The sequence below is a fragment of the Pseudoalteromonas sp. Angola-4 genome, assembly GCF_028599265.1.
GTDB lineage: Bacteria > Pseudomonadota > Gammaproteobacteria > Enterobacterales > Alteromonadaceae > Pseudoalteromonas > Pseudoalteromonas atlantica.
Map to the genome: position 1 here is coordinate 1 of NZ_JAQREK010000026.1, position 40713 is coordinate 40713.

35 protein-coding genes and 3 tRNA genes are annotated in these 40713 nt (G+C 41.1%); 31 read left to right on the top strand and 7 right to left on the bottom strand.

Annotated features, from left to right (window positions below):
• The first annotated feature begins 384 nt into the window (after positions 1-384).
• From PSH48_RS19225 to ihfA, 5 genes are all read left to right on the top strand, one after another.
• Complete coding sequence (locus PSH48_RS19225; RefSeq protein ID WP_024032198.1) at positions 385-1440, top strand: DUF2066 domain-containing protein; 1056 nt, start codon at positions 385-387, stop codon at positions 1438-1440.
• Entirely contained in the window at positions 1440-2150 is a 711-nt protein-coding gene (gene hda / locus PSH48_RS19230) for a DnaA regulatory inactivator Hda (RefSeq protein WP_004587231.1), read from the top strand. The genes PSH48_RS19225 and hda overlap by 1 nt, the downstream gene beginning before the upstream one ends.
• An 82-nt stretch (positions 2151-2232) precedes the next feature.
• Positions 2233-3213 (top strand): phenylalanine--tRNA ligase subunit alpha, encoded by a 981-nt coding sequence (gene pheS / locus PSH48_RS19235; RefSeq protein ID WP_004587232.1) that lies wholly within the window; start codon positions 2233-2235, stop codon positions 3211-3213.
• 15 nt (positions 3214-3228) lie between these two features.
• A complete protein-coding gene (pheT, locus tag PSH48_RS19240; protein WP_273612151.1) occupies positions 3229-5616 on the top strand; it encodes a phenylalanine--tRNA ligase subunit beta in 2388 nt (795 codons plus the stop codon).
• Between the two features lie 2 nt (positions 5617-5618).
• Positions 5619-5918 (top strand): integration host factor subunit alpha, encoded by a 300-nt coding sequence (gene ihfA, locus PSH48_RS19245; RefSeq protein ID WP_002960690.1) that lies wholly within the window; start codon positions 5619-5621, stop codon positions 5916-5918.
• A gap of 89 nt (positions 5919-6007) precedes the next feature.
• On the opposite strand, the gene PSH48_RS19250 is transcribed toward ihfA, so the two are convergent.
• Positions 6008-6808 (bottom strand): DUF2989 domain-containing protein, encoded by an 801-nt coding sequence (locus PSH48_RS19250; RefSeq protein ID WP_004587234.1) that lies wholly within the window; start codon positions 6806-6808, stop codon positions 6008-6010.
• 174 nt (positions 6809-6982) lie between these two features.
• Here PSH48_RS19250 and PSH48_RS19255 point away from each other — a divergent pair, with 174 nt between their 5' ends.
• The 10 genes from PSH48_RS19255 (at position 6983) to ccoG (ending at position 20124) form a co-directional block, all read left to right on the top strand.
• Positions 6983-8425: a glyceraldehyde-3-phosphate dehydrogenase gene (locus PSH48_RS19255; protein ID WP_273612152.1), complete on the top strand. Its 1443-nt coding sequence runs from the start codon at positions 6983-6985 to the stop codon at positions 8423-8425.
• A 315-nt stretch (positions 8426-8740) separates the two neighbouring features.
• Positions 8741-9868, top strand: coding sequence for a M14 family metallopeptidase (locus PSH48_RS19260; RefSeq protein WP_004587236.1), 1128 nt, complete (start codon positions 8741-8743; stop codon positions 9866-9868).
• Between the two features lie 158 nt (positions 9869-10026).
• Positions 10027-11694 carry an alanine/glycine:cation symporter family protein gene (locus PSH48_RS19265; RefSeq protein ID WP_004587237.1) on the top strand — a complete coding sequence of 556 codons (1668 nt, stop codon included), beginning with the start codon at positions 10027-10029 and terminating at the stop codon, positions 11692-11694.
• 59 nt (positions 11695-11753) lie between these two features.
• Positions 11754-12080 carry a hypothetical protein gene (locus PSH48_RS19270; RefSeq protein ID WP_004587238.1) on the top strand — a complete coding sequence of 109 codons (327 nt, stop codon included), beginning with the start codon at positions 11754-11756 and terminating at the stop codon, positions 12078-12080.
• Between the two features lies 1 nt (position 12081).
• Complete coding sequence (locus PSH48_RS19275) at positions 12082-12363, top strand: YeaC family protein (RefSeq protein ID WP_004587239.1); 282 nt, start codon at positions 12082-12084, stop codon at positions 12361-12363.
• Positions 12353-15034 carry a DUF349 domain-containing protein gene (locus PSH48_RS19280; RefSeq protein ID WP_273612153.1) on the top strand — a complete coding sequence of 894 codons (2682 nt, stop codon included), beginning with the start codon at positions 12353-12355 and terminating at the stop codon, positions 15032-15034. The genes PSH48_RS19275 and PSH48_RS19280 overlap by 11 nt, the downstream gene beginning before the upstream one ends.
• 93 nt (positions 15035-15127) lie before the next feature.
• Complete coding sequence (locus tag PSH48_RS19285) at positions 15128-15685, top strand: DUF1439 domain-containing protein (protein ID WP_029773554.1); 558 nt, start codon at positions 15128-15130, stop codon at positions 15683-15685.
• A 115-nt stretch (positions 15686-15800) separates the two neighbouring features.
• Positions 15801-17120, top strand: coding sequence for an ABC1 kinase family protein (locus tag PSH48_RS19290; RefSeq protein ID WP_273612154.1), 1320 nt, complete (start codon positions 15801-15803; stop codon positions 17118-17120).
• A 57-nt stretch (positions 17121-17177) separates the two neighbouring features.
• Positions 17178-18596 carry a sigma-54 interaction domain-containing protein gene (locus PSH48_RS19295; protein ID WP_273612155.1) on the top strand — a complete coding sequence of 473 codons (1419 nt, stop codon included), beginning with the start codon at positions 17178-17180 and terminating at the stop codon, positions 18594-18596.
• Between the two features lie 145 nt (positions 18597-18741).
• Positions 18742-20124 (top strand): cytochrome c oxidase accessory protein CcoG, encoded by a 1383-nt coding sequence (ccoG, locus tag PSH48_RS19300; RefSeq protein ID WP_273612156.1) that lies wholly within the window; start codon positions 18742-18744, stop codon positions 20122-20124.
• 18 nt (positions 20125-20142) lie between these two features.
• On the opposite strand, the gene PSH48_RS19305 is transcribed toward ccoG, so the two are convergent.
• The 3 genes from PSH48_RS19305 to PSH48_RS19315 form a co-directional block, all read right to left on the bottom strand.
• Positions 20143-20553 carry a hypothetical protein gene (locus PSH48_RS19305; RefSeq protein WP_273612157.1) on the bottom strand — a complete coding sequence of 137 codons (411 nt, stop codon included), beginning with the start codon at positions 20551-20553 and terminating at the stop codon, positions 20143-20145.
• Positions 20554-20805: 252 nt separating this feature from the next.
• Positions 20806-21720 carry a M14 family metallopeptidase gene (locus PSH48_RS19310; protein WP_273612158.1) on the bottom strand — a complete coding sequence of 305 codons (915 nt, stop codon included), beginning with the start codon at positions 21718-21720 and terminating at the stop codon, positions 20806-20808.
• A gap of 64 nt (positions 21721-21784) precedes the next feature.
• The gene (locus tag PSH48_RS19315; RefSeq protein ID WP_024032189.1) at positions 21785-22369 is read right to left on the bottom strand and encodes a hypothetical protein; all 585 of its coding nucleotides are present in this window, start codon (positions 22367-22369) and stop codon (positions 21785-21787) included.
• 297 nt (positions 22370-22666) lie between these two features.
• Here PSH48_RS19315 and PSH48_RS19320 point away from each other — a divergent pair, with 297 nt between their 5' ends.
• From PSH48_RS19320 to PSH48_RS19330, 3 genes are all read left to right on the top strand, one after another.
• A complete protein-coding gene (locus tag PSH48_RS19320) occupies positions 22667-25186 on the top strand; it encodes a UvrD-helicase domain-containing protein (protein ID WP_273612159.1) in 2520 nt (839 codons plus the stop codon).
• Between the two features lie 185 nt (positions 25187-25371).
• Complete coding sequence (locus tag PSH48_RS19325) at positions 25372-26940, top strand: cyanophycinase (RefSeq protein WP_273612160.1); 1569 nt, start codon at positions 25372-25374, stop codon at positions 26938-26940.
• 165 nt (positions 26941-27105) lie between these two features.
• Positions 27106-27354 (top strand): hypothetical protein, encoded by a 249-nt coding sequence (locus PSH48_RS19330; RefSeq protein ID WP_004587250.1) that lies wholly within the window; start codon positions 27106-27108, stop codon positions 27352-27354.
• A gap of 58 nt (positions 27355-27412) precedes the next feature.
• On the opposite strand, the gene PSH48_RS19335 is transcribed toward PSH48_RS19330, so the two are convergent.
• From PSH48_RS19335 to PSH48_RS19345, 3 genes are all read right to left on the bottom strand, one after another.
• Positions 27413-27736, bottom strand: coding sequence for a DUF2845 domain-containing protein (locus PSH48_RS19335; RefSeq protein WP_054983647.1), 324 nt, complete (start codon positions 27734-27736; stop codon positions 27413-27415).
• A 90-nt stretch (positions 27737-27826) separates the two neighbouring features.
• Positions 27827-27903: transfer RNA gene (locus tag PSH48_RS19340), tRNA-Pro, on the bottom strand.
• 164 nt (positions 27904-28067) lie between these two features.
• Positions 28068-28691 (bottom strand): arylesterase, encoded by a 624-nt coding sequence (locus tag PSH48_RS19345; RefSeq protein WP_024032180.1) that lies wholly within the window; start codon positions 28689-28691, stop codon positions 28068-28070.
• On the opposite strand from PSH48_RS19345, the gene PSH48_RS19350 reads away from it, so the two are divergent.
• From PSH48_RS19350 to PSH48_RS19410, 13 genes are all read left to right on the top strand, one after another.
• Complete coding sequence (locus tag PSH48_RS19350) at positions 28692-29405, top strand: ABC transporter ATP-binding protein (protein ID WP_004587268.1); 714 nt, start codon at positions 28692-28694, stop codon at positions 29403-29405. It abuts the gene before it with no gap.
• A complete protein-coding gene (locus PSH48_RS19355) occupies positions 29395-31896 on the top strand; it encodes an ABC transporter permease (protein ID WP_273612161.1) in 2502 nt (833 codons plus the stop codon). The genes PSH48_RS19350 and PSH48_RS19355 overlap by 11 nt, the downstream gene beginning before the upstream one ends.
• Positions 31897-32024: 128 nt before the next feature.
• Positions 32025-32549: a crossover junction endodeoxyribonuclease RuvC gene (ruvC, locus tag PSH48_RS19360; RefSeq protein WP_004587270.1), complete on the top strand. Its 525-nt coding sequence runs from the start codon at positions 32025-32027 to the stop codon at positions 32547-32549.
• A 2-nt stretch (positions 32550-32551) separates the two neighbouring features.
• Positions 32552-33169, top strand: coding sequence for a Holliday junction branch migration protein RuvA (gene ruvA / locus PSH48_RS19365; RefSeq protein WP_004587271.1), 618 nt, complete (start codon positions 32552-32554; stop codon positions 33167-33169).
• A gap of 7 nt (positions 33170-33176) precedes the next feature.
• Positions 33177-34184, top strand: coding sequence for a Holliday junction branch migration DNA helicase RuvB (gene ruvB / locus PSH48_RS19370; RefSeq protein WP_004587272.1), 1008 nt, complete (start codon positions 33177-33179; stop codon positions 34182-34184).
• 1278 nt (positions 34185-35462) lie between these two features.
• Positions 35463-36167, top strand: coding sequence for a protein TolQ (gene tolQ, locus PSH48_RS19375; RefSeq protein ID WP_004587273.1), 705 nt, complete (start codon positions 35463-35465; stop codon positions 36165-36167).
• Positions 36154-36585 (top strand): protein TolR, encoded by a 432-nt coding sequence (gene tolR / locus PSH48_RS19380; RefSeq protein ID WP_004587274.1) that lies wholly within the window; start codon positions 36154-36156, stop codon positions 36583-36585. The genes tolQ and tolR overlap by 14 nt, the downstream gene beginning before the upstream one ends.
• Before the next feature lie 4 nt (positions 36586-36589).
• A complete protein-coding gene (gene tolA / locus PSH48_RS19385; protein ID WP_024032176.1) occupies positions 36590-37516 on the top strand; it encodes a cell envelope integrity protein TolA in 927 nt (308 codons plus the stop codon).
• Positions 37517-37525: 9 nt separating this feature from the next.
• On the top strand, positions 37526-38884 hold the full coding sequence (gene tolB, locus PSH48_RS19390; RefSeq protein ID WP_004587276.1) for a Tol-Pal system beta propeller repeat protein TolB: 1359 nt from the start codon (positions 37526-37528) through the stop codon (positions 38882-38884).
• 36 nt (positions 38885-38920) lie between these two features.
• Complete coding sequence (gene pal / locus PSH48_RS19395; protein ID WP_004587277.1) at positions 38921-39463, top strand: peptidoglycan-associated lipoprotein Pal; 543 nt, start codon at positions 38921-38923, stop codon at positions 39461-39463.
• Positions 39464-39476: 13 nt separating this feature from the next.
• The gene (ybgF, locus tag PSH48_RS19400) at positions 39477-40226 is read left to right on the top strand and encodes a tol-pal system protein YbgF (RefSeq protein WP_004587278.1); all 750 of its coding nucleotides are present in this window, start codon (positions 39477-39479) and stop codon (positions 40224-40226) included.
• A 219-nt stretch (positions 40227-40445) separates the two neighbouring features.
• Positions 40446-40521 (top strand) — tRNA-Lys (locus PSH48_RS19405).
• A 72-nt stretch (positions 40522-40593) separates the two neighbouring features.
• A tRNA-Lys gene (locus PSH48_RS19410) sits at positions 40594-40669 on the top strand.
• Positions 40670-40713 lie beyond the last annotated feature (44 nt).

Here is a 40713-nt window from a genome sequence, read left to right on the forward strand (position 1 = left end):
TGCCGAACTCAGTAGTGAAACGAAACAGCGCCGATGATAGTGTAGCATTTGCTATGTGAAAGTAGGACATTGCCAGGCTCCAAATACAAGAAAGCCCGACTCGAAAGAGCCGGGTTTTTTTACGTCTGCAGAAAAGTGAAATACATGTCTTTACGTAATATCACCACTTCCGTAGCGTGGGTTGAGTATCACGAAACCCGCGGATAAGGCTCGCCCCACCAATCACAACCCATTTTACATATAGCTAAGTAGCAGTTTGTTTCTGTATTTAAGCTTTAAGATAAACAATATTTATTCAACATAGCTAGATTACAAATATAATTTTGCTTTGTTACTGGCTTTGATTTAGGATCAAAATAGTTTAAAACCAAGAACTAATAGCCAGTGTATAGATTATTAATTAGTGCCATATCATTTATATTTTGTTTCTCTGTGTCGGCAGTTGAAGTAACTGATCTGTATCAAGATATATTAAAAGTCGATGATAAAAGTCGAGACACGCGTTTAGCCGCTAGCCGCAAAGCATTACTCAATGTTTTAGTAAAGGTAAGCGGGGATGAATCTGCTGATCAAAATAAGCTTGCTCAACAACGCACCAAAAACATTTCAGATTACATGCTCAAGTTTGAATACGACGAAAAAGCAAATGGACAGCTTAATCTAGTTGTTAAATTTGAAGCGCGTAAAATAAATGAATTAATTAAAGAATTAAATTTACCTCTTTGGGGCGTCCAGCGCCCATTAGTTGCTATTTGGTTAGGTATTGAAGATAACTGGCGTAGAGAGCTTGTTACACAAGAAAGCTATCCTCAGTTAGAGCAGCTTATATATGACAAAGCGGGTCGACGTGGTTTACCCGTTGTAGTGCCACTATTAGATTTACAAGACAGACGTTTGGTTGGCATTCCTGAAGTATGGGGTAATTTTTCAGAGCCTGTTGAAGAGGCGTCGCGCCGTTATAGTGCAGAGCGAAGCATTACAGCAAGAATGTATCAAGAACCCGACAGTGAAACCTGGATTTTAGACTGGCGTTTTACTAATGACGATTTATTTGATTCGAACCGTCTTGAAGGTGATAAACAACAAATAGTAGGCCAGATGATAGACAGCTTAGCGTTGGGATTAGCCAATGAATACGCTATCGACCCTAACGCGTATTATGAACAGGCAGCGGCTACGCTTACCTTAAAAGGCACTCAAAGCTTTGTCGATATTGAACTTGCAAAGCGTCGTCTACAAAGTTTGAGTGTAGTGACGCAAGCAACAATAATGCGCAAAACCCCAGAATTTGTTGAGTTTAAGCTTAACCACACCGGCAGTGTAGGCGATCTTAAAAAAGGCCTTGGTCTTGATAGTGCCTTTAGAGATTATGTTGACCCTCGCGCATTTTACCATGTTGTAGACAAAAACAGTCTTGAGTATCAGTGGGTCGGTGAGTAATGCTAAGTGCTGAGCCAATGCAAATGGCACTACCAGTCACCTTACCTGACGATGAAACATTTGCATCTTATTTTGGTGGGGAAGACTCTTTAGAGGTAAACCACCTTAAAGCGAGCTTCTCAAAGCTTGCCAACAAATTTCAGTACACTTATTTGTGCGGCTTAGGCGATTCTGGTAAATCTCACTTATTGTACGCAACCTGTATACAAGCCCAAGAGCGTGGCTTGTCAAACATGCTGTTGTCTATGCGTGAAGTTATCGACTTTGGCCCTATGGTGTTAGATGGTTTAGAAGCACTTGATGTATTATGTATTGATGATGTGCACTTAGTCGCTGGTAATGACGCATGGGAAAAAGCCCTTTTTAACTTTTTTAATCGCTTTAACGAGCCTGGAAAAATGTTAGTGGTTACGGCCGATTTGCTCCCTGACATGCTTAATATCACCTTACCCGACTTAGAGTCTCGGCTAAAGTGGGGAACCACCTTTCAAATTCGATCAATGAGTGATGATGATAAAGCACAAGCACTGGTTAAGCGAGCGCATATGCGTGGGCTTGAACTAAGCGATGAATGCGCGCGCTTTTTATTGACTCGCTTGAGTCGTGATATGCGTGCTTTATTAGACGTATTAGACAAATTAGATCACGCATCAATGGCCGCACAACGAAAATTAACAATTCCCTTCATAAAATCAACGTTAAAGCTGTAGTAGGTCTAGAATCTAGACCCTGCTTTCAGTTATCATTAGTCAACAAAATTGTAATCACCTTCTGTGAAAGATCAGGTATCGAATGAACTTAGAAAATATTTTAGCGCAAGCACTTGAGGCAGTTGCCAGTGCCAGTGAAATCGCGCAACTAGAAGAGATCAGGGTTAATTACCTTGGTAAAAAAGGCGAAATCACAAGCTTACTTAAAACACTGGGTAAAATTGCTCCTGAAGAACGCAAAGAAGCAGGGCAAGTAATTAACCAAGCTAAGCAAGATGTACAAGCAGCAATTAACGAAAAGCGTGAGCTTTTAGCAAGTAAAGCGCTTGAAGAAAAGCTAGCAGCTGAAACAATTGATGTAACTTTACCAGGGCGCGTAATGCCTACGGGTGGCCTTCATCCGGTAACACGCACAATCGAGCGTATAGAAAGCTTTTTTGGCGAGCTAGGTTTTGAAGTTAAATCAGGCCCAGAAGTAGAAGATGATTTTCATAACTTTGATGCGCTAAATATTCCTGAGCATCACCCAGCGCGTGCTGATCACGATACCTTTTATTTTAATCCTAAGTTAGTACTGCGTACCCAAACAAGTGGTGTGCAAATTCGTACTATGGAAACAGAGCAACCGCCACTGCGAATTATTTCGCCAGGTCGAGTATATCGTAACGACTACGACCAAACGCATACTCCGATGTTTCATCAGGTAGAAGGTTTAATGGTTGATACTGATGTAAGCTTCACAGAGCTTAAGGGTATTTTACACGACTTCTTACGTAACTTTTTTGAAGAAGACATGGAAATTCGTTTCCGTCCTTCATTCTTCCCATTTACAGAGCCTTCAGCTGAAGTAGATGTTATGGGTAAAGACGGCAAATGGCTTGAAGTATTAGGTTGTGGCATGGTTCACCCTAACGTACTTAAGTCAGTAGGTATTGACCCAGAAAAATACACCGGTTTTGCTTTTGGTATGGGCGTAGAGCGCTTAACCATGCTGCGCTATGGCGTAAACGACTTACGTGCATTTTTTGAAAATGACTTAAAATTCCTAAACCAGTTCCGTTAAGAGTGAAAATATAAAATGAAATTTAGTGAAAAGTGGTTAAGAGAGTGGGTAAATCCTGCTATTGATACGCAAGCTCTTTCGGAACAGCTTTCTATGGCTGGCCTTGAGGTTGACGCAGTTGAGAGCGCGGCAGCGGATTTTAACGGCGTAGTGGTTGGTGAAGTTGTTGAGTGCGCACAGCACCCAGATGCAGATAAACTTCGCGTTACTAAAATCAATGTAGGTGGCGATGAGCTACTTGATATTGTGTGTGGCGCGCCTAACTGTCGCCAAGGCATTAAAGTAGCTGTTGCAACAGTGGGCGCTGTTTTACCGGGCGACTTTAAAATTAAAAAAGCCAAATTACGCGGTCAGCCATCACACGGTATGCTGTGTGCCTTTGTTGAGCTAGGTATTAGCGAAGAAGGCGACGGCATCATGGAATTGCCAAGCGATGCGCCAATTGGTACAGACCTGCGCGAATACTTAGGCCTTGATGACAACATAATTGATGTTGACTTAACCCCAAACCGTGGTGATTGCTTGGGTATAAAAGGCCTTGCACGCGAAGTAGGTGTATTAAACAGCGTTGATGTGAACGAGCTACAAATTCCAGCTGTTAGCGGCACTATTGACGATGAAGTATCTATCGAGCTTGTTAATGCTTACGCGTGTCCGCGTTACTTAGGGCGTGTAATCAAAGGCATTAGCCTTGATGCAGAAACACCGCTTTGGATGGTTGAAAAGCTTCGCCGTAGTGGTATTCGCTCAATTGACCCTGTTGTTGATGTTACTAACTATGTATTACTAGAACTTGGCCACCCAATGCATGCATTCGATTTAAATGCAATTGAAGGCGGCATTAAGGTTCGCAGTGCCAATGCAGGCGAAGAGTTAGTATTGCTTGATGGCAATACTGCAGAACTGAACGAATCAACACTTGTGATAGCCGATCATAATAAAGCACTTGCAATTGCCGGTATTTTTGGCGGTGAGCAATCAGGTGTTACAGAAAAAACGTCTGATATTTTATTAGAAAGCGCGTTTTTTAACCCAGTCGCAATTGCAGGTCAAGCCCGTAGTTACGGCTTACATACCGATGCATCACACCGCTATGAGCGTGGCGTAGATTTTACCCTGCAACACGATGCAATGGAGCGCGCAACCGCTTTATTACTTGATATTGTTGGCGGTGAAGCAGGCCCTGTTGTAGAAGCTGTAGCTGCTGATAAACTGCCAAAAGTGACAGAGGTACGCCTACGTCGTGCGCGTTTAGACCGTGTAATTGGTCATCATATTGACGATGCGAAAGTGACTGATATTCTGACTCGTTTAGGGTTAGACGTTAAGTTTGAAAACGACAGCTGGAGCGCTGATATTCCAAGCTACCGCTTCGATATTCGTATTGAAGAAGACTTAATTGAAGAAGTTGCTCGTGTTTATGGTTACAACAGTATTCCAAATGTTGCGCCAACCGCAAAATTAAAAATGACTACACATGACGAGTCAACAATTGCGTTAAGTAAGTTTCGCAATACGTTAGTGACACGTGGCTACCAAGAAGCAATTACATACAGCTTTGTAGACCCTAAAGCACAAGCTATTATACACCCACAAAGTACTCCGCTTATACTGCCGCACCCAATTTCAATTGAAATGTCGGCTATGCGTGTAAGCTTAATGCCAGGACTTTTAGCATCGGTTGCGTATAATCAAAACCGTCAACAACCACGTATTCGTTTATTTGAGCATGGTCTTAAATTTATCAGCGACGACAGCGCAGAAAATGGCCTGCAGCAAGTCCCTGTCATTGGCGGTGTGATCACTGGCCTTGCACACGGCGAGCATTGGGTTGAGCAAAAACGCAACGTTGATTTTTACGACCTAAAAGGTGATGTTGAAGCCTTATTAGCAATCACCAACGATACAAGCCGTTTTGAAATTAAAGCAGAGCAGTCAGACGGTTTACACCCAGGCCAATCAGCAGTTATTTATGTTGAAGGTAAAAAGGTAGGATTTTTTGGTGCTCTTCATCCTCAAGTGCAAAAATCGTTAGATATCAATAACGCAACTTTTGTATTTGAAATAGAAATGTCTGCAATAGAAAAAAGAAATTTACCGCAAGCTGTAGGGGTTTCAAAATTCCCTTCAAATCGCCGCGACATCGCGATTTTAGTGGCTGACAGCGTTAATTCAGGTGATATTTTAAGCACAATAGAAAAAGTTGGCGGAAATCAATTGGTTGACCTAAACTTATTCGATGTGTATAAGGGCAAAGGTATTGAGCCAAATTATAAGAGTTTGGCGATTGCTCTAACACTGCAGGCGGTTGATAGAACACTCGAAGAGAAAGATATCAATCTGGTAGTTGATAACGTGGTGGCCACATTGGCCGAAAAGTTTAATGCATCGTTGAGGGACTAGATATGGCGCTTACTAAAGCCGACATAGCTGAACACCTATTTGAAAAGCTCGGGATCAATAAAAAAGATGCCAAAGATTTAGTTGAAGCGTTTTTTGAAGAAATCCGCTCAGCGCTTGAAAAAGGCGAGCAGGTTAAGCTCTCTGGATTTGGTAACTTTGATCTTCGTGATAAAAAAGAAAGACCAGGCCGTAACCCGAAAACAGGAGAAGACATTCCTATTTCGGCGCGCCGCGTGGTGACCTTTAGACCAGGTCAAAAGCTTAAAACCCGTGTAGAAGTGGGCACAAGCAAAGCAAAATAAAAAAGGGCAGCGTAAGCTGCCTTTTTTATTTAAAAAACCATCTGGCATCATGTTTTAAAACACATTTATTGCCAGGGGGTTTTGCTTACCTAAAATTCTCGCGGCGATACAAACTCACCGTTTTGTATTTGTTCATACGTTTGTTGAGCAAGGGCATCGAGCGCATCTAAATTTTTACCATCGCTCATCAGTTGGTGCTCAATGGGTAGTAAATCTATATTCTCAATGCCAGCGCTTTGCGCCACTTTCGAAAAAATGTAAGCGTGCTTATATTTATCATGTTTATAAAATAAGCTGATTAACGAGGTATACACTTCAGGATTTGGTTGTTGGCCTTGTTTATTTAGCTCAAGGGTTTTATATAGCAAATCAATTGTTTTTTCATCGTCAAACTTAATGTAATAAGAGGCTAGATAAAACTGCATTTCTGCACTGTTGGTTACGCTTTCATCATTTTCCATTGCAAGTAAACGAGTCAGCGCACTTTGCTCATTGTTACGTGACCAATGATAGTAAAGCAAACCTGGGTGGTTAGTGTTTTTTGTGTCTTGATAAAGTCGGGTCATCTCTTTAATGCTAGTAAGCTGACCTTCAATACGCGATGTTGTTTTAGACTTTAGTTTAATATGTTCTATTTTTGCGGCTAAAGTAATACATTGATTATACGACTCAAACCCCTTAAGCAATTGGTATTTGTTTTCATCTGTGGGTTTTTTATATTCTATATAGCGTTTTAAAATAACCTCAGAGCGCTCATTTTTACAATGGCTATCTTTATTTAAATCACTACAAAAGCCAGGTGTTTCTTTACAAACCTGAGCGAGAGTCAGTGGTTCTTCGCATCCTGTTAACGCTAGCATTGTTAGTATTGCGCTTGCTCTTAAAACCATCCCTTAACCTCAAATGAATATATACATTACTATTCTAGCGCAATCATTTGTGCGCTAACAGTAGAGAATAACTTTAGATTAACTTAGAATAGCCCTGCCTGAAGTGCATTACTCTCAAAATCTAATGCATTTTTAAAGGCTATCCGTTCAAAATGATTAAATTAGGTAAATAAAATGACCTCATCTCACGAATTAGAATATACAAATAGTTGGCAAGAACGCCAAGATTACGCTGAAAGCATGCAACCTATCATTGGTAAGCTTTATCGTAACCGTGGTATAGAAATCGCTGTATATGGCCGTCCTCTCGTTAATGCCAGTACTATCGATATTATCAAATCACACAAAACTGTAGCGCAATTTGAAGGCACGAAATTACGTTTACGCGAAAGCTTTCCGTTTTTAGAAGCCATTAGTAAAATGGAGCTAAACTCAGCACGTATTGATATTGGTAAACTTGCTTATAGCTATTTGTACAGCGATGCTGCTAATGGCCGCACAGTTGATGAATTTGTTAAAGACGAATTAGCCGAAATTGCAGACTCACCAGCCAAAGAGCCGCGTGATGTTGTATTGTATGGCTTTGGACGTATAGGGCGTTTGTTAGCACGTTTACTAATCGAAAAATCAGGCCCTTATGCCGACTTACGTTTACGCGCAATTGTGGTGCGTGGCGGTAAAGAAGGCGACCTTGAGAAACGTGCAAGCTTACTGCGTCGCGATTCAATTCATGGCCCATTTAATGGCTCAATCACAATTGACACGCAGCGTAATGCAATTAAAGCGAATGGCAGCTACATCCAAGTGATTTATGCTAACTCGCCAAGTGAAGTTGATTACACCGCTTACGGTATCGAAAATGCACTCGTAGTTGATAACACTGGTATTTGGAAAGACGAAGCAGGCCTTGGCCTGCACTTAGAGTCTAAAGGGGCTGCAAAAGTACTATTAACAGCACCGGCTAAAGGCAACATTAAAAACATTGTTTACGGTGTAAATAACCAAGACATTAAGCCTGAAGATAAAATCGTGTGTGCAGCAAGCTGTACCACCAATGCGATTACGCCAACGCTTAAAGCATTAAACGATAAGTTTGGTATTAATAACGGCCACGTAGAAACCGTACACTCTTACACAAACGATCAAAACCTTATTGATAACTACCACAAAGCAGAGCGTCGTGGACGTGCTGCTGCACTTAATATGGTAATTACCGAGACAGGCGCAGCTAAAGCGGTATCTAAAGCGCTTCCTGAGCTTGAAGGTAAGCTAACAGGTAATGCGATTCGTGTGCCTACACCTAATGTGTCGCTTGCTATATTAAACTTAAACCTTAATAGCAGCACGTCTGTTGAAGAGCTAAATGCGTTTTTACGCGAAACAGCACTGCATTCAGAACTGCGTGACCAAATTGATTACACCGCATCAACCGAAATCGTATCTACCGATTTAGTCGGTAGCCGCTACGCAGGTGTTGTAGACTCGCAAGCAACAATTGTTGAAGGTAACCGCGTTGTTTTATACGTATGGTACGACAATGAATTTGGCTACAGCTGCCAAGTAGTTCGTTGTATGCGTGATATGGCTGAAGTTGCTTTCCCAAGCTTGCCTCGCTAATTTAAACGCAATTATACTAAGCCAGCTTTTTTGCTGGCTTTTTTAGTCGCGTTATATTTTTAAAGTGTACCCTGTGTGGTAGGCTTTAATTATTGAAATGCTTATTTGATTTTATTCAATAATGCATTTTACTATTTAACCTGCATTCTGCTTGAGATAGCTTAATTATCCACAGTACAGGTTTTAAATAGTGTCAGTTCTGCACTTTTAGGCCGCTCTTTTTTGTAATTTAGTGACCAAAATAGAGTCAATTTAATCCAAAATATCAACGTGCCTAACAAAGCAGATAAACTTATTCTACCTTAAGGTTTTTTCATGAAAATCAGCAGCAATTTTGATAGTGGTAACATAAAGGTTATCGAAGCCAACGATCCGTTAAATATTCAATTAGAGATAAACAACGATCACCAGTCTGAATTTTACCAGTGGTTTCACTTTCGTCTAGAAACAACGCCTTATCAACTGCATAAGTTAAACATTAATAATTTAGAAAATTCTGCCTACCCGGATGGATGGGAAGGCTACCAAGCTGTTGCCTCATACGACCGTCAAACATGGTTCCGTGTGCCTTCAAATTACGAAAACGGCACGCTTACCTTTGAACTAGAGCCTGAATGCCCCAGTGTATATTTTGCTTACTTTGCGCCATATAGCTACGACCGCCATTTAGATTTATTAGCCTGGGCGCAAAGCGAAGAGCTTTGCCAATTACAAACATTAGGTGAAACGCTTGATGGCCGTGATATGAGCGTGCTTAAAATTGGTCAGCCTAGTGAAGATAAAAAAACAATCTGGATCACAGCGCGCCAACACCCAGGCGAAACTATGGCAGAATGGTTTGTAGAAGGGCTATTACACAAACTACTAGATGATGAAGACCCGCATGCCGCTGCTCTTTTATCAAAAGCTGTATTTTATGTAGTACCAAACATGAACCCAGATGGCAGCGTACGTGGTCACCTTCGTACTAATGCAAAAGGTGTTAACTTAAACCGTGAATGGCAAACGCCTAGCATGGAAAATAGCCCAGAAGTGTATTTAGTACTGAATAAAATGCGCGAAACTGGCCTCGATATGCATTTAGATATACACGGTGATGAAGCTATTCCTTATAACTTTGTGGCAGGCAGTGAAGGTATTCCAAGCTACGATGACCGCTTAAAAGACTTAGAAGATAGCTTTAAAGCAGCGCTACTTACTATAACGCCAGAGTTTCAAGATGAGCACGGTTACGATAAAGACGAGCCGGGCAAAGCTAATTTAACAGTTGGCTCATCTGCAACGGCAGAAGAATTTAAAGCACTTACTTACACAATTGAGATGCCTTTTAAAGACAATAACGACTTACCAGACCCAGATTACGGCTGGTCAGACCGCCGCTCGTATCAATTTGGTCAAGATACTTTAGCGGCAATCGTAAATGTCGTTGATAAATTAAGATAAATTAGTATAAGGTAAGGGCAACATTAAAATGTTGCCCTTTTTTATTACAAAATTAACAAATAATAAAAGTGCGCAATAGCTTAGTTATCGTATTACCTAGCTCTGAGTAAGTAATAAACAATCAACAGTCTCAAATAAAATAATAAGAGGTATTTAGCGTGGATGCATTCGGACAACTTTTAGATAGCCTAGATGGCATGTTAGGGGGCGCAGTTTGGTTTCCCTATGTGCTGCTAGGAGTCGGTCTATTTTTTACTATTTATTTAAAGTTCCCACAAATTCGTTATTTCAAACATGCGTGTAAAGTAGTTACAGGCAAATTTGATAAAAAAGGCACCGAGGGTGACACAACCCATTTTCAAGCACTGGCTACTGCGCTCTCTGGTACGGTAGGTACAGGTAACATTGGTGGGGTAGCCTTGGCTATTTCTATTGGTGGCCCCGCGGCATTATTTTGGATGTGGATGACGGCATTTTTTGGTATGACCACCAAATTTGTAGAAGTTACGCTTTCACATAAATACCGCGAAAAAACCCAAGATGGCACCATGGCCGGTGGCCCTATGTATTACATGGATAAACGCCTAAACATGAAGTGGCTTGCTATTTTATTTGCCGTTGCCACTGTAATTAGCTCTTTTGGTACGGGCAGTTTGCCACAAATTAATAACATAGCGCAGGGTATGGAAGCCACATTTGGTTTTGCACCTATGGCAACCGGCGCTGTGTTATCTATTTTACTTGCGTTGGTTATTTTAGGTGGTATTCGTCGTATTGCTGCTATTACATCACGCGTTGTGCCCATTATGGCCGTGATTTATATCATAGGTGCGTTAGGTGTTATTTTTTATAACATTGAAAACATCGGCCCTTCGTTTGCGTCAATATTTGTTGATGCATTTACAGGCTCTGCTGCAGCCGGTGGCTTTTTAGGTGCCTCTTTTGCGTATGCATTTAACAGAGGTGTAAACCGTGGCTTGTTCTCAAATGAGGCCGGTCAAGGTTCTGCACCCATTGCCCACGCATCGGCAAAAGCTGATGAACCTGTGTCTGAAGGCATGGTTTCAATTTTAGAGCCGTTTATCGATACCATTATTATTTGTACATTAACAGGCTTAGTTATTTTATCGTCGGGTGTGTGGAATGAAAAATTCGAAACACATTTTGAACGATCGTCAATGAGCATTATTAAAGGTGACTACTCTGAAACCAACGAAGCGCAGCGCCAAGAGCTATACAATTACCTAAACGGTAACGATAGCAAGGTAGAGCTATTCAACGGCAACATTGATGTAGTTAATGGCGAGCCAACAAGTAATGGCTTTACCGTATTACATTCACGCTCAATTGGTGAAGACATACGTTTTGGTATTACCGACAAACATAAGTACACAGGTATTGTTGAAGTTAAAAACGGCATGCCAACCGACGACAGCATTAGTTTAATTGGTAAATCGTTAGTGCACTCAGCAGAGCTGACAACCAAAGCGTTTACCCGAGGCTTTTTTGGCGATAGCGGTCAATACATAGTATCGATAGGCTTATTGTTATTCGCATTTTCTACTGCCATAGCTTGGTCGTACTATGGTGACCGTGCCATGATTTACTTACTTGGTAATCGCTCAGTTATGCCGTATCGCGTATTTTATGTTGCTGCGTTCTTTTGGGCTTCGTTTGCCGATACCACTTTAGTATGGAAATTAGCAGCCGTTGCAATTGTCGTTATGACCTTGCCTAACTTATTTGGCATTATGTTATTGCGCAAAGAAATGAAACAATCCGTAGATGACTACTGGGTTAAATTCAAAAAAGACAACGAGCAATAAAACAAGTACAATAAAAGGCGCCGCAAGGCGCTTTTTTTATGCGTAGTATGGAGAGTAGTATGGCGATTATTCATTGCCCCAAATGTGCAAAATCAATTTCAGATAAACATCAGCAGTGTCCGCATTGCAATAGTAACATTGGCGCGCTTAACTCTGAGCAGGTACAACAGCTTCAGCGCGAACAGCGAATTAAAAAACAGCAAATGTTTATGAACCATTCTTTCTTGGCGCTCATACTATTTTTAGGTGGCTTTTTTTGCTTATACTTTTTACAACCCGCAAAAGAAACCCTGCAATGGTACGCGTATACAGTAGCGATTGGTGTCGGCTGTATTTGGTACTTAGTAAACCGCGTTATTTTAGTGACTCTAAAAAAGAAAAGATGACATGAATATTGACAACCTTGTACAAAATATAACCCCAGAATTATTTGAGCGTTTACAGTACGGTGCTTCAACCGGTAAATGGCCCGATGGCACGCCGCTCTCTGATGAGCAAAAGCAACAAACGGTGCAACTTGTTATGCTTTACCAAGCTAAAATAGCGCAATCAAACGAGCAATTTACCATTGGCGCTAATGGCGAAATGATCCAAAAGACAAAAGCACAACTACAAAAAGAATTTAAATCAGAAAACGAAATAGCTAGGTTTAGTGAACATGATCTTTAAACACCTTTTTACACCTAAGTGGAAACACCCAAAGCAGCAAGTTCGTCTAGACGCAATTGAAAAACTTGATGTAGAGCGCGACGCATCAATTTTAAGCACATTAGCGCTGGAAGATAACTCAGCCGAAATACGCCGCAAAGCATTACAAAAAGTAAATAACTTACCACTGTGGTGGAAAGCCTATAAACAAGATCACGCGCTAAAAGATGTAGCCGAAATACAAATTTCAAACGCAGTGTTAAACAACGAAAGCGCACTGAGCACGCAAATTAAAAGTGAGTATATAGACCGTTTTGCACCGGTTAAAACACTAGAAAAACTCGCCTTTGCAGAGAAAGAACTGCAAGTACGCGTTAAACTTTTAAAGCGCTTAGCTAATCCTAAATTAATTGAAAAAGCGTTTAAAGAGGGCAGCGAAGAGCTTCAAAGCCAACTTGTAGAGCTCGTTATAACGCATCAACTTATTAAGCCATTAGTAAAGCACGCTAAAGGCGATGCTAAGCAGCAGCTTGAGCAACACATTGAAAACGAACGCTTAGCGATTGAAATGCCCGCTCAGGTAGAGAGCGCAACACGCGTTATTTTAGCAAAGCTAAATGCCCTGCGAGATAAAAACGATTACGCCATAGTAAACCCACAAGCCGGCGAATTAATGGCGCAGTGGCAAGCACTTGAACTTAAATGGTTAAGCGAAGAGCACGTTAAAGAGCTAGATAAAAAATACATCAGCATTACCGATAAACTCGATGCGCATATTGCTACGTTAAAAGCTCAGCACGAGCAACAACAGCAGCGTTTAGCCGAGCAACAACGCCAATTATTAGCCCTGGCAACACTTGAGGCATTGAGCGAAGAAATAGAAAACGCGTTGCAATTAGGCTTAGAAACCCCAGAGCAAATTCAGCAAGATTGGTTAGAGGCTAAAGTAGCGCAAGCTAAGCAAACGTTAACCGATGCCCAACACGGCGATAACGCACAAACTAAGCAAGTTATTACAAAGCTTGAAAAACTATTCAATCAGGTGGCTAAACTACCAGAGCTTAGTAGCGCAATTGCACAGTATAAAATTGCTTTTGAACAGCTTAAAGCAATTGAACCTGCGCAGCAGCTAGCTGATTACGATGATGTTTTAACTCGTTTTAATAACGCATTTAAACAAACTCGTAGCCATTTAAATGTGGTTGATGGGGCATTGCAGCAAAACTTTAAATCGCAATTAAATGCGCATAAAAAGCAGTTTTTAGCGCAAATGAGTGAGCTGACAAAACCGCTTGAAAAAAACCAAAGCACAGCCAAACGTAAAGCACGCGATGTGAAACGCCTTATTGAGCAAGGCCGCTTTAATGTTGCTTTTGGTGTATTTAAAGGCTTTGAAGAGTTGTTTGATAAGTTAACACCGCAATTTCAGCAGCCACTAGTAAACTTAAAAGCCGATTTAGAAGCACAACTTGCAGAAGCAAAAGATTGGCAAAAATACGCAGCCGCGCCAAAACGCGAAGCCTTACTTGAAGAAGTGGCAGGGTTAGTCGACCAACCGTGTGACGACCCACAACAGCGTGCTGAGCAAGTTAAAGCGTTTCGTAAGCGTTGGAACGAGCTTGGCCGTTTAGATACAGAGCAAGAAAAGCAACAAGGTGAGCAGTTTGATAGCAACATAGAGCTGTTGTTTGCACCGTGTCGTAGTTACTTTGCCGAGCAAGAAGTGGCGCGCGAAGCGGCAAAAGCCCAGCGTGAAGTACTGATAAACGATATGCAAGCACTAAGCGAGCAAGACACCGCTATTGAAAGCTTTGATTGGAAGCAGTTTGAGAGCCAATACAACCGTTTAAATAAGGCGTGGCGTAGCGTGGGTAAAGTTGACCCTAAAACATACCGCGTATTAAACGAAAGCTTTAAAACACAGCAGCAGAGCGTACTTGCTATATTAAATGCGTACCATAAAGGCAATGCAGCACAAAAAAATGCCTTAGTAGAGCGCGCCTCAGCGCTTTCGCAAAGTGAAGATTTAGCTGCAGCATGCCAAGAGTTAAAGCAATTACAACAGCAATGGCAAAGTATAGGTTTTGCAGGTTTAAAAGCCGAAAATGCGCTGTGGCAAAAGTTTCGCCAGTATAACGATGAAACCTTTAGCAAACGTAGCAGTGAGTTTGAGCAGCAAAAGCAGGCTCAAAACGAAACAGATAAACAAGCTGCAATAGAACTGGCTGAGCTAGAAAGTGCCCTTGAGCAAGTAAATCAAAAAGCCCAATTGCATGACCTAGAAACCAAAGTAAAAGGCTACGCACAATATAAATCGCTTGCGTCAAAAGTGGCAGCATTATTAAGTGCTATTGACGAAAAGCTAGCTTTACTAACAAGCCAAGCGCAGCATGCGCAATTTGAAGCGCTGATCACTGCACTTGAAAACAACGATGTAGTGCCAAGCCAATTTCAAGCTCCGTTAGCGACGTCGCTTAGTAGTGAACAACTTATTACAAGAATGGAAATTCTTGCTAATGTAAGCTCGCAAAATGCAGCGCTTAGAATGGCAGAGCAAGTAGCCATGCTTGATGATAAACACCGTGGTGAGCATGCTGATTTAAACTATTATTTAAAGCAGCTATTAGCGCTCAGTAAGGGTTCAGTCGAGCCTGACACACTAGCTAAAATTAAAACTATTTTTACAGCATAATATGTAATTAACTTGTATTAAATACAGGTATTACACGATAAAAGCCGCTGTTTAAGCGGCTTTTTTATAATTACAACGAGGATAAAGGTTAGCATGAGAATTTTATTACTGTTTTTAACCACACTACTTTTAAGCGCATGTAATTCTACACAAGGCGTGTCTGTTTACTCATTTACCAGCTCAGAAGTAGAAAGTGTGCTAGGTAAACAGTTGCCTAAGTTAAGCGAAAAGGTGAGCTTAATGGGGCTGCCAGTGCAGTTTGATGTAAACGATTTAAGTGTAAATATTGGTCCAGATAACCGTGATGTAGTAGTACTTGGTGCAGACTCAAGTGCAGAAATAAATGCATTTGCACTGAAATACCCAGTACGCTTAAAGCTGCAAATTGAAGGCAGCCCGTTTTACGACAGTGAAAAAAAAGCCGTGTTTTTACGCAATGTTAAACTACTAGATTCGAGTGTGGATGCTGGTGGCTTTAAAGGTAATTTAGCGGCGCTTGATAATGAAGCGATGGAAGTAATTAATGCTTTTTTAGCCCTCAACCCTGTTTATACGTTAAATATGGACGACCCTAAAATGATGCTGCTAAGCAAATTACCCCTTGATATGAAAGTGGTTGAAGGGGCAATTAAATTAGTACCGCGCCTTTAATGTACAGCACACTGCTTACGCTAGTTTTATTACCAAAACGTTTGGTTAATTAGATCGAGCCCAGTAAAATATACGTATTAATTAGCCTGTTTCTCAGGCTAATTAGGTTTTTATAATGGCAGCTTCGCGCAGCATACCTACCTCAAGACTCTCTCGATTTGCAAAGCTTGGCTCCTTAGCCGGTGGTGTTGCAACCAACATGCTTATAGATGGCACTAAAAGTGCGCTCTCGGGTAATGGTTGGAATAATAAAGCTTTACTCTTACAACCTAAAAACATAGAAAAACTAGCTGTTCAGCTAGCACACCTTCGTGGTGCTGCCATGAAACTAGGGCAATTACTGTCTATGGATGCTGGCGAGCTATTAAGTCCTGAACTTACTCAATTACTCGCATTGCTTCGCGCTGATGCAAACCCAATGCCGCACAATCAATTAGTTAAGGTACTTAAAAGTGAATGGGGTGAAAACTGGCTTAATCGTTTTTCGCATATTGAACTTAGGCCATTTGCAGCGGCGTCTATTGGCCAAGTGCACTTAGCTTATCAAGAAAATGGTGAAAAGCTGGCGGTAAAAATTCAATACCCAGGTATAGCGCAAAGTGTACATAGCGATGTAGACAATGTTATTGCACTATTAAACATTGCGCGGTTAATCCCTAAAGAGCTTGATATACAGCCACTAATAAATGAGGCTAAAGCGCAGCTACTTGCCGAGGCTGATTATGAACGCGAGGCACATTACCTTAACAGATACGGTGAGTTGCTAAGCCAGCACGTTAATTTTAAAGTGCCTAAAGTATATGGCGTTCACAACACTAAACGCATTTTGGCAATGGAGTATGTACAAGCAACGCCTATAGAAGCGCTTAGCAATTTACCTCAAGGTGAGCAAAATAACATTGCAGCTAGGCTCATAGATTTATTTTTTAAAGAAATGTTTGAGTTTAAGCTAATTCAAACCGACCCTAACTTTGCTAATTTTCATTATCAGACTCAGAGTAAGCAAATTGTGTTATTTGACTTTGGGGCAACCCGAGAGATCTCGAGTAAGTTGAGCAAGGCTTACCTGTCACTATTTATTGCAGGCACTGAAAACAATAGGGCGGGCGTGTTAAGCGCAGCACGTGAAATAGGTTATTCTAAAGATACCCTACTAGATTCTTACAAAAGCCATGTTATTGATTTGTTTTTAATGGCGTGTGAGCCGCTAAGAACCACTGGCGAGTTTGATTTTAAAAACAGCCCCTTAGCAACGAATATTAAAAATGCGGGGCTAGAGCTCAGCGCACAGTCGCAGCAATGGCATACACCGCCCGTTGATGCGTTGTTTATTCATCGTAAGCTAGCTGGGCTTTATTTAATTGCGGCAAAGTTAAATGCAAAAATAGATATTAACGCTTTATTTAAGCCTTATATTAAAGGCCACTTTATTTAACTGTTTAGCGCGTCACTTTATGGCATAATAATCGTGATATTTCGCGAGGACGATGTAATGATAAAACAATTTTTAAATGACCCCAAACTTTTACTTAATGCGGTAGGAGAGGGCATTTACGGCTTTGATTTATCGGGCAATGCGGTGTTTGTAAACCCAGCAGCTGAACGTATGACTGGCTGGAAAGCCCAAGAATTGTTGGGCAAAAAAATACATCAGTATCATCATCACAGCCACGCCGACGGCTCTCCTTATCCAGCCGATGAATGCCAAATATATTGCACCATGTTTGATGGAAAACGCCGCGAGGTTAAAAACGAAGTATTTTGGCGCAAAGACGGCACCTCGTTTGCCGTAGAATACACATCAACCCCTGTTTACAGGCAAGGTGAGTTAATTGGTGCGGTCGCGGTATTTCGCGATATATCGGCGCAGCAGCAAACCCAAAACGAGCTTAAGCAAGCGCTTGAGCAAGTCAAGCATTTAAGTGAGCAGCTGCAAGATGAAAATAACTACCTAATTGCAGAACTTAACGAAGACTGGCAAGACTCAGGTTTAGTTGGCCAAAGCCATGTTTTTCAAGCTATGTTGGCGCAAATTAAACTCGTTAGCGAAACCGACAGCACAGTATTAATTTTAGGTGAAAATGGAACAGGCAAAGAGCTGGTGGCGCGTAACTTACACCGGTTAAGTAAACGCAGTAATCAAGCTTTTATAAAAGTGAACTGCGCAGCGTTTACGCCAAGCTTGTTGGAGTCTGAATTATTTGGCCACGAGCGCGGTGCGTTTACCGGTGCAAACGAGCGACGTAAAGGCCGCTTTGAACTGGCCGACAAAGGCACGCTGTTTTTAGACGAAGTTGCTGAGCTGCCATTAGAAGCGCAAAGTAAATTGCTACGGGTATTACAAGAGCAAGAGTTTGAACGGGTTGGCGGTAGTACTACGCTTAAGGTAAATATTAGAGTATTGGCGGCAACCAATCGCGACTTATGGCAAATGGTGAAAAAAGGCACCTTTCGAATTGATTTATATTATCGCCTTAATGTGTTTCCTATTAAAGTGCCAGCGCTTAAAGAGCGCAAAGAAGACATTCCTTATTTATGCACCAATTTAATTACTCAACTAAATAAACGCTTAGCAAAGCAAATAAAAGGGGTGAGTAAAAAAGCGATTAGCCAACTACAAGCTTATGATTGGCCTGGTAATATTCGCGAGTTACAAAACGTACTAGAGCGCGAAGCTATTTTAACTAAACATACTGTCCTTAAACTGAGTCAGCCATTGCATGGCGATGCAAGCACAGCTGTAAATACATCACTTACGCTTGCAGAGGCGCAAAAACAGCACATTATTGCGGTGCTTGAATTGTCACAGTGGCAAATATCTGGCGATAAAGGCGCTGCTTGCAAATTAGGCTTGCCCGAGAGCACTTTGCGCTCAAAAATGCGTAAACTAGGAATAAGCAAAAGTACGTGATATATCGCGCTATTCGTTAAATATCGCGAATGAATTTTTTTCGCTAATTTATAAATGTATTTAATATCAATTACTTAACTTAGGTTTCAGCTTGGTCTGAAAGTTGCAAAAGTAGCATTAATACCGTCACTATTAAGTAGCTACTATGAAGTTTGATATTAAAGAAGAAGATATGATCATCAAGCCCTATAACACACCAGGGCCTATTTATATTCGTGAGCAAAAAGGCTTTTACCAACAAATACGCCGTAACCTTGGTTGGTTACTTATGCTTATGTTTATTGCCATTCCTTGGATTCAATACAAAGGTGAGCAAGCCGTACTACTTGATGTAGCCACGCAAAAGTTTACTATTTTTGGTTTAACCTTACTGCCGCAAGACTTTATGATTTTAGCGCTGCTATTTATGGTAGGCGCGTTTGCTTTGTTTTTTGTCACGAATTGGCTTGGCCGCGTGTGGTGTGGCTATACCTGCCCCCAAACAATCTGGATGTTAATGTTTAGTTGGGTTGAGCAACGTATAGAAGGTACTCGTAATCAACGTATAAAGTTAGATAAATCGCCATGGAGTACATTAAAGTGGCGTAAAAAAATAACAAAACACGCTGCGTGGCTTGTTATATCGCTGCTTACTGCAACGTCGTTTATGGCGTATTTTATTCCCGCTAAAAGTTTATACCTTGAAATGTTTACCTTACAGTGGTCGGGCATTACCAGCTTTTGGGTGTTTTTATTTGCATTTTGTACTTATGGAAATGCCGGCTTTTTACGCGAAAAAATGTGTAATGTGGCGTGTCCGTATTCTCGCTTTCAATCGGTGATGTTTGATAAAGATACATTGGTAGTGAGCTACGATGCAAAGCGCGGTGAAAACAGAGGCCCTCGTAAACGTAAAGCTGATCCTAAAGCCCTTAATTTAGGCGACTGCGTTGATTGTAATTTATGTGTAGAGGTATGCCCCGCGGGCATAGATATTCGTAACGGTTTGCAATACGAGTGTATAAATTGTGGCTTATGTATTGATGCCTGTGACGACACTATGGATAAATTTGGCTATCAAAAAGGGTTAATTAAATATGCCAGCGAAAAACAGCTAGAAGGTAAAAAAACCAATCCATTTAGGCTTAAATTAGTGGGGTATGGTGTATTAACAGGGGTATTACTTATTTCTATGATTGCGTGGGTATTGCAACGTACGCCAATAGAGGCATCGGTACTGCGCGACAGAAACGCATTATACCGTGTAAATTATGAAGGCTTGGTAGAAAACCCATACACACTCACTATTATCAATAAAACCCAGCAGCCATTGCACTACGGCGTAGCCATTGAAGGCCTACCTGTGGCCACACTTAGTGCGCCAAGCTCTATTTTGGTATTGCCAGGAGTGATGAAAAAAATTCCGGTTACAGTCACCGCTGATGGCTACGACATAGCAACAAAAGTGACCCCAGTTAGCTTTGTGATTACCGCCGTAGAAAACCCTGATATAGCGATTACTAAAACAAGCCAGTTTTATAAAAACTAGCAATGGCTTGGGCTAAAATTAGCTCACGCCATTATTTAATTGCGATGAAATAAAACGTTTTGCAGCATCTAGGTTATCAAATAAACATTGGTTAAAATCTACATCGCGTTTAGCGTTTTGCATTATTCGCTGCATTTGGCTTATAGCAATAGGGGAGGTGAGGACAAATGCACTTATCAAGCAGTTAGTGTGCTGCATATGTGTGCTTATGGCGACCATTTCTTGCTCTGCATCGGGCGTAGCTGCAAGTACACACGATGAGTCGCTTATGTAACCCCATTGCTTACCTTCAAATTCAGCCACTGTATCAAAAAGGGCAGTTTTAAAGTTGGCCAATAGCTCTAGGTCTAAATTTCCGCTAAATTGGGCAATAACTATATTGCCCTCAAAGGATAAAGTTACCTCAGCATGCTTATTTTTATACTTCATCGTAGGTTCCTAATTTCAATTAGTTTATAACTTATACCAATTTGCTTAATTAAGTTAGCTATCTTGAGGCTAGAAAAACGTGTTGATAGCTTGTCAAAAAATCCGCTATTTAGTTGTTCTTGGTAATTGCTCCTGCATTGCTCTCCCTTCTGCATCCATGCAGTCTTAAATGAAAGTTTTTTAACGAAGGTAGCGACACGTTTAGCCCCAAAAAAATGATTAAGTATTATTGCACATGGGTATTTAAAGCCCCTAAAGTGACTTTAAATAATTTAACGCGCCGGTAATAACAGCAACTTGCGCTTGAGTACACTGCTCATCTGAGGCAGTTGGGCTATCTGGGTATACTTCGGTTGTAGTTACATAAGGGGCATTGGTAAAGCCCATGCATAAGCCCAATTCGCGTGCTGCGTAATTGATAACGCCAAATTGTTCCTGCGGTACACCAATTAATTGATTGTTTTCATCACTGGGGGCAATGTGCGTCACCTTCTCAACACTATTTAAAATGGCTTTTTGAAACTCAGGTGCTGGTTTTTTGCTATCAGCCACTAAATAAAAACCATCTGGTATGTTCCAGTTGGTGTTAATTTTACCATCGCGAGCCGCCAAAGCAGGTCTAAATTCACTGTTGTCTGTGTCTGTGGTTTCGTGCAGATCAATATGCGCAACTAACTCAGTGTTTAGCGAGGCTACATATTTCATAATAGCTGCAGATTCTTGAGCAGGGCTGTTATCGTAAAAAGAGCGATTTGGATCAATAGCTTCTGGGTTCCAGCGGTTTATGGTTTCAAAACCCCACGGGCTAATACAAGGCGCAATAATAAAGTTAAAACGCGTTGTATAAGGTGCAACAGCGGTTTGAGCAAATGCCAGCGCACCCATAACGCCACTTGTTTCGTAGCCGTGCACACCCCCAGTAATTAACACGGTAGGGCGATCACTTTGCCAATTTTTACTTTTAAATAAATAAAGTGCAAAGCTAAGCGGCGAATAATTTAATTCGCCGTACTGCTCTACATCTAAAAACTCATTAGGCTGGGTAATTTTACTTACTACGAGCTGGTTATAATCGCGCTTTTTTTGTTGAAGTTGTAACCATGCTGCTTTATCACTGTCGTTCCATGGTTTATTAGGGGTACCAATTGGGTATAAAGTGTCGCTCATTGTGTGCCTTTAACTTGTCGCTTTATAAAGGCGTTAGCTTATCGCTGCAATTAACGGCCTGCAACTAGAAATGCTCAGTTACACCTGCCGTGTTTTCGTACAAGGTGGCGTTTTCACGTTTATGTTTTTCAAATAAATACTCACGTAATGCCTCTTTACCACTTTTGATACTGACAATTTTTGCGGCATAGCCTAAATTAGTTTTACGGACTAAATCTATAAGCAGAGTGACTTTTTTCTTATTGGGTAATTTAAACGTAATATGTTGCGCGTGGGTAAGGCTATAGCGATGATCGCGCGGCTTTAATAGCACGCCACTGCTTGAGAGCGAAAGCACATAAAAGCGCTCGCTTTGTAAATGCAGGTCTGAATAACGCCAGCTTCTGTCTACACCTTCGGTATCAATTACCTCAGGCGCACTCAGTACGGGGTTTAAGTAGCCGTCATCGTTGAGCTTAAACTCAAGCGGAAACCACAACTGATAATGGCCCACCTCAGCTAACATGGTTAATTTAGCGTGAGACAACAAACCTTTTAGTGTATCTGGCAAAGCCGTTTTTAAGCTAAGCTGCGAGTTATCGTTTGTATTGTCCTTGTTACTGCCTACAACAGACGAAATAAAACTTAACTCTTCCTTAGTTAAATCCATATTATTTCTCGTTTAATAAAAGCTTCACATTAAACTAATAGTGCAATTTGTTCAATATTCAAACGTAAAGTTTAAGCAAATTTAAACACCTGTTTAGAGTAAATACTTAAGACGAGTTGATCGTTTTAGGAGGTGTTTAGCGCAGTTTAAACACCCAATGTACACAGCCTTTGGGCTATTTATGAGGCCTGCTTGTACATGCTTTGGTTAACCACGCAGCCACTTTTAAGGCGGGGCGCGCCTTGGCGTTTAAACTGTGATAAAATTTATTTTTAATTTTAGTTTATTCAAGGTTTTATGGCGCAGTTTATTGCCACTCCAAGCTGGTTAGGACGTTTTTTTACGCGTATTAACACCGTTACTATTAAGCAAAGTTCACTCGTTATACATTTTAAAAATACTACTTCACGCGCCTATTTAATTAGCGACTTTACTAATTTTTCCCAATTTAAAAAAGGCCTGTTTAGCGCGAAAATAACCCTCAATCATAATAAAAAAACGGTAATTAGCTTTTTAAATAAACAGCAGGCTCAAACGCTTAGTGAGCAGCTAAACAGCGAGTTTGCCAATCACCTAGAAGAAAAAGTGAATACAGCAAAAACGCTTGTAAAACGTTATGCAACAAACGAGTATCTTCGCGACTCAAACGTGCCGTTATTAAAATCGGCGGTGTTTTCACTGGCACAGCAGTACGGCGCATTACCTGCACTATGGCAGCAGCATTTATCGGCCATTAATATTAAGTTTTTAACTATTTTAAGTAGCTCACCAACAGTAGCGCATGCCACAGAGCAGCTACGTAAAAGTTATGAGCAAAAAACACTAACGGCAAGAGCCGACTTTTATAATGTGGTTGAATCAAACCCGCTTACACACGAGCAACGCCTTGCTGTTATACGCAATAACGACAAAAATTTAGTGCTAGCGGCCGCAGGCACTGGCAAAACCTCAGTAATGGTTGCAAAGGCACTGGATTTAATTGCTCATGGTGGTGTAAAACCCGAGCAAATATTGATACTTGCTTATAATAAAAATGCAGCAAACGAATTAAATCAACGCTTTAATTTAAGGGCGCAACAAGCAAACTTAAACGTTACGCCGCCTACTATTTTAACCTTTCATGCGCTGGGGCTTAAGTTACTGCAAAGCGCTAATAAAACACGTAGCTTATCGCCTTTTGCAAACGATGCTATGGCGCTTAAAAAATGGTTTACACAGTGGCTTAGTAATACCCTAAAAACAGACTCACGTTTTTGTAAAACCTTTGTTGAGACACTGTACGAACCTACTGATAGCCTCAATACCGAAACTAGAGTCGCAACTAAAACCGCAACTAAAACCGCAATAAAAGCACAAACCTATCACACCCTATCGGGGCTAAAAGTAAGCAGTTATCAGCACTTATTAATTGCCAACTGGCTTTACATGTATGGTATTGAACACACTTACCAAAATGATGACACCGCCGATTTTTTCTTGCCACAGCACCAGGTTTACTTGGCGCATTTTGTGACAGATAGGCAAGGTAATTCAGTGCAGCATGCACCTAACTTACACAATAGCGAGCATATTAAATATGTACGCGCGCACCATAAAAAACATGGCCATGCATTGGTGCAAACATTTCATTATAACTGGCAAGAAGGTCAGCTTGAGCAGCGTTTAAAAGCACAACTACAAAAACATAAAGTGAACATTAACCCCGTAGATAACCACGCAGTGTACGAGCGTTTATCTGCAACAGGGCTGTTAAAGCAAAATATAAATAAGTACTTAAACTGCCTAAGCGCAATACGGGGTGAGCAACTATCTAACGCTCAAATTGCAGCGCGAATAGCTAAAAGTGGCATTATAAATCATAAAAGTTATGCAACATTATTGGTGGCAATGCAGCGTGCATACTACGAAAAATTAAAAGAGCAAGATGCTATTGATTTTGACGACATGATTGCAAGCGCAGCTCAGGCGGTTAAATTGGGGGAGGTAAGTGTACCTTGGCGCCATATTTTAGTTGATGAATTTCAAGATATTTCATGCGCACGCATGGCGTTTTTAAATACTTTAATAAAGAGTGGTCCGCAACCTTGTTTTACTGCGGTTGGCGATGATTGGCAGGCTATTTATCGGTTTTCGGGCGGTAATTTGGCGCTCACCACACAGTTTAACGATTTAATAGGCAGTCACTCACTCACGTTATTGCAAAAAACGTTTAGATATAACAACAGTATTAGTGAGGTAGCGGGGCGCTTTGTAATGCAAAACCCTGAACAATATAAAAAGTACATAACCACACATACGCAAGTAAGTACCCCTCAAGTTGTGTTACTTGACGATTTAAACCAAGGTAAAAAGTCAGTAGCACTAAAAGTGCAGCAAACTATAGCCACAATTAATAAAAATAATAACACAGCCAGTATTGCCGTATTGAGCCGTTATCGGTTTATGCTTAATGAGGTAGAGCAGCACTTAGCAGGTAACAACTTTGCTAACCCACTGCATTTTTGGACACTGCATGGCTCAAAAGGACTCGAGGCCGATTACTGTATTATTATAGGTTTTGAGCAGGGCAAGTTAGGTTTTCCAAGCAATAATCCGGGCAATTTACTTGTTGAGGCATTATTGCCCGCACCAGATACCTTTAATCATTCAGAGGAGCGACGTTTATTGTACGTAGGGATCACGCGCGCTAAGCATAAAAGCTATTTAATTGCTCCGCCATCTGCGTGTTCTGAATTTATTAGCGAGCTAATAAACGATAATTACCCTATTGATATAGCCTCTAATTTGTTTGTAAAACAGAGTAAGCATAATAAGTAAGATTAATGGTTAAATGTAAGAGTATTGGCTGCGTAAAACGCACATCGCGCTTTTTTAACTAGCAGGCAAACTTGCTTTATACACTAATGCCATGTGTCGCAATCATTGAGGCCCACATTTACTATTTAGCCTGCCATTACATGCTGTTAAACTTAACGCCTATTTAGATCATTTTTGAGAGCGTTATGCGTACCCGTGCTTTTTTTACTAAGCGAGTGAGCTTTATATTCGTTTTATTTACTTTATTTTCATTTAAAGGGGCTGCCCAGCAGCAAGAGCAAACCCTTATTTTAGCCGGTAGTACAATTAATAGTTGCAGTGCTAATGCGGCGCAAAGTTGCAATACGCAAAATAACTCAAAGTCACAAAGCGTGTTTAAGGTAACCAATACTAATATTGAGCAAATAAAATTAAATTGGCCGACTAACAATACAAATAACCAAGCAAATGTTTTAAATACCTTACGTGCGCTTAGTAGCAAAAATGCAAACGCAGTCTCTAAAAGTGAGCTGCTTTGGCAATGGCGCGATATAAACAACGAGCAACTTAATAGCCTAACAAAGCAAGAGTTTAACTTTGTGTTTGATATGCTTGAACAATCTCATGTAAACACCACCCCAAAATCTGAGCTACAAAGCAACGGTATATTGCAATTTATAGCGGGGAGCTTAAAGGTTGCTAACCCAACACCCACCTTATTAATTATTAGCGCAGCCCAGCGCGACCCATACGCACAGGTAGAGGCGCTTAAAACGCTTTTACCAAAAGGTGTAACCAGCCAATGGTTACCGCTTACACCTGCACTTGCTAAAGCAATTACTAACAATACCTGTAGTGATTTACCGGCGCTGCGTCACTCACAAATGAACCTGTATAATCGCAGCAATGTATACCCCGAGCTCATAAAGGCTGAGCAAACACTTTGTAATAATGGGGTTGAGGCGTTAGTTAATTTAATAAACACCAGCACCGGTGTTTTATTTAGCGACGGCAAGGCTAAAAATGCTTTAAAAGCACTGTATGATGAAAATAATACTGCCTACCCCTGGACGAATGCGCTTAAAACTCGCCCAGTTATTGTAGGGCTAGGTGCAGGAAGCAAAATACAAAGTGAAAACGTCTATCTCTCACAGCACCAAAGCGAAGCGGTATTAAAAGAAAAGCTTGCTCCACAGGCTACTTCACTTAACGGGTTAAACACGTTTACCTATGGCCCACTGAGCACCCGCTTTAGTGAGCAAAATCAAACGCTAAACCTAGCGGGTACATTAAATACCGCAAAGCAAAAAAACGGTGATATTAAGCACGGTTTTGGTATTGATGAAAACACAGCCCTCGTTGTTATTAAATCCAACAAAGGAAATTTAATGACCGTAATAGGGCAAAGTGGCGTTGCGTATTTAAGTACGCAGCAAAAAGCAAGTAGCTATAACTACTCGTACTGGCCTGCTCGCAGTGTAATAGATATTACTAATACCGGGTTTGAACTTAGCGAGCGCACCATTAGCCAAGCATTAGCGCCTGTTAAAATACCGCCTTTACCGGTGCAGCGTTTTGCCAATATTTTAACCGATTCAAAACTACGCTCGCTTACGCAAGCTATGTGCCTAAGCCAAGAGCAAAGTGCGGTAGGGCAACAAGATGACCTTTTAATAAATTTAACTGCCACAAAAAATACGGATTATTACCGCATTAATACCCAGCCGTATGGTTGCGCATTAAGTAATTTGTCACTGAATGTAGAGCGCTTTTAACCTTAAGCGCTAGTACTAAATATACTTAATAACCCGATACAAAGGTTTATGTTTATTTTAATGGGCTTTAAAATAGCGCCCAAGTAATTTATACCTATTCACTTAATTTAGTGGTTACGTTTTGCGAATAGGCATTAACCAAGCAGATTTTACAAAGAGCAATTTATGAATAATGAGCACGACATAATCGACAACCTAGCAGAGCTAGAGAACTTTTTAGTTATGGTAGAAAACGGCGGCTTAGGCTTAAAAGGTGTATCGGGTGTAGGTATGGCTACAAGCAATAAAGACGGCAGCCATTTTGTTGCAGTATTTGACGACAAACAACAGTTATTACTGGCGCGTGGCATAACAGCCGAGGTATTTGAAAACGGTAAAGATATGGTGCGTAACGGCGTAGGGCGTACACACTAATAAAAACTAAAAAGCGCCGTATGGCGCTTTTAACTGCTTAAAACTAACTCTAATATATTTAAAGCCTGTCGACTTGTTTTGAACTAATACTGGTCACAATATTATTTTCAAAACGGATCAATACAATATACATCCCACCAATTGAGCCTTTTAGTTTATAAGTAAACTCTTCTGTTTTAACTAATTTGTCGCCATTACCAATATCAACAGCTTCATTAAGCACATCTTTATAAAGTGGTGCGCCCACTACGGCTACAATGTCAGATTTAGTTTTACCCACACTTAATAGATTTCCGTTTTTAAGTCGAAAACTACCCTGAGCAAACGCAAAGCTTGAAATAAAAAGAGATAAAAGCAGGGGAAACACAATACGCTTTTTCATAAGTCATCCTTAAACACATAGTATTAAATGCTAGGTATACAAGGTAATACAGAAAAATGACAGTGAAAAAGAAATAAAGAGGAGGTTAAATGGTCGGTATGGCAGGATTTGAACCTGCGACCCCTGACACCCCATGACAGTGCGCTACCAAGCTGCGCTACATACCGACGTTGTTTGCAATAGTACGTATATTTTATTAAAAATCAATAAGTGATTGTTTGTTTGCGTGTTTATTATGCAAATGAGCTAAAAAACTTTAAGCTAAGGGCGTATCGCCCTTAGTAAGCACATGCCGTGCAGCGCATGTTAAGCCACCAAAGAACAACACGCCCTAATCTTTATTTAGCCATTGGTTGATCGAGTCATACATTTCATCGCGTATCAGCGGTTGTGCTTCTTTATTTGGATGTAATTGATCTCTTTGCATTAAGTTTGGCTTATCTGCCACATTAAGCATAAAAAAGTTAAGTAAATGAGCATTTGTTTTTTCACTTACTTGTGTAAAACTGTCAGTGAACATTTTACTGTAACGCGGCCCGTAATTAGGGGGAATATAAATTTCCATTAACGCGACCATGGCATTTTCAGCTTGGCTTTTTTCGATTAAATCCGTTAAGTTGGCCTGCATTTTTGTTACCGGAAAACCACGTAAACCATCATTAGCACCAAGCTCAATAAGTACATGGCTTGGTTGGTATTGCGCGAGTAAGGCATCTAGCCTGCGTAAAGCTCCACCGGTAGTTTCGCCACTAATACTGGCATTAATTAGCTCTATATTACGCTGCTCTGCATCGTATTTATCTTGTAACAATTTAACCCAGCCTTGCTCTTGTTTAAGCCCATAGGCTGCACTTAAACTGTCTCCAAGTATTAAAATCGTGTTGTCGGCCGCCGCACTAAGTGGTTTGATAACTAAAAATAAAACGAATACAAAACGTAGGATTGAATGAGTCATATGTCAGCGCTTTCTCAATTAAATATTATTCAAGTAAATGGTTTGTCTAAAGTAGTTTCTACCTTCGAAGGTGAGTTGCCCATCCTCAGCGACATCAGCTTTAATGTCAAGCATGGCGAGTCAGTTGCTATTGTTGGCACCTCTGGCTCAGGAAAATCCACGTTATTAAGTTTATTAGCGGGGCTAGATACCGCCAGCAGTGGTGAAATTACCCTTGATGGCGAGCCGCTACATAAATTAGATGAAGAGCAACGCGCAGCATTGCGTGCTGAAAAAGTAGGTTTTGTATTTCAATCTTTTATGTTGGTACAAAGCTTAACCGCGCTTGAAAACGTGATGCTGCCGGCAGAGCTTGCTGGCGAAAGCGATGCCAAAGAGCAAGCTCTTGCCCTATTAGAAAAAGTGGGGCTGAGCCATCGTATTGATCATTACCCATCGCAACTCTCTGGTGGTGAGCAGCAACGTGTAGCCATTGCCCGCGCTTTTATTGGCACACCTAAAATTTTATTTGCCGATGAGCCCTCTGCAAATTTAGACAGTAAAAACGGCAAAATGGTGGAGTCATTATTATTTGATTTAAACCAGCAGCACGGCACAACGCTAATTTTAGTAACTCACGATGAAGCACTCGCGCAAAAGTGCCAGCATATTGTACAAATTGAAGCGGGCTGCTTAGTTAAAAACTCAAAAGAGGACGTAGCGAATGTGGGCTAAGTTAGCACTTAAATTATTTGCGCGTGAATTTCGCCGCGGCGAACTTACAGTAATTAGTGCCGCCATTGCGCTGGCGGTATTAACGGTGCTCACACTGTCTATGGTGACTGAGCGAATAGCACAAAGCATAGCGCAAAAAAGTAGCGCGTTTATTGCCGCAGATAGAGTACTGGCAAGCGCCCATGAGCTAGATACGGCGTTTATTAGCAAAGCCAAACAAGAAAACTTACAAACTGCGCAAATGATCTACTTTGATACCATGTTATTTGCCAACGACGAGATGCAATTTACCTCGGTAAAAGCGGCGTCTAACGAATACCCGTTAAAAGGCGAGTTAAAAGTAAAATCATCGTTGCTTGGCGAAACACAAGTAGCGCAGGGCGGCCCAAAGCCTGGCAATGTGTGGCTAAGTGAATCGGTTTTTTACAGCTTAAATATTGATATTGGCAGCCAAGTAGAGCTAGGCGCAGCAGTATTTAATGTAGAAAAAGTGGTGGTTGAGGAGCCAGATGCGCCGTTTAATGTATTTTCGAGCAGCCGCAGAGTGCTTATAAATATTGCTGATGTTGCAAAAACTGAGGTTATTCAACCTGGCAGCCGAGTAAATTATCGCCAACTCTATGCAGGCGATGAATCAGATATAACGCGGTTTTATGAATGGTTAAAGCCGCAAATGGCTGAAAATCAACGTTGGTATGGCGTAAAAGATAGACAATCACCCATATCAAATAGCTTAAACCGTGCAGAAAGCTTTTTATTACTGGCCGGTTTGCTGGGCATTATTTTGGCTACGGTTGCTATTGCTGTGTCGGCAAAGCGTTATTGTGAGCGCCAATACGACCCCGTAGCAATGATGAAAACACTTGGCGGAAGCCGTGCATTAATTCGTAAAATATATTTTATGCACTTACTCATGGTGTGTGCTTTAGCGGTTATTGTGGGTTTAGCCATAGGCTACGGTTTACAAGAAATAGCCACTGGTTATTTAGCAAAAAGCATGGATATGAGCTTACCTGCCGCCGGGTTTAAACCTTGGCTGGTGGCCATTAGCACAGGGGTTATATGTGCGGTTATGTTCTCTATTAAGCCACTGCTTGATTTATTTGATATTCCACCGCTTAGAGTATTGCGCCGTAATTTAGGCGACAGACTAGCGGTAAGCCGTGTGCACTTAGGTTTAAGCGCGCTTACGGTGTTTTTATTAATGTGGTTATTTAGTAACAACATTAAAATAACGCTTATTTTATTTGTCTCTACGCTTGCTTTGATTGCGGTTTTGTTTGTTATTTCAAAACTAATATTTGGCGGTGGCCGTAAATTAGGCTTAAAACCAGGCAACAGCTGGTCGTTAGCTATTGCCTCTATACAAAAGCGTGCCAACGTAAATGCGGTGCAGCTTATTAGCTTTTCGTTGGCGATAAAATTGCTATTGTTTTTGATTGTGCTTAAAAATGACATGATCTCAGATTGGCAGTCTCAATTACCCGCCGATGCGCCTAATGCATTTTTAGTTAATATTACGCAAAACGAACTTGAGCCTGTAAATAATTACCTAGCAGAGAACGATATTTTAGTATCGGATTTTTATCCAACCATTCGTGGGCGAGTAAATGCGGTAAATGGCGAGCTTGTTGCGCGTAAAGTGTCGTTGCAAGATAACGAGAAAAAAGATGAAGAAGCGCGTTCAGGCATTGGCCGTGAGCTTAATCTAACCTGGCTTGATAATGTGCCAGCCCAAAACGAAATTGTGCAAGGGCAGTGGTTTGGCGAAGGCGCAGTGGGTGAGGCATCGGTTGAGGAGTCTATGCTGGAGCGCCTAGACGTAGAAATAGGCGACACTTTAACATTTTTAATTGGTGCGCAATCATTTGACGCCAAAATTACCAGTGTGCGTAAAGTAAATTGGGCGACGCTAAAACCTAACTTTTTTATTATTTTAAGCCCCGATGTGCTAAAAGATTTTCCGGCAACGTATATTTCATCAGTGCGTATTGAGCCAGAGCAAAAGAAAGCGTTTAGCCAGTTACTGCGCACTTATCCAACCATTACCGCAATCGATGTAGATAACTTTGTTAAGCAAATACAATCAACCATTGAGCAGGTGTCGTTAGCTATTGGCTTTGTGCTTGCTATTGTGGTTTTGTGTGGCGCATTAGTGCTTATATCTCAGGTGCAAGCGAGCCTTGGCGAGCGAATGCAGGAAATAGTAATACTGCGAACTTTAGGCGCCAAAGGGCGGTTAATAAAAAATGCGACGCTTTATGAGTTTTTGCTATTAGGTGGCTTAGCCGGGTTTGTAGCTGCATTATTTAGTGATGTAGCCTTATTGATTGTTCAGCAGCAAATGTTTGATTTAGCCGGTAAATTGCACCCGGCAATTTGGCTAATAGGGCCAGTGTCGGGCGGGGTGTTTGTAGCCGCGCTTGGCTACTTTATGATTGCCTGTAAACTTAAACAAAATACCCAAGGCTTAGTACGTGCTTTAGCCTAAGCTATACTTTTAACGCTAAACGCCCGCACTAAGTTGCGGGCGTTTTTGTTTTTACTCGCCACTGGTAATTTATACAGTGCTCTGGCATTATTACCGTTATTGAAAAATAACAATAATGAGTGTGCTGTTTGGCCATTATTTTAGGGATAGACCCAGGTTCACGTTTAACCGGTTATGGTGTGGTTGCGCATCAAGGCGCTAAATTTACCTATTTAGGAAGCGGGTGCATTAAATTAGCCGAGCATGAGTTCCCCATACGATTAAAAATGATCTACCAAGGGATCACGCAAATAATAGAGCAGTTCTCCCCCGAAACCTTTGCCATAGAAAAAGTATTTATGGCGCATAACCCGGATGCCGCGCTAAAACTGGGCCAAGCCCGAGGAGCCGCCATAGTGGGAGCCTCTATGGCCGACTTACCCGTATTTGAATACTCAGCACGGCAAATTAAACAAGCCGTGGTAGGTAATGGCGGCGCCGATAAGTCGCAAGTGCAACACATGGTAAAAAATATTTTAAAATTACCTGGCACACCGCAAGCCGATGCGGCCGATGCGCTTGCCATTGCAATTTGCCATGCGCACTCAGAACAAAATTTAATAAAACTAGCGGGTAGCGCAAGCAAAACCGTTAGAGGACGTTTAAGGAAATAATTATGATTGGCCGTTTAAATGGCACGTTAGTTGAAAAGCAACCGCCCGAAATTTTATTAGAAGTAAGCGGCGTAGGCTACGAAGTACAAATGCCCATGACCTGTTTTTACGACTTACCCAATATTGGCGAAAACGCCATCGTGTACACGCACTTTGTAGTACGCGAAGACGCACAACTATTATTTGGCTTTAATAATAAAACCGAACGCGCGCTTTTTAGAGAACTATTAAAAGCAAATGGTGTGGGCCCTAAACTAGGCCTAGCAATATTGTCGGGCATGTCGGCGCAACAATTTGTCAGTTGCGTAAACAACGAAGATGCCACAACATTGGTTAAATTACCGGGTGTGGGTAAAAAAACCGCTGAGCGTTTAGTGCTAGAAATGAAAGACCGCTTAAAAGATTGGGGTAACGATTTATTTACGCCATATAGCGATAATGCCGTTATAGAGCCTCCTAGCGATGCAACAATTGCCAATAATGCTGCAGACGATGCCGTATCGGCACTTGTTGCGCTTGGTTATAAATTGCCACAGGCGCAAAAAGCAGTAAAATCGGTAAGTAAACCCGATATGTCTACTGAGGTTCTTATTAAAGAATCTTTAAAATCAATGTTGTGAGTAACCCATGATTGAAGCTGATCGTTTAATTGACGCGAGCGAAAAAACCAACGAAGACACCATAGACCGCGCAATAAGGCCCAAGCTTTTAGCCGACTACAAAGGTCAGCCGCATGTTAAGCAGCAAATGGAAATATTTATTGAGGCAGCGCGCAGCCGCGGTGAAGCACTTGATCATCTATTAATATTTGGCCCGCCGGGCTTAGGTAAAACCACGCTTGCTAATATTGTTGCCAATGAGCTTAATGTAAGTATTAAAACCACTTCAGGCCCAGTACTTGAAAAAGCCGGCGACCTTGCTGCATTACTTACCAACCTTGAAGAAGGCGATGTGCTGTTTATTGATGAAATACACAGACTCAGCCCACAAGTTGAAGAAATACTTTACCCCGCAATGGAAGATTACCAACTCGATATTATGATTGGTGAAGGCCCCGCTGCACGCTCTATTAAATTAGACTTACCACCGTTTACGCTTATTGGCGCGACAACACGCGCAGGCTCACTTACCTCACCACTTAGAGACCGTTTTGGTATAGTGCAGCGCTTAGAGTTTTACTCGGTAGCTGACTTATCGCATATAGTGGGGCGCTCTGCACATTACCTAGATTTACAAATGTGCGACGATGGCGCTACCGAAATTGCAAAACGCTCACGAGGCACACCGCGTATAGCAAACCGCTTATTGCGCCGTGTGCGCGATTACACGCAAGTAAAATCAGATGGTACAGTAAATGCCTCCGTTGCCGAGCTTGCCCTTGATATGATTGACGTAGATAAAAGCGGGTTTGATTACATGGACCGTAAATACTTACTTGCCATTATCGAAAAATTTATGGGTGGGCCTGTAGGGCTAGATAATTTAGCCGCCGCCATAGGCGAAGAAAAAGAAACCATTGAAGATGTAATAGAGCCGTTTTTAATTCAACAAGGTTTTATACAGCGCACACCGCGCGGGCGAATTGTATCAGACAATGCGTATCATCACTTTGGTTTACTCCCAAAACAAGATTAGCCCCTCTTTAGCCTGTTACAGTAAATGTAGCGGGCTACTTCCTCTGTTAAATGTAATACCAATTTGCAATAACACTTAATCATTTTGCGAGGCAAACGTGTCGCTACCTGCGTTAAAAACTCTCATTTACGACTGCATGCAAAAGGTAGAGCAGTGCAGGAGCAATTGCCAAGAACAACGAAATAGCGAATTTTTTGCCTAGCTATCAACACGTTTTTCCAGCCTCAACATAGCTCACTTAATTAAGAAAATTAGTATAATTTTTTAAAACTTACTCAGCTTTCATCCACTTTGTTGCAAATGTAACCAATAAATTAAAATCGTTTTGTAATTCACTTAACGTTAAGACTGGCGTGGCTATGCTGCGTACCATTAAAACCAGTTAGCTTTAAAACAGTAGCAACATAAGAGACTAGATGCGGCGCTAATTGTGTTAATAAGTTTTACCTTGTAATAAACATGCTTTTTACTGAAAGTAGATAATTTAAAGATACGAGCGGGTAAAAAAAGATACTAAATACACCGTTGGCAATTAAACAGATTGTGTAATTTATACTTATTGTATGCCAAGTTGGCGGTAAAATTTAGGCAAAAAAAAGCCCGCATATAATGCGGGCAAACAACAAGTTGAAGGAAGTAATCTAGGGAACTACGTTTTACTTAATCAGGTTTTATCCAAAAAGAGTAAAACAATGTAATACGATTAAAAATCCTATTACTAAGAACTTGGCTTAATGAAAAATGTTTCATTCAGTGCGTAAGCTCGGTATGGGAGAATAATACGGAATAAGCATTTTTTGTTCAAACTAGAAAATTTAAATTTTCAGATAAGAAAAACTAATCTGATGAATTTTTTTGTTGTTCGAATCTTGTACGTTAATTATTCGTTAACTTTATAAGTGGCTGAAAATTAATAAATAACTGGTCTGAGCTGTATTGTTACAGTATTAGTTATATTAGTACATGCAAAGTGCCGTGAATTACTTTTGCGTGCTTATGCACTTTTTATGAATAAACGGTGCGTTTTATTAAGTTTACTGCGTATATTTACGCACTTTTGTAGTATTAAGTTGTGTTTTACTAAACGCGGTAGTCGCGTTTTAGAAACAAACAAGCGATTAAGCGTATGTTTAACGTTTTTTGTTGCCAATTCATAGCAATATCGTTGTCAGTAAACCCTTGACTCGATACACTAGATGCAACTTATGGCCGTTACAATGGTCTTATTTACACAAAATAACCAAATTGACGTTTTTTGAAATTATTTAGGAGTTTAACGTGGGATCAGGGCTTAATTTTTTAGATCTAATTCTAGAAGCCAGTTTGCTTGTGCAGTTAGTAATGCTAGCGCTAGTAGCAATGTCTGTTATGTCATGGGCAATTATTTTTCAGCGCAAAAAAGCAATTAGCGACGCCTTGTCTGATGCAAAAAAATTCGAACAAAAATTTTGGTCAGGTATCGACTTAAGCAAACTATACAACGAAATCTCATCACGTAGCGGTCAATCTCATGGTATTGAAGCGTTATTTACATCTGGCTTTAAAGAATTTGCACGCCATAAAAAGAACACCTTTCAAAGTGCTGGCATTGTAATGGAAGGTACGCATCGCTCTATGCGTGTGGCGCTGTCGCGTGAAATTGAAAAACTAGAATCGAGCTTATCGTTTTTAGCAACAGTGGGTTCGATTAGCCCATATATCGGCTTATTCGGTACGGTGTGGGGTATTATGAATGCCTTTATTGCACTTGGTGAAGTGAAGCAAGCAACATTACAAATGGTAGCGCCAGGTATTGCTGAGGCACTTATTGCAACTGCAATGGGCTTATTTGCGGCTATTCCGGCTGTTATTGCGTATAACCGCTTTGCTAATAAAGTTGAAAAACTAGAATCACACTACATCAACTTTATGGAAGAATTTGCCAATATTTTACACCGTCAAGCAGCTACCCAAATAGAGGCTAAAGCGAATGTATCAGCGTAAGAAGCGCCGTCCGGTCGCAGAAATTAATGTAGTACCTTACATTGATGTAATGTTGGTATTGCTAATTATATTTATGGCAACAGCACCGCTTATTACTCACGGTGTAAAAGTTGATTTACCAAAAATGGAAGAGTCGGATTTAGTTGATACTAAAGACACGCCACCCATTATTGCCTCAATTGACTCGGCAGGTAAGTACTATGTAAGCATAGGGACTGATCCAGAGGAGCCAATGGAAGCACTTGATGTGGCCGCAGTTATTAAGCTTCAGCTAATGAAAAACCCTGATGTACCAGTAATGATTAAAGGCTCTGGTAAGGTTTCTTACCAAGAAGTGTTGTTATTAATGGACTTTTTAAAGAATGCTGGCGTACCATCTGTGGGTTTAATGACAGAATCCTTTGAGGGGACACAGTAGTAACATGAATAGTTCTATAATCAAGTCAGTACTTTTACATTTAGGTTTAGGGGGCTTTTTGTGGGCAACTGCAAATATACATCCACCGGCACCTAAAGTAATGGAAGTGACTCTTAATTCGGCTATTCCTGAGCCTGATAATGCGGTTTCGGCGGTCACGGTTGATCAAAAACAAGTTGAGCAAAAAATTGCTGAGCTACAAAAAAAAGAAGATGCTAAAAAACGCGCTGAAGATAAACGCATTCGTGACTTAGAACGCAGAGCCGCCAATGCGCGTAAACAGCGTGAAGCCGAAGCGCGTAATATTAAAAAGCTAGAGCAACAGCGCAAAGCAAAAGAGAAAGAAAAAGCACAAGCTGAGGCTGAAGCTAAAAAAGCGCGCGAAATTGAACAAAAAGAGCGTGCTAAAGCAAAACAAGCCGAAAAGCAAAAGCAAGAGGCTGAAAACGCCGCTAAAGCTGCTGCAGATAAACGCAAAGCAGAAGAAGAGGCACTAAAAAAAGCCGAAGCAGAGCGTAAAAAGCGTGAAGCAGAAGCTAAAGAACGTGCAAAAGAAGCCGAGCGTAAACGTCAGCAAGCACTGCAAGAGCAAATGTTACAAGAACAACTTGCTAAAGAGCAGGCTGCACGTAGTAAAATACGCCAACAGCAAGTAGTAAGCGAAGTTGATAAGTACCGTGCTTTAATTATGGCGCGCATTCAGCAAAACTTACTGATTGATGAAAAAATGAAAAACCAACAGTGTCGAGTAAATATTCGTCTTGGGTTTAATGGTTTAGTAACGCAAGTTAAATCGTTAGGAGGTGATAAGCTAGTGTGTGAAGCTGCACTTAGAGCTGTGCGCATGGCCGATACATTACCTGTATCTAAAGACAAAGACGTATTCGAGCAACTTAAGAATATTAATTTAACAATCAAGCCAGAATTTTAAAGGAATGATATGTTCAGCAAAATTAAAATAGCCTTTGTAGTTATATTATTAGGGTTTCAGGGTGTAGCAAATGCGGCACTTGAAATTGTAATAACTGAAGGTGTAGACGGCGCACGTCCTATTGCCATCGTGCCTTTTAAATACAACGGTGTTGGCCCAATTCCACAAAAATTGAGCGATGTAATTGCTGCCGATTTAATGCGCAGTGGTAAATTTAAACCGGTAGATGTAGCACAAATGCCACAGCTTCCTAATAAAGACGGCGACATTGACTACGCAGCATGGGTAAACCAAGGTGTAGAAGCGGTTGTAGTAGGCGAGGTAGAGCAACAAACTGATGGGCGTTACTTAGTACGCTACGAATTAGTTGATGTTATTCGTGGGCAAATTACCGGTGGCCAAACTCAAATGATGAGCAGCGGTAAACTAGTAAAAAGCCAAGATCATATTTTAGAAGCACGCGAAAGCGTAATTGGTGAAAGTGGCTTTCGCCGTTATTCACACCGCATAAGCGATGTAGTATATGAAAAGCTAACCGGTGAAAAAGGCGCGTTTTTAACTAAAATTGCTTATGTAATCGTACGTGAAGACCAAGCTAAGCCATACCAATTAGTGGTTGCCGATTACGATGGCTTTAACGAGCAAGTATTATTGCGCTCAAAAGAGCCGTTAATGTCGCCAGCTTGGTCACCAGATGGTACTAAGCTTGCGTATGTAACGTTTGAAAACCGCCAAAGCCAAATTTACATTCAAGACCTATACTCAGGTAAGCGTGAGCTGATCACTAGTTACCGCGGTATTAACGGTGCACCGCAGTTTTCACCAGATGGCAAAAAAATGTTATTGGTGCTTTCTAAAGATAAAACAGGTGCAACTGAAGTTTACGTTTTAGATTTAGCAACCCGTAAAGAAACACGCCTTACACGCCACCGTAGTATAGATACTGAACCATCTTGGTATCCAAATGGCCAGGATATTGTGTTTACATCTGAAAGGGGTGGTAATGCCCAGATTTATAAGTTAAATTTAAGAACTGGTAGGTCACAACGATTGACCTTCGACGGCGATATGAACCTAGCGGGTTCTATAACGCCAGACAGTAAAGAATTAGTGATGGTTAACCGTACCAACGGGCAGTACCATCTTGCTAAGAAAGAGCTGGCTACAGGCGCGTTTCAAGTATTAACGCGAACTCGCCTTGATGAATCACCGAGCATAGCGCCAAACGGTTCGATGATCATTTATAGCACGCTTCATAATAATAAACAGGTACTCGCGCTGGTATCGATGGACGGTCGCTTTAAAGCACGTTTACCCGTGCTAGACGGACAAGTAAAGGCACCAGCTTGGTCGCCATATTTACAGTAATATTTGCTGGTTTACTCAAAAATAGGAATCTACTCAATGCAACTTAACAAAGTACTTAAAGGCCTGCTAATCGCTGTGCCAGTAATGACATTAGCCGCTTGTAGCTCATCTTCAGATATTGATGAAGGCGCAGCTAACCAATCAAATCAAAGTGCAGTTGAGCAATCAACAAACACGGATACAGTTGAAGTAGCAACAATTTCACCTGAACAACAAGCAGAAGAGCAACTTCGTCAAAAGTATGAAGCGCTTCGTCAAGAACAAATTATTTACTTTGACTTCGACAAAGCAACTGTTGAGAACAAGTACGCAGAATTACTTCGTGCACATGCTGAGTTTTTAGTTCAGAACCCTTCAGTAAAAGTATTAATTGAAGGTCACGCTGATGAGCGCGGTACGCCTGAGTACAACATTGCACTAGGTGAGCACCGTGGCCAAGCTGTAGAAAAATACCTACAAAGCTTAGGTGTTTCTGCTAGCCAAATGTCAGTAGTTAGCTACGGTGAAGAGAAACCAATGGTTAAATCTCGCACTGAATCAGCTTTCGCTAAAAACCGCCGTGCGGTACTAGTTTACTAAGATAAGAGATATTATGAAGCCGAAAATTATTTTGGCAGCCATGATATTGAGCGGGAGCACCCAAGTTTTGGCTGCTCCCGCTCCTGTTTCAGAAGCTGCAAGTTCACAGTCGAGCATAGAGAAGCGTTTAGCGTCACTAGAAAACATGATGCAGTCGCGAAACTTATTACAAGTTGAATTACAGCAACAACTTAATCTACTTCAAGATGAAGTAAGCCAAATTCGCGGTGTTACTGAAGAGCAAAGTTATAAACTTGAAAAAGTACTTCAGCGCCAGCGTGAGCTTTATCAAGAAATAGAAAACCGCGTAAGCCAAGCGTACACACAACCCGCTGCTGCGCCTGCAACCGATTACACGCAATCGAGCGACGCACAAACCTATAGCAGTGACTTATCTGAAAACGAAGCGTATGAGCGTGCAGTAGCGCTAATAATGAAAGATAAACGCTACGACCAAGCTATTCCTGAGTTTCAAACATTTTTAACAACCTATCCTAATTCTGTGTATGCCTCTAATGCACATTATTGGCTTGGGCAGTTGCTGACTATTAAAAATGATGGTGTAAAAGCAAGTGAGCACTTTAAAGTTGTGGTTAATGAGTTTCCTAACTCAAATAAACGACCAGATGCCATGTTAAAGTTAGGCACGCTTTTACAAGAGCAAGGCCTGAATCAAGAGGCACAAAAAATATTGGGTGATCTAATTAACCAATATCCAAGTACAACTGCTGCAAAACTTGCAACCGAGCGTCTAGCTAATTAGGACGCATTTAAGCGGTGTATTTAAAGCTCAAACTACATAGAAATACTCGGCGAATCTTGTATTTGCATGTAGTTTGAGCACAAACGCTTTAATTTTGCTCACCTAGGCATAAAAACTGAAAAAAAGAGACATTTTCGGTTGCACTCATTTTATAAATAAGTATTATAAGCGCCCGCAGCAAACGAATGGTTACCCCACTCAAAATGCGGCAAAAAGAGCGGGTCATTAGCTCAGTTGGTAGAGCAGTGGACTTTTAATCCATTGGTCGATGGTTCAAGTCCATCATGACCCACCATTCTTTATTAAGGTAAAGATTGGTTCAATCGGCGGATTTACGCAGCTCACTTAAATAGTAAGCAGACAGAGCGGGTCATTAGCTCAGTTGGTAGAGCAGTGGACTTTTAATCCATTGGTCGATGGTTCAAGTCCATCATGACCCACCATTCTTTATTAAGGTAAAGATTGGTTCAATCGGCGGATTTACGCA

Coding starts and splice junctions, on each gene's coding strand:
- hda (WP_004587231.1), top strand. CDS start 1,440: ATGCTAAGTGCTGAGCCAATGCAAATGGCACTACCAGTCACCTTACCT.
- pheS (WP_004587232.1), top strand. CDS start 2,233: ATGAACTTAGAAAATATTTTAGCGCAAGCACTTGAGGCAGTTGCCAGT.
- pheT (WP_273612151.1), top strand. CDS start 3,229: ATGAAATTTAGTGAAAAGTGGTTAAGAGAGTGGGTAAATCCTGCTATT.
- ihfA (WP_002960690.1), top strand. CDS start 5,619: ATGGCGCTTACTAAAGCCGACATAGCTGAACACCTATTTGAAAAGCTC.
- PSH48_RS19250 (WP_004587234.1), bottom strand. CDS start 6,808: ATGGTTTTAAGAGCAAGCGCAATACTAACAATGCTAGCGTTAACAGGA.
- PSH48_RS19255 (WP_273612152.1), top strand. CDS start 6,983: ATGACCTCATCTCACGAATTAGAATATACAAATAGTTGGCAAGAACGC.
- PSH48_RS19260 (WP_004587236.1), top strand. CDS start 8,741: ATGAAAATCAGCAGCAATTTTGATAGTGGTAACATAAAGGTTATCGAA.
- PSH48_RS19270 (WP_004587238.1), top strand. CDS start 11,754: ATGGCGATTATTCATTGCCCCAAATGTGCAAAATCAATTTCAGATAAA.
- PSH48_RS19275 (WP_004587239.1), top strand. CDS start 12,082: ATGAATATTGACAACCTTGTACAAAATATAACCCCAGAATTATTTGAG.
- PSH48_RS19280 (WP_273612153.1), top strand. CDS start 12,353: ATGATCTTTAAACACCTTTTTACACCTAAGTGGAAACACCCAAAGCAG.
- PSH48_RS19285 (WP_029773554.1), top strand. CDS start 15,128: ATGAGAATTTTATTACTGTTTTTAACCACACTACTTTTAAGCGCATGT.
- PSH48_RS19290 (WP_273612154.1), top strand. CDS start 15,801: ATGGCAGCTTCGCGCAGCATACCTACCTCAAGACTCTCTCGATTTGCA.
- PSH48_RS19295 (WP_273612155.1), top strand. CDS start 17,178: ATGATAAAACAATTTTTAAATGACCCCAAACTTTTACTTAATGCGGTA.
- ccoG (WP_273612156.1), top strand. CDS start 18,742: ATGAAGTTTGATATTAAAGAAGAAGATATGATCATCAAGCCCTATAAC.
- PSH48_RS19305 (WP_273612157.1), bottom strand. CDS start 20,553: ATGAAGTATAAAAATAAGCATGCTGAGGTAACTTTATCCTTTGAGGGC.
- PSH48_RS19310 (WP_273612158.1), bottom strand. CDS start 21,720: ATGAGCGACACTTTATACCCAATTGGTACCCCTAATAAACCATGGAAC.
- PSH48_RS19315 (WP_024032189.1), bottom strand. CDS start 22,369: ATGGATTTAACTAAGGAAGAGTTAAGTTTTATTTCGTCTGTTGTAGGC.
- PSH48_RS19320 (WP_273612159.1), top strand. CDS start 22,667: ATGGCGCAGTTTATTGCCACTCCAAGCTGGTTAGGACGTTTTTTTACG.
- PSH48_RS19325 (WP_273612160.1), top strand. CDS start 25,372: ATGCGTACCCGTGCTTTTTTTACTAAGCGAGTGAGCTTTATATTCGTT.
- PSH48_RS19330 (WP_004587250.1), top strand. CDS start 27,106: ATGAATAATGAGCACGACATAATCGACAACCTAGCAGAGCTAGAGAAC.
- PSH48_RS19335 (WP_054983647.1), bottom strand. CDS start 27,736: ATGAAAAAGCGTATTGTGTTTCCCCTGCTTTTATCTCTTTTTATTTCA.
- PSH48_RS19345 (WP_024032180.1), bottom strand. CDS start 28,691: ATGACTCATTCAATCCTACGTTTTGTATTCGTTTTATTTTTAGTTATC.
- PSH48_RS19350 (WP_004587268.1), top strand. CDS start 28,692: ATGTCAGCGCTTTCTCAATTAAATATTATTCAAGTAAATGGTTTGTCT.
- PSH48_RS19355 (WP_273612161.1), top strand. CDS start 29,395: ATGTGGGCTAAGTTAGCACTTAAATTATTTGCGCGTGAATTTCGCCGC.
- ruvA (WP_004587271.1), top strand. CDS start 32,552: ATGATTGGCCGTTTAAATGGCACGTTAGTTGAAAAGCAACCGCCCGAA.
- ruvB (WP_004587272.1), top strand. CDS start 33,177: ATGATTGAAGCTGATCGTTTAATTGACGCGAGCGAAAAAACCAACGAA.
- tolR (WP_004587274.1), top strand. CDS start 36,154: ATGTATCAGCGTAAGAAGCGCCGTCCGGTCGCAGAAATTAATGTAGTA.
- tolA (WP_024032176.1), top strand. CDS start 36,590: ATGAATAGTTCTATAATCAAGTCAGTACTTTTACATTTAGGTTTAGGG.
- tolB (WP_004587276.1), top strand. CDS start 37,526: ATGTTCAGCAAAATTAAAATAGCCTTTGTAGTTATATTATTAGGGTTT.
- pal (WP_004587277.1), top strand. CDS start 38,921: ATGCAACTTAACAAAGTACTTAAAGGCCTGCTAATCGCTGTGCCAGTA.
- ybgF (WP_004587278.1), top strand. CDS start 39,477: ATGAAGCCGAAAATTATTTTGGCAGCCATGATATTGAGCGGGAGCACC.